This is a genomic window from Kitasatospora sp. NPDC087271 (genome assembly GCF_044744605.1).
In the GTDB taxonomy this organism is placed as follows: domain Bacteria; phylum Actinomycetota; class Actinomycetes; order Streptomycetales; family Streptomycetaceae; genus Kitasatospora.
Genome location: NZ_JBIUYQ010000004.1, coordinates 299403 through 355270 on the forward strand (window position 1 = coordinate 299403; position 55868 = coordinate 355270).

Annotated in this window: 50 protein-coding genes (1 of these 50 only partly in view); 27 read left to right on the forward strand and 23 right to left on the reverse strand. The window is 72.4% G+C overall.

Annotated features, from left to right (window positions below; all coding sequences use genetic code 11):
• Both ACIO9K_RS10135 and ACIO9K_RS10140 read right to left on the reverse strand, forming a co-directional pair.
• Positions 1 to 2230: SpaA isopeptide-forming pilin-related protein (locus ACIO9K_RS10135; RefSeq protein WP_400328300.1), on the reverse strand; the 2230-nt coding region annotated here is incomplete at its 3' end.
• Positions 2231 to 2421: 191 nt separating this feature from the next.
• The gene (locus tag ACIO9K_RS10140; RefSeq protein WP_063348015.1) at positions 2422 to 2904 is read right to left on the reverse strand and encodes a MarR family winged helix-turn-helix transcriptional regulator; all 483 of its coding nucleotides are present in this window, start codon (positions 2902 to 2904) and stop codon (positions 2422 to 2424) included.
• 122 nt (positions 2905 to 3026) lie between these two features.
• Here ACIO9K_RS10140 and ilvA point away from each other — a divergent pair, with 122 nt between their 5' ends.
• The 3 genes from ilvA to ACIO9K_RS10155 all read left to right on the forward strand — a co-directional run bounded on the left by ilvA (position 3027) and on the right by ACIO9K_RS10155 (position 6515).
• Positions 3027 to 4238, forward strand: a complete 1212-nt coding sequence (gene ilvA / locus ACIO9K_RS10145; protein WP_363585470.1) for a threonine ammonia-lyase — start codon at positions 3027 to 3029, stop codon at positions 4236 to 4238.
• Positions 4239 to 4549: 311 nt separating this feature from the next.
• Positions 4550 to 5656 (forward strand): ATP-binding cassette domain-containing protein, encoded by a 1107-nt coding sequence (locus ACIO9K_RS10150; RefSeq protein ID WP_400328303.1) that lies wholly within the window; start codon positions 4550 to 4552, stop codon positions 5654 to 5656.
• 1 nt (position 5657) lies between these two features.
• Complete coding sequence (locus ACIO9K_RS10155) at positions 5658 to 6515, forward strand: ABC transporter permease (protein WP_363621326.1); 858 nt, start codon at positions 5658 to 5660, stop codon at positions 6513 to 6515.
• Positions 6516 to 6642: 127 nt separating this feature from the next.
• On the opposite strand, the gene greA is transcribed toward ACIO9K_RS10155, so the two are convergent.
• Together greA and ACIO9K_RS10165 are read right to left on the reverse strand one after the other, a co-directional pair.
• Positions 6643 to 7143, reverse strand: coding sequence for a transcription elongation factor GreA (gene greA, locus ACIO9K_RS10160; protein ID WP_363621328.1), 501 nt, complete (start codon positions 7141 to 7143; stop codon positions 6643 to 6645).
• Between the two features lie 401 nt (positions 7144 to 7544).
• The gene (locus tag ACIO9K_RS10165; RefSeq protein WP_363585466.1) at positions 7545 to 7961 is read right to left on the reverse strand and encodes a DUF4307 domain-containing protein; all 417 of its coding nucleotides are present in this window, start codon (positions 7959 to 7961) and stop codon (positions 7545 to 7547) included.
• Positions 7962 to 8201: 240 nt separating this feature from the next.
• Here ACIO9K_RS10165 and mca point away from each other — a divergent pair, with 240 nt between their 5' ends.
• The 4 genes from mca (at position 8202) to ACIO9K_RS10185 (ending at position 12451) form a co-directional block, all read left to right on the forward strand.
• Positions 8202 to 9107, forward strand: coding sequence for a mycothiol conjugate amidase Mca (mca, locus tag ACIO9K_RS10170; protein WP_063351176.1), 906 nt, complete (start codon positions 8202 to 8204; stop codon positions 9105 to 9107).
• A gap of 49 nt (positions 9108 to 9156) precedes the next feature.
• Complete coding sequence (locus ACIO9K_RS10175; protein WP_063348010.1) at positions 9157 to 9348, forward strand: hypothetical protein; 192 nt, start codon at positions 9157 to 9159, stop codon at positions 9346 to 9348.
• A 78-nt stretch (positions 9349 to 9426) separates the two neighbouring features.
• Positions 9427 to 11535 (forward strand): thioredoxin domain-containing protein, encoded by a 2109-nt coding sequence (locus ACIO9K_RS10180; protein WP_400328306.1) that lies wholly within the window; start codon positions 9427 to 9429, stop codon positions 11533 to 11535.
• 40 nt (positions 11536 to 11575) lie between these two features.
• Entirely contained in the window at positions 11576 to 12451 is an 876-nt protein-coding gene (locus ACIO9K_RS10185; RefSeq protein ID WP_400328307.1) for a GNAT family N-acetyltransferase, read from the forward strand.
• Here ACIO9K_RS10185 and ACIO9K_RS10190 read toward each other — a convergent pair.
• Positions 12442 to 12798: a hypothetical protein gene (locus ACIO9K_RS10190; RefSeq protein WP_400328309.1), complete on the reverse strand. Its 357-nt coding sequence runs from the start codon at positions 12796 to 12798 to the stop codon at positions 12442 to 12444. The two genes, ACIO9K_RS10185 and ACIO9K_RS10190, sit on opposite strands and share 10 nt — an antisense overlap.
• Before the next feature lie 89 nt (positions 12799 to 12887).
• Here ACIO9K_RS10190 and ACIO9K_RS10195 point away from each other — a divergent pair, with 89 nt between their 5' ends.
• Positions 12888 to 14576, forward strand: coding sequence for an alpha/beta hydrolase (locus tag ACIO9K_RS10195; protein ID WP_400328310.1), 1689 nt, complete (start codon positions 12888 to 12890; stop codon positions 14574 to 14576).
• Positions 14577 to 14605: 29 nt separating this feature from the next.
• Complete coding sequence (locus ACIO9K_RS10200; RefSeq protein WP_400328311.1) at positions 14606 to 15193, forward strand: hypothetical protein; 588 nt, start codon at positions 14606 to 14608, stop codon at positions 15191 to 15193.
• A gap of 11 nt (positions 15194 to 15204) precedes the next feature.
• Here the strand turns inward: ACIO9K_RS10200 and ACIO9K_RS10205 are convergent, their stop codons facing one another.
• Complete coding sequence (locus ACIO9K_RS10205) at positions 15205 to 16137, reverse strand: hypothetical protein (RefSeq protein ID WP_363629619.1); 933 nt, start codon at positions 16135 to 16137, stop codon at positions 15205 to 15207.
• Between the two features lie 265 nt (positions 16138 to 16402).
• Between ACIO9K_RS10205 and ACIO9K_RS10210 the strand changes: the two genes are divergently transcribed.
• The 3 genes from ACIO9K_RS10210 (at position 16403) to ACIO9K_RS10220 (ending at position 18743) form a co-directional block, all read left to right on the forward strand.
• Positions 16403 to 17077: a papain-like cysteine protease family protein gene (locus ACIO9K_RS10210; RefSeq protein ID WP_350879985.1), complete on the forward strand. Its 675-nt coding sequence runs from the start codon at positions 16403 to 16405 to the stop codon at positions 17075 to 17077.
• An 8-nt stretch (positions 17078 to 17085) separates the two neighbouring features.
• Positions 17086 to 17934, forward strand: a complete 849-nt coding sequence (locus ACIO9K_RS10215; RefSeq protein ID WP_363585459.1) for a hypothetical protein — start codon at positions 17086 to 17088, stop codon at positions 17932 to 17934.
• A 326-nt stretch (positions 17935 to 18260) separates the two neighbouring features.
• On the forward strand, positions 18261 to 18743 hold the full coding sequence (locus tag ACIO9K_RS10220) for a hypothetical protein (RefSeq protein WP_363621340.1): 483 nt from the start codon (positions 18261 to 18263) through the stop codon (positions 18741 to 18743).
• Here ACIO9K_RS10220 and ACIO9K_RS10225 read toward each other — a convergent pair.
• Positions 18714 to 19418, reverse strand: coding sequence for a hemolysin III family protein (locus tag ACIO9K_RS10225; protein WP_400328314.1), 705 nt, complete (start codon positions 19416 to 19418; stop codon positions 18714 to 18716). The genes ACIO9K_RS10220 and ACIO9K_RS10225 overlap by 30 nt on opposite strands.
• Positions 19419 to 19694: 276 nt before the next feature.
• On the opposite strand from ACIO9K_RS10225, the gene ACIO9K_RS10230 reads away from it, so the two are divergent.
• Entirely contained in the window at positions 19695 to 21521 is a 1827-nt protein-coding gene (locus ACIO9K_RS10230) for a phosphoenolpyruvate carboxykinase (GTP) (protein ID WP_363585457.1), read from the forward strand.
• Between the two features lie 210 nt (positions 21522 to 21731).
• Here the strand turns inward: ACIO9K_RS10230 and ACIO9K_RS10235 are convergent, their stop codons facing one another.
• Both ACIO9K_RS10235 and ACIO9K_RS10240 read right to left on the reverse strand, forming a co-directional pair.
• Positions 21732 to 22946: a pyridoxal phosphate-dependent aminotransferase gene (locus ACIO9K_RS10235; RefSeq protein WP_350879977.1), complete on the reverse strand. Its 1215-nt coding sequence runs from the start codon at positions 22944 to 22946 to the stop codon at positions 21732 to 21734.
• Positions 22947 to 23046: 100 nt separating this feature from the next.
• Positions 23047 to 23775, reverse strand: a complete 729-nt coding sequence (locus ACIO9K_RS10240) for a hypothetical protein (protein ID WP_400328316.1) — start codon at positions 23773 to 23775, stop codon at positions 23047 to 23049.
• 96 nt (positions 23776 to 23871) lie between these two features.
• Here ACIO9K_RS10240 and ACIO9K_RS10245 point away from each other — a divergent pair, with 96 nt between their 5' ends.
• On the forward strand, positions 23872 to 24585 hold the full coding sequence (locus ACIO9K_RS10245; protein ID WP_400328318.1) for a prepilin peptidase: 714 nt from the start codon (positions 23872 to 23874) through the stop codon (positions 24583 to 24585).
• A 209-nt stretch (positions 24586 to 24794) separates the two neighbouring features.
• Here the strand turns inward: ACIO9K_RS10245 and ACIO9K_RS10250 are convergent, their stop codons facing one another.
• Complete coding sequence (locus ACIO9K_RS10250; RefSeq protein WP_400328320.1) at positions 24795 to 26408, reverse strand: chitinase; 1614 nt, start codon at positions 26406 to 26408, stop codon at positions 24795 to 24797.
• A gap of 443 nt (positions 26409 to 26851) precedes the next feature.
• Here ACIO9K_RS10250 and ACIO9K_RS10255 point away from each other — a divergent pair, with 443 nt between their 5' ends.
• From ACIO9K_RS10255 to ACIO9K_RS10270, 4 genes are all read left to right on the forward strand, one after another.
• Entirely contained in the window at positions 26852 to 27646 is a 795-nt protein-coding gene (locus tag ACIO9K_RS10255; protein ID WP_208869076.1) for an isoprenyl transferase, read from the forward strand.
• Between the two features lie 206 nt (positions 27647 to 27852).
• On the forward strand, positions 27853 to 29187 hold the full coding sequence (locus ACIO9K_RS10260; protein WP_063347994.1) for a PhoH family protein: 1335 nt from the start codon (positions 27853 to 27855) through the stop codon (positions 29185 to 29187).
• A gap of 451 nt (positions 29188 to 29638) precedes the next feature.
• Positions 29639 to 30379: a transglycosylase SLT domain-containing protein gene (locus ACIO9K_RS10265; protein WP_400328322.1), complete on the forward strand. Its 741-nt coding sequence runs from the start codon at positions 29639 to 29641 to the stop codon at positions 30377 to 30379.
• Between the two features lie 473 nt (positions 30380 to 30852).
• The gene (locus ACIO9K_RS10270; RefSeq protein WP_363585454.1) at positions 30853 to 32244 is read left to right on the forward strand and encodes an AI-2E family transporter; all 1392 of its coding nucleotides are present in this window, start codon (positions 30853 to 30855) and stop codon (positions 32242 to 32244) included.
• 75 nt (positions 32245 to 32319) lie between these two features.
• On the opposite strand, the gene ACIO9K_RS10275 is transcribed toward ACIO9K_RS10270, so the two are convergent.
• A complete protein-coding gene (locus ACIO9K_RS10275) occupies positions 32320 to 32862 on the reverse strand; it encodes an alkyl hydroperoxide reductase (RefSeq protein ID WP_063347992.1) in 543 nt (180 codons plus the stop codon).
• A 3-nt stretch (positions 32863 to 32865) separates the two neighbouring features.
• Positions 32866 to 33417 (reverse strand): peroxiredoxin, encoded by a 552-nt coding sequence (locus ACIO9K_RS10280; protein WP_063347991.1) that lies wholly within the window; start codon positions 33415 to 33417, stop codon positions 32866 to 32868.
• A 192-nt stretch (positions 33418 to 33609) separates the two neighbouring features.
• Here ACIO9K_RS10280 and ACIO9K_RS10285 point away from each other — a divergent pair, with 192 nt between their 5' ends.
• Positions 33610 to 34560, forward strand: coding sequence for a LysR substrate-binding domain-containing protein (locus ACIO9K_RS10285; protein ID WP_400328325.1), 951 nt, complete (start codon positions 33610 to 33612; stop codon positions 34558 to 34560).
• Between the two features lie 20 nt (positions 34561 to 34580).
• Here the strand turns inward: ACIO9K_RS10285 and ACIO9K_RS10290 are convergent, their stop codons facing one another.
• Positions 34581 to 35204: a TetR family transcriptional regulator gene (locus ACIO9K_RS10290; RefSeq protein ID WP_363621351.1), complete on the reverse strand. Its 624-nt coding sequence runs from the start codon at positions 35202 to 35204 to the stop codon at positions 34581 to 34583.
• 155 nt (positions 35205 to 35359) lie between these two features.
• On the opposite strand from ACIO9K_RS10290, the gene ACIO9K_RS10295 reads away from it, so the two are divergent.
• Positions 35360 to 37540, forward strand: a complete 2181-nt coding sequence (locus tag ACIO9K_RS10295; protein ID WP_363621353.1) for an MMPL family transporter — start codon at positions 35360 to 35362, stop codon at positions 37538 to 37540.
• Between the two features lie 94 nt (positions 37541 to 37634).
• On the opposite strand, the gene ACIO9K_RS10300 is transcribed toward ACIO9K_RS10295, so the two are convergent.
• From ACIO9K_RS10300 to ACIO9K_RS10310, 3 genes are all read right to left on the reverse strand, one after another.
• On the reverse strand, positions 37635 to 39506 hold the full coding sequence (locus ACIO9K_RS10300) for a SpoIIE family protein phosphatase (RefSeq protein ID WP_400328328.1): 1872 nt from the start codon (positions 39504 to 39506) through the stop codon (positions 37635 to 37637).
• An 80-nt stretch (positions 39507 to 39586) separates the two neighbouring features.
• Positions 39587 to 40351: a class I SAM-dependent methyltransferase gene (locus tag ACIO9K_RS10305; RefSeq protein WP_363585449.1), complete on the reverse strand. Its 765-nt coding sequence runs from the start codon at positions 40349 to 40351 to the stop codon at positions 39587 to 39589.
• A gap of 471 nt (positions 40352 to 40822) precedes the next feature.
• The gene (locus ACIO9K_RS10310; RefSeq protein ID WP_363621357.1) at positions 40823 to 43786 is read right to left on the reverse strand and encodes a BTAD domain-containing putative transcriptional regulator; all 2964 of its coding nucleotides are present in this window, start codon (positions 43784 to 43786) and stop codon (positions 40823 to 40825) included.
• 214 nt (positions 43787 to 44000) lie between these two features.
• Between ACIO9K_RS10310 and ACIO9K_RS10315 the strand changes: the two genes are divergently transcribed.
• Positions 44001 to 44285, forward strand: a complete 285-nt coding sequence (locus ACIO9K_RS10315; RefSeq protein WP_363621359.1) for a hypothetical protein — start codon at positions 44001 to 44003, stop codon at positions 44283 to 44285.
• 254 nt (positions 44286 to 44539) lie between these two features.
• Here the strand turns inward: ACIO9K_RS10315 and ACIO9K_RS10320 are convergent, their stop codons facing one another.
• A complete protein-coding gene (locus ACIO9K_RS10320) occupies positions 44540 to 44740 on the reverse strand; it encodes a hypothetical protein (RefSeq protein WP_363621361.1) in 201 nt (66 codons plus the stop codon).
• A 197-nt stretch (positions 44741 to 44937) separates the two neighbouring features.
• On the opposite strand from ACIO9K_RS10320, the gene ACIO9K_RS10325 reads away from it, so the two are divergent.
• Positions 44938 to 45696 carry a GntR family transcriptional regulator gene (locus tag ACIO9K_RS10325; RefSeq protein ID WP_363585445.1) on the forward strand — a complete coding sequence of 253 codons (759 nt, stop codon included), beginning with the start codon at positions 44938 to 44940 and terminating at the stop codon, positions 45694 to 45696.
• A 66-nt stretch (positions 45697 to 45762) separates the two neighbouring features.
• Here the strand turns inward: ACIO9K_RS10325 and ACIO9K_RS10330 are convergent, their stop codons facing one another.
• Entirely contained in the window at positions 45763 to 47430 is a 1668-nt protein-coding gene (locus ACIO9K_RS10330; protein WP_063347981.1) for a fumarate hydratase, read from the reverse strand.
• A 145-nt stretch (positions 47431 to 47575) separates the two neighbouring features.
• On the opposite strand from ACIO9K_RS10330, the gene ACIO9K_RS10335 reads away from it, so the two are divergent.
• On the forward strand, positions 47576 to 48361 hold the full coding sequence (locus tag ACIO9K_RS10335; RefSeq protein WP_363585444.1) for a DUF1707 domain-containing protein: 786 nt from the start codon (positions 47576 to 47578) through the stop codon (positions 48359 to 48361).
• 313 nt (positions 48362 to 48674) lie between these two features.
• Positions 48675 to 49058: a WhiB family transcriptional regulator gene (locus tag ACIO9K_RS10340; protein ID WP_371522692.1), complete on the forward strand. Its 384-nt coding sequence runs from the start codon at positions 48675 to 48677 to the stop codon at positions 49056 to 49058.
• An 87-nt stretch (positions 49059 to 49145) separates the two neighbouring features.
• On the opposite strand, the gene glpX is transcribed toward ACIO9K_RS10340, so the two are convergent.
• The gene (gene glpX / locus ACIO9K_RS10345; protein WP_063347979.1) at positions 49146 to 50186 is read right to left on the reverse strand and encodes a class II fructose-bisphosphatase; all 1041 of its coding nucleotides are present in this window, start codon (positions 50184 to 50186) and stop codon (positions 49146 to 49148) included.
• A gap of 236 nt (positions 50187 to 50422) precedes the next feature.
• Here glpX and ACIO9K_RS10350 point away from each other — a divergent pair, with 236 nt between their 5' ends.
• Positions 50423 to 50938: a DUF4245 domain-containing protein gene (locus tag ACIO9K_RS10350; RefSeq protein ID WP_363621363.1), complete on the forward strand. Its 516-nt coding sequence runs from the start codon at positions 50423 to 50425 to the stop codon at positions 50936 to 50938.
• Between the two features lie 152 nt (positions 50939 to 51090).
• On the opposite strand, the gene ACIO9K_RS10355 is transcribed toward ACIO9K_RS10350, so the two are convergent.
• Together ACIO9K_RS10355 and ACIO9K_RS10360 are read right to left on the reverse strand one after the other, a co-directional pair.
• Positions 51091 to 51693, reverse strand: coding sequence for a malonic semialdehyde reductase (locus ACIO9K_RS10355; protein ID WP_363585443.1), 603 nt, complete (start codon positions 51691 to 51693; stop codon positions 51091 to 51093).
• A gap of 113 nt (positions 51694 to 51806) precedes the next feature.
• Entirely contained in the window at positions 51807 to 52064 is a 258-nt protein-coding gene (locus ACIO9K_RS10360) for an exodeoxyribonuclease VII small subunit (protein ID WP_363585442.1), read from the reverse strand.
• A gap of 163 nt (positions 52065 to 52227) precedes the next feature.
• Between ACIO9K_RS10360 and ACIO9K_RS10365 the strand changes: the two genes are divergently transcribed.
• Positions 52228 to 52722: a GNAT family N-acetyltransferase gene (locus tag ACIO9K_RS10365; RefSeq protein ID WP_400328333.1), complete on the forward strand. Its 495-nt coding sequence runs from the start codon at positions 52228 to 52230 to the stop codon at positions 52720 to 52722.
• A 151-nt stretch (positions 52723 to 52873) separates the two neighbouring features.
• Here the strand turns inward: ACIO9K_RS10365 and xseA are convergent, their stop codons facing one another.
• Positions 52874 to 54094, reverse strand: a complete 1221-nt coding sequence (xseA, locus tag ACIO9K_RS10370) for an exodeoxyribonuclease VII large subunit (RefSeq protein WP_400328335.1) — start codon at positions 54092 to 54094, stop codon at positions 52874 to 52876.
• 53 nt (positions 54095 to 54147) lie between these two features.
• Entirely contained in the window at positions 54148 to 55512 is a 1365-nt protein-coding gene (locus tag ACIO9K_RS10375) for an APC family permease (protein ID WP_363621370.1), read from the reverse strand.
• Positions 55513 to 55599: 87 nt separating this feature from the next.
• On the opposite strand from ACIO9K_RS10375, the gene ACIO9K_RS10380 reads away from it, so the two are divergent.
• A protein-coding gene (locus ACIO9K_RS10380) for a 4-hydroxy-3-methylbut-2-enyl diphosphate reductase (RefSeq protein WP_363585438.1) crosses the window boundary here: on the forward strand, positions 55600 to 55868 show its 5' end (the start). 706 nt of this gene lie beyond the right edge of the window; only the first 269 of its 975 coding nucleotides appear in the window; it begins with the start codon at positions 55600 to 55602; the stop codon falls past the right edge of the window.

Sequence of the window (55868 nt, forward strand, 5' to 3'; positions counted from 1 at the left end):
TGGTGCAGGGGGAGCCGACGGGGGTGTCGGGGTTGGTTCCGGTGGTTTGGAGGCCGGGGGTGCCGTTGGTCTCGTGCCAGAGTTGGAAGGTGGCGCCGGCCAGTGGTTGCCCGGTGGCGGAGTCGACCTTGGTGACCGTGGTGGAGCCGGTCGGGGCGATGGTCTTGGTGTCCTGGACGGTGATCGGGACGTTCTGTCCGTTGGTGTCGAGGACGACGGTGGTGACGTTGAGTTCCGGCAGGTCGTAGCCGTTGGGTGCCGATACTTCTTGCCAGTAGTAGGTGCCGAGGGGGAGGCCGTTTGCGGAGCAGGTGCCGTTCGCTCCGGTGGTGCAGGGGGAGCCGACGGGGGTGTCGGGGTTGGTTCCGGTGGTTTGGAGGCCGGGGGTGCCGTTGGTCTCGTGCCAGAGTTGGAAGGTGGCGTCGGCCAGCGGTTGCCCGGTGGCGGAGTCGACCTTGGTGACCGTGGTGGAGCCGGTCGGGGCGGTGGCTTTGGTGTCCTGGACGGTGATCGGGACGTTCTGTCCGTTGGTGTCGAGGACGACGGTGGTGACGTTGAGTTCCGGCAGGTCGTAGCCGGGGGGAGCGGCGGTCTCCTGCCAGTAGTAGGTGCCCAACGGGAGACCTGTCGTGGAGCAGACGCCGTTCGCCCCGGTCGTGCAGGGGGAGCCGACGGGGGTGTCGGGGTTGGTTCCGGTGGTTTGGAGGCCGGGGACGCCGTTGGTCTCGTGCCACAGCTGGAAGGTCGCGCCGGCCAGCGGTTGCCCGGTGGCGGAGTCGACCTTGGTGACCGTGGTGGAGCCGGTCTCGACGATCGGGGACTTGGTGTCCTGGACGGTCACCGGGACGTTCTGCCCGTTCGTGTCCAGGACCACGGTCGTCACCGCGGGCTGCGGCAGGTCGTAGCCGGGGGGAGCGGCGGTCTCCTGCCAGTAGTAGGTGCCCAACGGGAGACCTGCCGTGGAGCAGACGCCGTTCGCCCCGGTCGTGCAGGGGGCGCCCACCTCGGTGTCCGGGGTGCCCCCCGAGGTCTGGAGGCCGGGGACGCCGTTGGTCTCACGCCACAGCTGGAAGGTGGCCCCCGCCAGGGGCTGCCCCGTGACGGAATCGACCTTGGTCACGCTGGTCGAGGCGGTGGGAGCGGGACTTCCGCACGCCGGAAGGTCGCCGTTGAAGGGATAGGCGTGGAACTCGGTCCCGGTCATCCCCGAGCCGGAGTTCTGGAGCAGCGAACCGGTGGTGAAGAACCGTCCGTTCAGACCGGGCAGGCTCATGGTGGCGGTGCTGGCCGGGTTGCCGACCAGCACACTGCCCTGGAACTGCCCCGATCCCTTGAGCGTGACGGACGTCGCGGCGGGGAAGTTCCACAGGAGGCGCTCGCGCAGCTGGTTCCAGGGATCGGTGTCCTGGAGGCTCCCGCTGTAGGTGTTGATGGTGCGGGCGCCGCCCACGAGGTTGACGAGTACCGTCGCGTTCGCGGGGATGCCGGCGAACGCGATGCCCTGAGTGGAGCCTCCGTTCCCGGCGATGTCGAAGTCGACGTTGAAGACCTGGAGTGCGGAGGTGCCGTCACCGGTGAACAGGGTCTGGTACCCCTGGTTGACCGCGGTTCCGGTGGCGGGGCGGGGTGTGCCGACCCCGGCGTAGCACTCGCTCGCCGTCTGCAGCTGACCGCGCAGCGGCGTGTAGGCGGCCACGGCCTGTGCTTCCTGGACCTTCGTGCCGACGATGGTGCCCGTGGCCGTGCCCGCGTAGCGGACGACGCCGCCCTCCGCCAGGAGCCTCTGCCCCGGGGCCACCGTGACGTTGCCTCCGGCGGTGAGGAAGTCGGCGCCGTTCGGCGGGGGGACCCGTGAGCCGACGCCGACGATGCCGATGTTGTAGACGGAGCTGCCTCCCGGGGCTTTGTTCAGGTCGAAGTTGCCGAGGGTCACCACGTGCCCCTCGGCCTCCGCGGCGGAACCGCCGACGTTGAAGTCGCCGCCGACGAAGATGTTCACGCCGTCGTCGCGGCCTGCGAAGGGACCGTTGTTGACCGGGGGGAACGTCGCGGGACAGTCCGCACCCAGGCACGGCCCGAGGCCGCCCGGAAGACCGGCCGCGTACGCGGCCGGCGGTGCGACGAGTGACATGCCGAAGGGCACGAGCGTCAGGGCCAGGACGGAACCCACCGTCCTGCCGAGTCGGCGTCTCCAGGTGACGGTGGTCACCGGGTTCTGACTGGGCTTCACCTCAGTCCTCTCACCATGTGGACACAATGGGGCCCTCGGAGTGTTCCGGGCTGGAGGGCCGAGCATCGTGACTCGCTGGTGTTGTCATCTGAAAATCGTGTTAATGCACCCGTTCGGCTGTGTGTCGACGGGCGATCGGTCCGGGCGCGGGGGACGGCCTCCGGCCGTCGGCGGTCACTGGCCGTCGGCGGTCACTGGCCCTGCTGGTCCGCGGTGTACGACTCCATCGCGTGGTTGAAGCGGGCCAGCAGGGCGCAGAACGCCTGCTGTTCCTCGGGCGGCCAGTCGGCTGTCAGGCGGCGGGTCAACTCGGCCCGCCCGTCGCGGACTTCGGCCAGTCGGCCGGAGCCGACCGGGGTCAGCGCGAGGCGTACGGCGCGGCGGTCGGCCGGGTCCTGGACCCGGCCGACCAACCCGCCGGCGACCAGCGGGGCGACCTGCCGGGTCACCGTGGAGGAGTCGACGCCGAGCGACTCGGCCAGTGCCTTGACGTTGGCGGGCCCGTGCCGCTCCAGGCGGTCGAGCAGCAGGTAGGCGGCCCGGTCCAGCGCGCCGAGACCGCCGCCGGTGGTCCGGACCTGGTCCATCCGGCGGGCGAACACCGCCAGCTGGTACTGGAGTCGGGCGTGCACGGGGTCGGTGCGGTCGGTGGCCTGGGGCGAGGTCGTCGTCATCGCGGCTCACGATCGTCGTGCGGTGAGGGAGGCTCAGAAGCAGCAGCGTACGCGGGCGGGGCGGGCCCGGGAACAGCCCCGGCATCCCGGATTGCCGGTGTCGACCACCGTAGGCTGGCGTTATGCACAACTGGCCGGTCACCCTCGACGACGTCCGCGGCGCCCAGAAGATGCTCGCCGGAATCGCCCGGGTGACGCCGATGGAGGGCAGCCGGTACCTGTCCGGGCTGATCGGCGCGCCGGTCCACCTGAAGTGCGAGAACCTCCAGCGCACCGGTTCGTTCAAGCTGCGCGGCGCGTACGTGCGGATCGCCGGGCTCTCGCCGGTGCAGCGGGCCGGCGGGGTGGTGGCGGCGAGCGCGGGCAACCACGCGCAGGGGGTGGCGCTGGCGGCCTCGCTGCTGGGGGTGCACTCGACCGTGTTCATGCCGGTCGCGGCACCGCTGCCCAAGGTCGCGGCGACCCGGGAGTACGGCGCGCAGGTGCGGCTGCACGGTGCCACGGTGGACGAGGCGTTGCAGGCCGCGCAGCGGTACTCGGAGGCGACCGGCGCCGTGTTCATCCACCCCTTCGACCACTGGGACGTGGTCACCGGCCAGGCGACCGTCGGGCTGGAGATCCTGGAGCAGTGTCCCGAGGTGCGGACCATCCTGGCCGGGGTGGGCGGCGGCGGCCTGCTGGCCGGGATCGCGGCGGCGGTCAAGCCGTTGCGGCCGGACGTCCGGGTGGTGGGGGTGCAGGCGGCGGGCGCGGCCGCGTACCCGCCCTCGCTGGCGGCCGGGCGGCCGGTGTCGCTGGAGCACTACGCCACGATGGCCGACGGGATCATGGTCGGCCGGCCCGGGGACATCCCGTTCGAGGTGGTCAACTCGCTGGCGGACGGCGTCCGGACGGTCTCCGAGGACGCGCTGTCGCGGGCCCTGCTGCTGGGCCTGGAGCGGTTGAAGCTGGTGGTCGAACCGGCCGGGGCGGCCCCGATCGCGGCGCTGCTGGAGCAGCCGGACTCCTTCGAGGGGCCGGTGGTGGCCGTGCTGTCCGGCGGCAACATCGACCCGCAGCTGATGCAGCGGGTGCTGCGGCACGGGCTGGCGGCGGCCGGCCGGTACCTGTCTCTGCGGGTGCGGCTGGCGGACAAGCCGGGCTCGCTGGCCGACCTGCTGGGGGTGCTGACCAGGCTGGACGCCAACGTGCTGGACGTCGCGCACGTGCGGATCGACCCGCGGCTGGGGCTGACCGAGGTCGAGGTGGACCTGCACCTGGAGACCAAGGGGCCGGAGCACTGCGCGGCCGTGGTCGGCGAGCTGCGGGACGCGGGGTACGTCGTTTCCAGCTGAGTCCCGAAGGTGCCTGAGGAGCCTGAGGAGCATAAGGAGCCTGAGGCGCTTGGGGGGCTTGGGGGGCTTGGGGGCCTGGCGTCTCGGGCGCCGGATGGTGCGGGGCGGGCCTCAGCGGATCTCGGTGGATGTCAGTGGTCCCTGTCACTATGGCGGAGCCCTATGCCTTGACGCGATATATCGCGTGCTGCCAGACTCGCGATACATCGCGTTCTGTGCGCCGGTAGGCGAAAACCGAGTCGCCCGCATGCCCGAAAAAGGGGCAGAGTGTGACAGATCGCCCATATTCGTCCGAGGAGATGAGGCAGGCCATGGCGCCAGCCATCCAAGCCGAGAACCTGGTCAAGACCTTCGGCGACGTACGAGCCCTGGACGGCGTGAGCCTCGACGTCCCCGAGGGCACGGTGCTCGGGCTGCTCGGCCCGAACGGCGCCGGCAAGACCACCACCGTGCGGGTCCTCACCACCCTGCTGCGTCCCGACTCGGGCCGCGCGGTGGTCGCCGGCGTCGACGTGCTCAAGCACCCCAACAAGGTCCGCAGCCTGATCGGCCTGTCCGGCCAGTACGCGGCGGTCGACGAGTACCTCACCGGCTTCGAGAACCTCCAGATGGTCGGCGAGCTCTACCAGATGAGCGCCCGTCAGGCGAAGGCCCGGGCGCTGGAGCTGCTGGAGTGGTTCAACCTCACCGAGGCCAAGGACCGCACCGCCAAGACCTACTCCGGCGGCATGCGCCGCCGCCTCGATCTCGCCGCCGCGCTGGTCGTCCGGCCGCCGGTGATGTTCCTCGACGAGCCGACCACCGGCCTCGACCCGCGAAACCGGCTCGCGCTCTGGGAGGTCATCGAGACCCTGGTCGAGCAGGGCACCACGCTGCTGCTCACCACCCAGTACCTGGAGGAGGCCGACCGGCTGGCGCACGACATCGCCGTCGTCGACCACGGCCGGGTGATCGCCCGCGGCACCGCCGACCAGCTCAAGGCCCAGATCGGCGGCGAGCGGATAGAGGTCGTGGTGCACGAGCCGGGCCTGGTCACCGACGCGGTCGCGGCGCTGTCCGGGTACGCGCTGGGCGAGCCAGCGGTGGAGAAGAACACCCGCCGGATCACCGTGCCGGTCAGCGGCGGCGCCCGGGTGCTCGCCGACGTCATCCGCGAACTGGACGCCCGCGGCATCGAGATCGACGACATCGGCCTGCGCCGCCCGACCCTGGACGACGTGTTCCTCACCCTCACCGGCCACGTCGCCGAGGCGGTGGAGGAGGAGAACGGCTCCGGCGGCCGCGGCCGGGGCGGTCGGGGCAAGGGCGGGCCGTCCGCCGAGGGGCCGCTCGCCGAGGGGCCGCCCGCCGAGGGGCCGGACGGCTCCGACGGCCAGGGACCGGACAAGCGGGCCGTCGCGGCCGGAACGGAGCGCTGAGATGAGCACCGCCACCGAGCACGCCATCGGCGAGGCGATGCCCAGGCAGCGCCGCGGCGTCGCCGCCACCCTGCACGACTCCTGGGTGGTCGCCAAGCGCAACCTGCGCCGGATGACCAGGATCCCCGAGATCGTGGTCTTCGGGCTGATGCAGCCGGTCATGTTCGTGCTGCTGTTCTCGTACGTGATGGGCGGGGCGATCAAGATCCCCGGGGCGAGTTCCAGCTCAGACTCGTACATCCAGTTCCTGATGGCCGGCATCTTCGCCCAGACCGTCACCTTCGCCGTCGCCGGCGCCTCCGCCGGGATCGCGGAGGACATGACCAAGGGCCTGGTGGACCGCTTCCGCTCGCTGCCGATGGCCCGCTCGGCCGTGCTGGTCGGCCGCACCCTGGCCGACCTGTGCCAGACCGCGTTCACCGTGGTCGTGCTGGCCCTGGTCGCGCTGCTGGTCGGCTGGCGGATCCACGACGGCGTGCTCAACGCACTCGGCGCCTTCGGCCTGCTGCTCCTGCTCGGCTACGCGTTCTCCTGGATCGGCGCGCTGATCGGCCTCTCGGTGCGCAGCCCCGAGGCGGCCACCTCGGCGGGCCTGATCTGGCTGTTCCCGCTGACCTTCGTCTCCAACGCCTTCGTGCCGGTCAGCTCGATGCCGGGCTGGCTGCAGGCGGTCGCGTACTGGAACCCGTTCAGCGCCACCGTGCAGGCCTGCCGGGACCTGTTCGGCAACCAGGTCGGCCCGGTGGACGCCACCTGGCCGATGCAGCACGCCGCGCTGGTGTCGGTGCTCTGGTCGGTACTGATCACCGCGGTGTTCTCCTGGCTGTCGGTGCGCAAGTACCGCTCGGCCGTGGGCTGAACCGCGCCCGGTACGCCGCGAGGGCGGCCGCGGAGTCCTGGACTCCGCGGCCGCCCTCGTCGGCCGGTCAGGCCTGGCTAGGTCGGATCACGCCGGATCACGCCGGATCACGCCGGGTCAGGCCTGGTCAGCCGGCGTGCGGCACGACCTTGACGATCTTCACCATGGCGGGCTTGCCGTTCGGCAGCTCGTAGGTCGCCTCGTCGCCGATCTGCTTGCCGTCGATCGCGCGGCCCAGCGGCGACTGCGGCGAGTAGACGTCCATGGTGTCGGCGCCGGCGACCTCGCGCGAGGCGAGCAGGAACTCCATGGTGTCGTCCTCATCGCCGTCGAAGGCGACCGTGACGACCATGCCCGGGGCCACCACACCCGAGTCGGCCGGGGCCTCGCCGACCTTGGCACGCTCCAGCAGCTGGGTCAGCTGGCGGATGCGCAGCTCGTACTTGCCCTGCTCCTCCTTGGCCGCGTGATAGCCGGCGTTCTCCTTGAGGTCGCCCTCCTCGCGCGCCGCCTCGATCTTCTGGGCGATCTCGATGCGCCAGGGCCCGGTCAGGTGATCCAGCTCGGCCTTCAGCTGGTCGTAGCCGGCCTGAGTGAGCCAGGTCACGTTCTCACTGGTCTGGGTCACGGGTGCTCCTCGTAGGTGCTGGGGCTGTGCTGAGGGTGTGAGTCGTCAGCAGGGTTGGTGGTGATATCGGTCGTAACTACAAAGCAACGCCCGCTCCCGTACCATCCGGTGCGGAAGGGGCGAAACCACGAGCCTAACAAGTCCTGCCGACAAGCAGAAGGGTCGTTGGCGCGCCATTGACGTCGGCGTTGCGCCACGGTGTACAGCGAATGCGCCACGGTGTACGGGGGCGGTGCGTGCCGGGCCGGGTGCGGGACTTCCTACGGATGCCCGTTCTCCCGATCGGTTATGCGCCGGTGCCCGGCAGAGTACCGGTGGTGCCCGGCAGAGTACCGGTGAGCGGGGCGCGCTGCCGGTGCGACTCGGCGGCCGGGCCTCCTCCTCCGCGCTCCTTCGGGGGCTTACTTCTTCGCCGGTGTGCAGCCCAGCAGTTCGGCGGTGGTGCCACGGGCGGTGGTCCGCAGCGTGACCACGGCGTCGTAGCTGGAGCCGCCGGCCGGCACCGGGAAGTCGGCCACCCCGACCACCGAGCCGTCCGAACCCTGCGAGCGGACCGTGCAGCTGCCGGCCGTCCCGCCGCTCTTGCGCACCGCCAGGTGCAGCTCGACCTCGGAGTCCGAGACCGCCTGGAAGGTCGGCACCGAGCCGTTGATCGTGGTCTCGCGCAGCAGGTAGGAGCCGCCCAGCCAGGCCACCAGGCCCAGGCCCAGCACGCCGCAGACCGCGCCGACCACCTTCAGGCGGCGGTCCGAATCGCGGTCGCCGCGCCGGCCGTAGCGCCCCTCGGGCAGCTGCGGGGTGGTGGTGCTCGCGTTCATCGGACCCAGTCCTCTCCTGACGGGAGGGGCCGCGCGGGTGGTGCGGGGGAATGCGACGCTCCTCCAGTCCGTCACTATAGGAGGGGCACGCCCGCGGCCGGTCCGGCGGGGGCGGGGCTCGACCGGGCCGGGGTTCGTCCGCGGCCGGTCCCGCGGCGACGCGGCCCCGACGTGAGCGGCTCGTACGGTGGGCGGACCGGACTTCGCGGAACGCCCGATATGTGGAAGGAACGCAAGGCGTTGACTGAGCAGTTGCGACTGATGGCGGTGCACGCCCACCCGGACGACGAGTCCAGCAAGGGCGCGGCCACCATGGCCATGTACGTCGAGCAGGGAGTGGACGTGCTCGTGGCCACCTGCACCGGGGGCGAACGCGGGTCGGTTCTCAACCCCAAGCTCCAGGGGGACCCGTACATCGAGGAGAACATCCACGAGGTGCGCCGCAAGGAGATGGACGAGGCCCGGGCGATCCTGGGCGTCAAGCAGGCCTGGCTCGGCTTCGTCGACTCCGGCCTGCCCGAGGGCGACCCGCTGCCCCCGCTGCCCGAGGGCTGCTTCGCCCTGGAGGACGTGAAGGAGGCGGCCGAACCGCTGGTCCGGTTGATCCGGGAGTTCAAGCCGCAGGTCATCACGACCTACGACGAGAACGGCGGCTACCCGCACCCCGACCACATCATGACCCACAAGATCACCATGCTGGCCTTCGACGCCGCCGGAGACCCGGACGCCTACCCGGAGGCCGGCGAGCCCTGGCAGCCGCTGAAGGTCTACTACAACCACGGCTTCCCGATGGGCCGCATCCGCGCCCTGCACCAGTACCTCACCGAGCACGGCCACGACTCGCCGTACGGGGAGTGGATCGCGGGCTGGGAGAAGAGCGGCCGCCAGGAGCGCGAGATCACCACCCGGGTGAGCTGCGGCGACTGGTTCGAGACCCGCGACCGCGCGCTGATCGCCCACGCCACCCAGATCGACCCCGACGGGCCGTGGTTCCGCGTCCCGCTGGACGTCCAGCGCGAGGTCTGGCCCACCGAGGACTACGAACTCGCCCGTACCCTGATCGACGTGGACCTGCCGGAGGACGACCTGTTCGCCGGCCTGCGCACCCCCACCCTGGCCGTCGAGGCCGCCGACACGCGCGACTGAACCACCCCCCGATGGCCCGGCTCCCCGTGAGCCGGGCCACCATAGAGATATGAGCGCCCCCGTGAACCTCGTCAACCTCGCCGCCGACCTCGCCGTCGACGACGCCAAGGTCACCCCCGGACTCCTCGGCTTCGTCGTCTTCGCCGCCCTCGGCGTGGCCACCTGGTTCCTGGCCAAGTCCATGAACCGGCAGTTCAAGAAGGTCGACTTCGCGGAGGAGCCGGAAGCCCCCAAGGAGTAGCGCGCGGGCGCGCGCGGGACCCGGCTCGCCGCAGCCGGTGTCCCGGCGCCCGGCCCCCGATGCGCGAGGATGGGGGGCATGCCGAACCGTCTCGCGGACGCGACCTCGCCGTACCTGCTGCAGCATGCCGAGAACCCGGTCGACTGGTGGCCCTGGGGGCCGGAGGCCTTCGCGGAGGCGGAGCGGCGGGGGGTCCCGGTGCTGCTCAGCGTCGGGTACGCGGCGTGCCACTGGTGTCACGTGATGGCCCACGAGAGCTTCGAGGACGCCGGGGTCGCCGGCTACCTGAACGAGCGGTTCGTCGCCGTTAAGGTGGACCGGGAGGAGCGGCCCGACGTTGATGCCGTCTACATGGAGGCCGTGCAGGCCGCCACCGGGCAGGGCGGCTGGCCGATGACGGTGTTCCTCACGCCCGACAAGGAGCCGTTCTACTTCGGCACCTACTTCCCGCCGGAGCCCCGGCACGGCATGCCGTCCTTCCGCCAGGTGCTGGAAGGCGTCGACGCCGCCTGGCGGGGCCGACGGCAGGAGGTCGCGGAGGTCGCCGGGCGGATCCGGGCCGACCTCGCCGAGCGCGCCGCCGTCTACTCGGCCGGTGCCCACCATCCGCCCGCCGGCGCAGATCTGCACCAGGCGCTGGTCGCCCTCAGCCGGGAGTTCGACGACCGGCACGGCGGCTTCGGGGGCGCGCCCAAGTTCCCGCCGGCCATGGTCGTCGAGTTCCTGCTGCGCCACCATGCCCGCACCGGCTCCGAGGCGGCCCTGGAGATGGCCGTCCGCACCGGCGAGGCGATGGCCCGCGGCGGCATCCATGACCAACTCGGCGGCGGCTTCGCCCGGTACGCGGTCGACGCCGGCTGGGTCGTGCCGCACTTCGAGAAGATGCTGTACGACAACGCCCTGCTGCTGCGCGCCTACCTGCACCTGTGGCGGGCCACCGGCTCCCCGCTGGCCCGTCGGACCGCGCTGACCACCGCCGACTTCCTGCTGCGTGAACTGCGCACCCCCGAAGGAGCGTTCGCGTCCGCGCTGGACGCCGACAGCCTCGACGAGGAGACCGGGCAGTCCACCGAAGGCGCCTACTACGTGTGGGAACCCGGCCAGTTGGTCGACCTGCTCGGCCCCGCCGACGCGGCCACCGCCGCCCGGCTGTTCACCGTCACCGCCGGCGGAACCTTCGAACACGGCACCTCCGTTCTCCAACTCCTCGCCGATCCGGAGGACTTCGCCGAGTACGAGACCATCCGCACCCGGTTGTTCGAGGCCCGCACCCGGCGGCCCGCCCCCGCCCGCGACGACAAGGTCGTCGCCGCCTGGAACGGCCTCGCCATCGCCGCCCTCGCCGAGACCGGCGCCCTCCTGGAGCGCCCCGACCTCGTCGAGGCCGCCGAACGCGCCGCCGACCTGCTGCTCGCCGTCCACCTCACCCCCGAGGGCCGGCTGCTGCGCACCTCCCGCGACGGCCGGGCCGGCACCAACGCGGGCGTCCTGGAGGACTACGCCGACACCGCCGAGGGCTTCCTGTCCCTGTACGCCGTCACCGGCGACGCCGCCTGGCTGCAACTGGCCGGCGGACTCCTCGACACCGTGCTCAAGCACTTCACCGACGAGGCCTCCGGTGCGCTCTACGACACCGCCGACGACGCCGAGGAACTCATCCGGCGCCCCCAGGACCCCACCGACAACGCCACCCCGTCCGGCTGGACCGCCGCCGCCGGCGCCCTGCTCACCTACGCCGCCTACACCGGCTCCGACCGGCACCGGACGGCCGCCGAACGGGCCCTCGGCATCGTCGGCGCGCTCGCGTCCCGGGCCCCCCGGTTCATCGGCTGGGGCCTCGCCGTCGCCGAGGCGCTGCTCGACGGGCCGCGCGAAGTCGCCGTCGTCGGCCCGGCCGGCGACCCGGCCACCGCCGCACTGCGCCGGGCCGCGCTGCTCGGGACCGCGCCCGGGGCGGTCGTCGCGGTGGGCGCGCCGACGGGCCCGGCGGATGGTTCGGTGAAGAACCCGGCGGATGGTTCGGCGGACGGTTCGGTGGAGGACGGCGGCGCGGAGGTGCCGCTGCTGGCGGGCCGGCCGCTGGTCGGCGGAGCACCCGCCGCCTACGTCTGCCGGCACTTCGCCTGCGAAGCGCCGACCACCGACCCGGCGGTCCTCGGCGAGCGGCTGGGCGTCGCCGTCGAATAAAACGCTGGTGGGAGGGGGTACGGCCGGGCCAGAATGGGCCATGACCTGGACCTTGAGCAGTTCGTTCGACGACTTCCGGCGCCACGCGGAAGAGTTCCTCGCCGCCCGCCCGGCCGAGAGCACCGTCCTGCTCACGGTCGTACACCGGCTGGCCGAACGCGGCCTGGACGTGTTCGGGCAGCGGCCACCGGTCTTCGGCTGGTGGCGCCCGGCGGACGGAGGCCCGGTCGAAGGAGCCTTCCTCCAGACGCCGCCGTTCGGCCCCCGGCTCTCCTGCACACCGGCGGCGGCAGCCGAGCTGGCGGTCGAACTGGCCGCCGCCGGGAGCGAGTTCACCGAGGTGTCCGGCGTCGGCGGAGGTGCGGACGCGGTCCGGGCCTTCGCCGCGGCCTGGACCGCCGCCACCGGTGCCGGCCAGTCCGTCCGCTTCAACGAACGGCTCTACCGGCTCGGCGAGTTGACCGACCCGCCCCGCCCGCCCGCCGGCCGCCACCGGCCCGCCGCCCCGGCCGACCGCGAACTGGCGATCCGCTGGTACGAGGAGTTCCTCGTTGAAGCCGGGGTCGACCTGCCCAACGTCCCCCAGGCCGTCGACGACCGGATCGCCACCGGCGGCCTCCACCTGTGGGAGGACGGCGGCCACCCCGTCGCCCTGGCCGGCAGTAGCCCGGTGATCGCCGGCATGTCCCGCATCGGCCCCGTCTACACCCCGACCGACCAGCGCGGACGCGGCTACGCCAGCGCCGTCACCGCCGCCGCCTCCGCCCACGCCCTCGCCCAGGGGGCGGCCGAGGTCCTGCTCTACACCGACCTCGCCAACCCGACCAGCAACTCCATCTACCAGCAGATCGGCTACCGGCCGGTCGAGGACTGCCTGACCCTGGACTTCACGACGCGGGACGGAAATTACGCGTAGTCGACCGGGCGGCCGCTGACCACCTTCGTGTCGAAGGGGTCGACGGCCGCAGTCGCGGCGGGTGCCGGCAGGTGGTCCGCGTTCACGTACGTCTGTGCGCAGGTCAGCAGATTGCCGCCGGCCGACTTCATGTCACCGGCCAGGCCGTCCAGCAGCGCCTTCCAGGCCGCCCCGCACCCCTGCAACGCCGCCCCGCTCCGCCAACCCGCCAGACTCGCAGCCGCCTTGGCGCTCGGCTCGGCCAACTTCGCGGTCTCGTCGGGCACTTTCCCGGCGACGGTCAGCGCGCTGTTCCCGGCTGCGGTCAACTCGCCCGGTTTGACGGTGAATCCTGGGTCGCTCGGCACGATGCCCCCCCGATCTCCGTATCGATAGCGGGAGTTATGGTATCCCTGAGTGCTCCGGGGGCGCCTATGGGTAACGGGGGGACTGGGGGATGGACCTCGCAAGCCTGAAGAACGCCAAGCCTGCGGACTTGTACGCGGTGGCGGATGCCTACGACGCGTTGTGCAAGGCGTGCGGCCAGCACGCCGCCGACTGGAAGAGCGGCACCGCGGACCGGGTCCACGGGTCCGGGTGGAGCGGACCGGCGGCCGCCGCCGCGATTCCGGTCCTGGACGGCATCACCGACAAGCTGCGTGCGGCGGCGACCGAACTGCACTGCATCGGCGCCGAGGTGCGGGACTGCGCCGACTCCCTCACGCTCGCCCAGGGCAAGCTCCGCAAGGCGCTCGTCGACGCCCAGGCCAAAGGCATGTCGGTCGACGACGGCGGGTCGGTGAGCTGGCCCCCGGCGAGCAGTCCCTTCCAGAGCACGGACTGGGAGGCCAAGCAGAAAGCGGCCGCCGAGGAGATCTCCCAGCGGATCGGCGCGGCGCTGTCGGAGGCCACCCGGGTCGACCAGGGGCTGGCCGAAGAACTCAAGAAGTACACGGGCCACGCCACCGACAAGAGCGGCCTGGACGCCAGGACTGCGAGCGCGGACGTCTACCTGCTGCAGTTCGGCGAGGCGGCCAATCCGCTCTGGAAGCTGAACATGCCGGGCAACGAAGCCACCCCGACGGACGTCAACGCCTGGTGGAAGGGTCTCGGAGCGGACGGGCAGCAGTGGTTCCTCAGCCACCATCCGGAATCGCTCGGCAACCTCGACGGGGTGCCGGCAAAGGTACGGGACCAGGTGAACCGGGCGCACCTGAAGTTCCTGATGGACGACATCATGAAGAAGCGCACCAACCACGTACCGCTGAACTCCGCAGAGCAGGACCTGTACGACCTCTACGGGCCCATCGTCAACCGGCTTGAGATCGACGGGAAAGACCCGAGCCGCCCCCCGATCTACCTCTTGGGCCTCGGCAACGAGGGCAAGGGCCGGGCGATCCTCTCGTACGGGAACCCGGACACCGCCACCGACATCTCGGCTTACGTGCCGGGAATCACCACCGACACCGGCAGCCTGGGGGTGGGGGGAAACGTTCACGACGGCACCAACGAGGCGGAGAACGCGCTGAGCCTCTATCGCAGCGCGAGCAAGAAGGCTCCGGCCGGCCATTCGGTCGCCTCGATCGTCTGGCTAGGGTACGACCCGCCCGGAGCCGACCTGGGGGCCGCCTCGACCAAGGCGGGCAGGGACGGAGCTCCGGCGTACGCGAAGTTCCTGAGCGGGGTGCGGGTGAACCACGAGGGCGCCCAGCCGCCGCACATCACCGCGGTCGGACACAGTTACGGCTCGTACCTGGTGGGCCAGGCCACCAAGCTCGCGACCCAGCCCGGGTCGCACTACGCGCCCCCGGACGACGTGGTCTTCCTCGGCAGCCCGGGCGTAGGAGTGGACAAGGCCTCCGACCTCAAGCTGCCGCCCGGCCACGTCTGGGTCGGCGCGGCCGACAACGACGTCGTGACGCGCGTTCCGTCCAAGTTCAGCATCGACCCGGACGAACGCTGGTACGGGCGGGACCCGGCGAGCAAGCACTTCGGCGCGAACCGCTTCGCCGTCGACGACTGGAGCAGGGGCAACCCCATCGACGCGCACACCAAGTACCTGACGGGCCGCGGTGGGCCCTCGCTGGACAACGTCGCGGCCATCGTCATCGGCAGCGGGGACGTCGAACGGACGGGCGGGCGATGAAGCGACCGCGCCGGGCGCTCGGGTGTTCAGTGGCGGCGGTAGCCGTGCTGGCCGCCGGGGTGGGGCTGTTCTACAACGGCTACGGGCCGATGGCCATCAAAGACCGGGGAGCCCCCCAGCTGAGCCCGCGCGAGGCGAAGGGGCAACTCGACGAGACCTTGCGGACGGCCATCGGCGCGATAACCCCGTCGGTGGCCTATTTCGGCAGTGGCTACGCGGTGGACCGAGATCCGGAGCACGCGGACGGCGAACCGGCTCTGCTGTCACAGGTCATGCTCTCCGCCAGGCTTCGGACGAAGGTGGCCCCGGCGAAGTTGTCGGTGCTGTTGGACCAGCTGACGCAGCTCTGGGGCGACCGGTGCCGGCGGGAGGATTCCACCGTCGGATACGAGGCGAAGCACTACGTCGAACTGAACTGCCCGGCGCGCGGTGCGGCGGGCTTCAACCTGTTGGCGGTCAACACCCCGAGCGACCTGTACTTCGACGTGTCGATCAGCGCCCAGGTGACCCCGGTCCGCTACCAGCCCGAGAAGGACTACGGCGCCAGCCCCGTCGGCCCCCGCCTGACCGGTCACGAGGGCGCACCCGACGTCGACGACCCGTACTGGTCGCACTGACGCCGCGCCCGTCACTCCCAGTCCCACCTGATTCCCAGCAGGCACGGCCGCAGTGCCGTCGCGACCAGGTGGACGCAGTGGTGGCCGTCCAGGGTCAGTTCCTCCGTCTCGTAGGGGGCTTCGCCCGGGGAGTGGAGGGCGAAGCGGTGGCAGCGGACGGGGAGGGCGGCGGGGTGGAAGGTGATCTGGAGGACGTACTGGCCGGCGCCGGAGTTGAAGCCGCGGACGTATTCGCAGCTGGGGTCGGGGGAGGGGGCGTCGTCGAAGCCGTAGCCGAGGAGGTGGGTGTCGCCGGCACGTAGGCGGCGGTCGAGGAGGAGTTCGGCGACGAGCAGGTGGTGGGTCTGGTCGCGGCGGATGCGGCCGGGGCGGCAGTTCTCTTCGGCGCGGACGCCGACGCGGGTGATGTCGCTGCCGGGGTCGCCCTGGTAGAGGGCGAGGTAGCGGTCGATGCCGTCGCGGTGGGCGCGGAGGGCGTGTTGGGAGTCGCGGCGGGCGAGTTGGCGGTCGGGGCCGAGGCGGATGCGTTCGATGTGGGTGATGGTGTGCAGGCCGGTGTCGCGGGGGCCGGCGATGGTGGCGAGCAGGTCGTCGACGGCGGTGGCGGGGGAGATGAGGTCGCGGTAGGGGCGTACGGGTGGGCCGGCGGGGGTGGTGTCGGCGGCGCGGCGGGGGCCGAGCAGGCGGGTGAGGGAGTGTTCGGGGAGGTCGAGGACGTCTTCGAGGGCGGCGACGGCGCGGAGGGATTCGGGGCGTTCGGGGCGGCGGCGGCCTTGTTGCCAGTAGCTGAGGCTGGTGAGGCCGACGTGGACGCCGCGCAGGGCGAGGTGGCGGCGGATGCGGTGGAGGGCGAGGCCGCGGGTGGCGATGGCGGTGCGCAGGGCGAGGTGGAAGGGGCCGGTGCGGAGGGCGGCGGTGAGGTCGGCCTGGTCGGTGCGGTGGATGACGGCCTCCTGGGGGACGGGCGCGGGCAGACCGTGTTTGACCGTGAATATTCACATCAGGGCGGCGGTTTGTCACCGGGTCTGGCGTGCCACGCGGGGGTTTTCGGGGCGGCGTTCACACCCGCGGCCGGTCGTTCACACCTGAACTGTGGTGGTCCTGGGGGCCGTTGACCGGCTTCCGGGGGTGGCGGGATGCTCATGGCGCGATCCGGACCGCGCCCCCACACAGCACCCCGCTCCGCTTGTGCAAGGAGGCATTTCCCCCATGCCAGTTCCACGGATACGGCTGCGCCGCGCGGTCTCGCTGCTCGCCCTCGGCGTGCTGGGCCCGGCGTTGACCGCGGTGGCGGCCACTCCGGCGCTCGCCGCCCCCGCCCAGGATCTCGCTCCCGTCCAGGACCGTGCCCCGGCGCAGGTTCGCCAGGCTGCCGCGCCCGGCAGCACGGCCGATCTGGCCGGCACGTTCAAGAAGCTCAACATCACCATGCAGCAGCAACAGCAGACCAACTGGTGCTGGGCGGCGAGCGGGAACACCATCGCCACCTGGTTCGGCTACAACTACAGCCAGAACCAGTTCTGCAACGCCGCGTTCGGCCGTTCGGTCAACTCCAGCTGCCCCAACAGCCAGGCCTCGCTGGCCGATGTGCAGAACGGGCTGGACTGGGTCGGCATCAACCCGGGTTCGTACGTCACCGGCTACCTGCGCTACAACACCGTGCAGACCGAGGTGGACGCGAACCGGCCGATCGAGACCCGGATCCAGTGGAGTTCCGGCGGCGGGCACATGCACGTCGTCTACGGCTACGACACCAGCAGCAACTGGGTGTACTGGGGCGACCCGTGGCCGTCCAACTACCGCTACAACTGGGCGGACTACAACTACTACGTGAACAACAACACGTTCTCGTGGACCCACTCCCTGTACCGGATCGGCGCGTGAGGGCGACCATGACTGACCTCGGAAAGGCCCGTCGGGCCGCCGTCACCGCCCTGCTCGCCGCCGGCCTCGGGCTGGCGCTGGCCCCGGCCGCGCACGCGGACGGGCCGGCCGGCGCCCCGGTGCCGGTGCCCGTCGCGGATCTGGCGAAGGCCCGTGGCGTGGTCCAGGACCAGGCCGTCCTCGACAAGGTGGGCCACTTCTTCGCCCGCAAGGGCGTCCCGCCGACCCAGCAGCTGACCATCGGTGCGGCGCAGGAGGCGCAGGCGGCGAGCGCGGCCGCGCCGCGGCTGGCCGGCGACACCGTGCCGGTGTACACCCTGGACGCGGGTTTCGTGGCCGGCGCCCCGGGTGCGCCGGTGGCGACGGCCGAGTTCACCGCGAGCAAGGTGGTCGCGGCGGACGGGCAGACGGCCTCGGTGTGGACGATCCGGCAGGGTGACTCCTGGCGGGTGGTCAACATCGCCTCCGGCGGTGACGAGAGCGACTACGCGGCGAAGGCGGCCGGCGGCGGTGGCGGTACGGCGTTCCGCGAGCCGCAGGTGAACGCCTGGTACGTGCTGCGCGACGGCCGGGTGCTGCCGCTGGACGACGAGGCCCGGCGCTCGGTGGGCGCGGGCGGGGTGTCGCTGGCCGCGTACCAGAAGCTGGTGCACCAGCGGTACGGGGACAAGCTGCCCGGCTCGGCGTACGACCGGGAGGGCAAGGGCGGCGGCTACCAGCTGGCGGCCGACCGGGAACGGGCGGCGGGCGGCGGTTCGGCGCTGCCGGCCGTGACGGCGGCCGCAGCCCTGGGCGTCACCGCGCTCGTGGGCGCGGGTGCGGCCGTGCGGCGCAGGGCGGGTGTCCGACGGGGGTAGGGCCTCTCGGGCGCGACGTGCGCGCCACACGTGGGATGCGGCGGGGTCCGGCTGACGCAGCCGGGCCCCGCCGTGCTGCGTGCGACCCCGGCACGCCGATCCGTAGTCGAGCGGGCGCGCTGCGTGATGTGTCCTGGAAGTAATGCTTCCGCACAAGGAATTGACGCAACGTTGATCTGTCGTTCGCCGCCCGGGGGCAGCCCTGGGTGACGGACGGTAGATACCATGTGGCAATCGGTCAGTGCTGACTGACGCGTGCCGAGAGCGGAGAAGGGGTGGGGCGGCCGGAGCCGACCACGAGCCCGGCGCCGGGAAAGGGGAGTCGAATGGCCGGCAGGGAGTCGAACGCCCAGGTGTGGGGTGCGGCGGTGGTGGTGGCGTCCGCGCTCGCCGTGGTCGCGGCCTACCTGATCAACGGGGCGATGCTGGTCCTGGTCGTCGCCGGGGTCGAGGTGCTGCTGCTCATGGTCTACGTGGGCCGCCGCTGGCGGGCGCTCCGTCGGCCGACCGCCCCGCGGGGGCACCGGCCGTCGGCCGTCACCCCGGACGCCGCGCACTGCGAGCGCTGCCGCCGGGCCCGCGAGGCGCTGGACGCCCGGCAGGCGCGCGGCCGCACCGCCGGGCCGGCGGTGGAGCCGTGGCCGGAGGCCGACGCGGCGGACCACCTGCCGTACCCGCGCCGCCCGCAGGGCCGGGCGCCGTACGAGCGCCCCTGGACGGCGGAGCGGGCGGTCGCCCGGTCCGTGGACCGCGCGGCCGCCCGCCGTGGCGCGCCGGGTTCAGCCGGCCGCGCTGTACGCCACCAGTGAGACCCCGACGTACTGCACGATGAACGCGCCCAGGGTGAAGGCGTGGAACACCTCGTGGAAGCCGAACCAGCGCGGTGACGGATCGGGCCGCTTGAGCCCGTACACCACGCCGCCGATGCTGTAGAGCACCCCGCCGACGATCATCAGCACCAGGACGGCGACGCCGCCGGCGTGCAGGAAGTCCGGCAGGAAGAAGGCGGCGGCCCAGCCGAGCGCGATGTACACCGGTGTGTACAGCCAGCGCGGCGCGCCGACCCAGAACACCCGGAACGCTATTCCGGCCAGCGCGCCGCCCCAGGCCACCCAGAGCAGCACCTGCTGGTCGGCGCCCTTGAGCAGCAGGATCGTGAACGGCGTGTAGGTGCCCGCGATGATCAGGAAGATGTTCGCGTGGTCCAGCCGCCGCAGCACGGCGTCCCCGCGCGGGCCCCAGTCGAAGCGGTGGTAGACCGCGCTGACCCCGAACAGCAGCCAGGCGCTGATCGAGTAGATCGCGCAGGCGATCTTGGCGGGGGTGGAGTCGGCCAGGCAGATCAGCACGATCCCGGCGGCGACGGTGGCGGGGAACATCCCGGCGTGCAGCCAGCCGCGCCACTTCGGCTTGCGTCCCGAGGCCCCGTTCTCCGTGCCCTCGTTCTCCGTGCTCTCGACGAGCTCAGCAGTCATGCGCAGCATGCTACCCGTTACCTACGGGGCCGTAGGTTACTGACGCGTAGGAAAGTGGTGATCATCACTCTTGGACGTTTTGGAGTGTTCGAGGTGCCCGCGGGGGTGTCCGGGCCGGGATGTGGACGACCTATTACTGGCCGGTAATCGTACTTACTGTAGTAAAAGATAAGTCAATTTCGACGCTGTGCCGCAGTTTGGCGTTGGAGCCGGAGCTACGCTGCAAGCACCCTCAGACCCCCGCTACGCCACCTCCTCGCCGAGATGGTGTGAAACGGAGCGATCGTGTCGTACGAGATCTCTGCTCTCAGCGCCTCCGCGCCCACCCGCCACCAGCGCCTGCTCGCGTGGGTGAACGAGATCGCCGAGCTCACCCAGCCGGACCGCGTCGAGTGGTGCGACGGCTCCGACGAGGAGTACCAGCGCCTCGCGGACCTGCTGGTGGCTCAGGGCACCTTCAAGAAGCTCAACGAGGAAAAGCGCCCCAACTCCTACTACGCCGCCTCGGACCCGACGGACGTGGCGCGCGTGGAGGACCGCACCTACATCTGCTCCGAGCAGGAGAAGGACGCCGGTCCGACCAACAACTGGAAGGCCCCGGCCGAGATGCGGGAGGTCTTCCAGGGCGAGAAGGGACTGTTCCGCGGCGCGATGAAGGGCCGCACGATGTACGTCGTGCCCTTCTCGATGGGCCCGGTCGGTTCCCCGCTGGCCGCGTACGGCGTCGAGATCACCGACTCCGCCTACGTCGCCGTGTCGATGCGCGTGATGACCCGCATGGGCAAGGCGGTGCTGGACCAGCTCGGCGAGGACGGCGACTTCGTCAAGGCCGTGCACACCGTCGGCGCCCCGCTGGCCGAGGGCCAGGCGGACGTGCCGTGGCCGTGCAACAGCACCAAGTACATCTCGCACTTCCCGGAGACCCGGGAGATCTGGTCCTTCGGCTCCGGCTACGGCGGTAACGCCCTGCTCGGCAAGAAGTGCTACGCGCTGCGCATCGCCTCGACCATGGCCCGTGACGAGGGCTGGCTGGCCGAGCACATGCTGATCCTGAAGCTCACCCCGCCGTCCGGCGAGGTCAAGTACGTCGCCGCCGCCTTCCCGTCGGCCTGCGGCAAGACCAACCTGGCCATGCTCCAGCCGACCGTCCCGGGCTGGAAGGTCGAGACGATCGGCGACGACATCGCCTGGATGCGCTTCGGCGCCGACGGCCAGCTCTACGCGATCAACCCCGAGGCCGGTTTCTTCGGTGTCGCCCCCGGCACCGGCGTGGACACCAACGCCAACGCCATCGACACCCTGTGGGGCAACACGGTCTTCACCAACGTCGCGCTGACCGACGACGGCGACGTGTGGTGGGAGGGCCTGACCGAGGAGCCCCCGGCGCACCTCACCGACTGGCGCGGCAACGACTGGACCCCCGAGTCCGGCACCCCGGCCGCCCACCCGAACGCCCGCTTCGCCGTCCCGGCCGCGCAGTGCCCGACCATCGCCCCCGAGTGGGAGGACCAGTCGGGCGTGCCGATCTCGGCGATCCTGTTCGGCGGCCGCCGCGCCACCGCCGTCCCGCTGGTGACCGAGTCCTTCACCTGGCAGCACGGCGTCTTCCTCGGCGCCAACATCGCGTCCGAGAAGACCGCCGCCGCCGAGGGCACCGTCGGCGAGCTGCGCCGCGACCCGTTCGCGATGCTGCCGTTCTGCGGCTACAACATGGGCGACTACTTCGCCCACTGGCTGAAGGTCGGCGCCCAGGCGGACGCCGCGAAGCTGCCGAAGATCTACTACGTCAACTGGTTCCGCAAGAACGCCGAGGGCGCGTTCGTCTGGCCGGGCTACGGCGAGAACAGCCGCGTCCTCAAGTGGATCGTCGAGCGCCTGGAGGGCACCGGCGAGGGCGTCGAGACCCCGATCGGCGTGCTGCCGACCGTCGACGGCTTCGACCTCGGCGACCTGAAGCTGTCCCAGGAGGACCTCGACCTGCTCTTCACCGTGGACGCCGACATCTGGCGCCAGGAGGCCGCGCTGGTGCCGGCCCACCTGGAGCTGTTCGGCGACCACACCCCGAAGGAGCTGTGGGACGAGTACCGGAGCCTCGTCGCGCGCCTCGGCTGAGCCTGAGCCTCAGCAGAGCGAGAGGCGGTCGCGCGGCACGAACCGCGCGCCCGCCGAGTGACAGGACGGCCGGAGTTCCCCCGGGCGGTCTTTCCCCGACCAAGGAGACCGCCCGGGCCGGGACTCCGGCCGTAGTGCTTTCCCCGGGTGCCGGGTGCCGGGTGCCGGGTGCCGGGCGCGGGGGCCACGGCTGGGTGCGGCCGTTCCGGGCTACGGCTGGGTGTAGCCGCTCAGGAAGTCGCCGATCCTGGTCACCGCGTCGGTGATCTCCTCCGCCCGGGGCAGCGTGACCAGCCGGAAGTGGTCCGGCTCGGGCCAGTTGAAGCCGGTGCCCTGGACCAGCAGGATGCGCTGGGAGCGCAGCAGGTCCAGCACCATCTGGGCGTCGTCCTTGATCTTGTAGACCTTCGGATCCAGCCGCGGGAACGCGTACAGCGCGCCCTTGGGCTTGACGCAGCTGACCCCCGGGATCTCGTTGAGCAGCCGGTACGCCGCGTCGCGCGAGGCGAGCAGCCGCCCGCCGGGCAGCACCAGGTCGCGGATCGACTGCCGGCCGCCGAGCGCGGCGGCCACCGCGTGCTGGGCGGGCATGTTGGCGCACAGCCGCATCGAGGCCAGCACGGCCAGGCCCTCGATATAGCTGTGGGCCCGCTGCCGGTCGCCGGAGAGCACCATCCAGCCGGAGCGGAAACCCGCGACCCGGTACGCCTTGGACAGGCCGTTGAAGGTGACGCAGAAGAGGTCGGGCGCCAGGGTGGCCAGCGGGACGTGCTCGGCGTCGTCGTAGAGGATCTTGTCGTAGATCTCGTCCGCGTAGACCACCAGCCGGTGCCGGCGGGCGATCTCGACGATGCCCTCCAGCACCTCGCGCGGGTAGACCGCGCCGGTCGGGTTGTTCGGGTTGATCACCACGATGGCCCGGGTCCGGTCGGTGACCTTGGCCTCGATGTCGGCGAGGTCCGGGTACCACTCGGCCTGCTCGTCGCAGCGGTAGTGCACCGCGGTGCCGCCGGCCAGCGAGACCGAGGCGGTCCACAGCGGGTAGTCGGGCGCCGGGACGAGCACCTCGTCGCCGTCGTCCAGCAGCGCGGTCATGGCCAGTTGGATCAGCTCGGAGACGCCGTTGCCGAGGAAGACGTCCTCGACGCTCAGCCCGTGCAGGCCGCGGTCCTCGTAGTGCATGACCACCGCGCGGCGGGCGGCGAGCAGGCCCTTGGAGTCGCCGTACCCGTGCGCGGTCGAGAGGTTGCGCAGGATGTCCTGGAGGATCTCCGGCGGCGCCTCGAAGCCGAAGACGGCGGGGTTGCCGGTGTTGAGCTTGAGGATGCGGTGGCCCTGTTCCTCCAGCCGCATCGCCTCGTCGAGTACCGGGCCGCGGATGTCGTAGCAGACATTGGCGAGCTTGCTGGACTGGATGACCTGCATGCCTGCCTACTTTAGGGGCACCTCCGGGCACTTCGGTGCGCGTCCCGGGACGCGCACCGAACCGCCCGGAGCGGCCTCCTTGGATCGGCAGGCGGGGGTGTCAGCCGACCTTCCAAACCAGGGGCGCGGTGTCCAGGATGTTCCCGTACGTGAGGAAGCTGGGCGGGGTCTCGTTCGGGACGAGATAGACGGCACACAGCTTGACGGACTGCCCGTCCGCGAGCGTGACCAGCGACCGGGTGTCGCACTGCGGGATCGCCTTCTGCAGGGTCGCGGCCGGCAGCGCGCCCGCCGAGTGGTCCTTGGGCTTCACCCAGACCCGCATCATGTAGGCGTCCTCGGCCAGCGGGGCGCCGGTGCGGTTGGTGAAGGAGACGGTGACGTAGTACGGCGTCTTGCCGCTGGTGCTCGTCGACGGGAGGTTGAGCGGGGCGATCTCCGCGGCGGTGCCCTTGACGATCGAGACCGCGGCGGCGTCCACCACCGAGCTCTTGCCGACGTAGCGGCCGGCGCTGCCGAGCGGCAGCGGGCGGTCGTAGCTGACCTGGGTGACGTTGTTGCCGCCGGCGGTGACGGACGGCTGCGGTCCGGCCGGGGCGGTCGGGGCGGTCGGGGTGGCCGGGACGGTCGGGGCCGCGGAGCCGGTCGGGGTGCCGGTCGGGGTGCCGGGAGCCGTGGAGGCCCCGGCGGCGCCGGTGGGCGGCGCGGCCGGGGCGCTCGGGACGGCCGCCGGGTCGGCGTTGTCCGGCCCGCAGGCCGACAGCGCCAGGACGAGCGCCGCCGCCGGCAGGCCGGCCGCGATTCTCCGGATGGACTGGGTCTTCGTCATGGTCGTTCCCCCGTTGGATGATGTGGTCGGTGCGCCCCGCCCGGTTCCCGGGTGCCGCACGGGCGTGCGGGCGTTGATCGAAAAGGGGGTGCGCCGGTGATGCTAGCCGCAGTCGGCGCGGTGCTGGCCGCATTTCTGGTGGCTCCGCTGCTGCGCGGGTTGGTCGCCCGGTTCGCCGTGCCGGAGGGCGAACCCTGGTGCGGTGCCTGCCCGTTGTGCGGGCGCGAGGTGCGACTGCTGCCGCCCACCGGGCGCTGTCCGGGCTGCCGGGAGCGGTTGGGCGCGGGCGCCTGGTCGGTGGAGCTGGTGGCGGCCGTGGTCGCCGCCGGGCTGGCGTACGCGGCGGACGGGCCGTCGGCCGCGGCGCTGGGCTGGGCGGCCGGGCTCGGCGTGGTGCTCGGCTTCGTCGACGCCCGGGTGCGCCGGCTGCCGTACCGGCTGACCCTGCCGCTGGTCGGCGGGGTGGCCCCCCTGCTGGCGGTGGCGGCGCTGGCCGCGGGGCGCCCGGGGGTGCTGCTGCGCTGCCTGCTGGTGGCCCTCACGGTCGGGTCCCTGCTCGAACTGGCGGTCTGGATCGGCGCGTTGGGCCCGGGCGACTCGCCGCTGGGGTTCGCCCTGGGCGGGCTGCTCGGCTGGTACGGCTGGCCGGTGGCGGTCGCCGGGTTGTTCGCCGCGGTGGTGCTCGCCGGGCTCTGGGCGATCCTGCGGGCCGCCGTCGCGCTGGCCCGCCGGCGCCCGGTGCGCGGGCTCGACGTCCCGGTCGGACCGTTCCTGCTGCTCGGCGCGCTGCTGGCGGTGCTGGCCCGGTAGCCCCCGGGCCCGGGAGGCCGGACTTCCCGGGCCACCGCGACGCCGCAGGTGGTGCCTGGGCCCGGGGGCCGGACCGGACCTGGCGCTCCCGGGCCCGGACGCGGGAGGGCCCGCCGTACCGGGTCGGGTACGGCGGGCCCCGCCGCCGGCGCGCAGGCCCCACCCTCAAGGAGCGGCGCGCCGGTGGGGGATTGGCGGTGGGGGGGGGGTTACGGCATCTTGTGGACGAACGGGCCGACCGCGTTGGAGAACGCGTTGCCGTTGTTGGCGTCCCAGTTGGTGGACCAGGTCATCGCGCCGCGGATGGTCGGCCACTTGGCCGGCGGGACGAAGCTGCCGCAGTTGTTGCCGGTGGCCAGGCAGTCCAGCGCGTTGTTCACCACGGTCGGCGAGACGTAGCCGCCGCCGGCCGCCTTGGCGGAGGCGGGGACGCCGATGCCGACCTGGTCGGGCCGCAGGCCGCCCTGGATGTGGGTGCAGACCTGCGAGGTGATGAAGTCGATGGTGCCCTGGTTGTAGACCTTGCCGTCGCAGCCGTTCATGCCGCCCGAGTTGTAGAACTGGGTGTTGACGACGGTGAGGATGTCCTTGGTGTTCAACGCGAGCTGGAAGTAGGCGCCGGCGGTGCTGTACATCCCGATCGTCTCGGGCGCCATGGTCAGGATGAAGCCGGGGCCGACCTTGGCCTGGAGGGTGTGCAGCGCGTTGCCGAGCGGGCCGGCCTGGACGCCGTTCTCCAGGTCGACGTCGATGCCGTCGAAGCCGTAGTCCTTGATGATCGCGTAGGCGCTGTTGGCGAAGTTGTTGCCGGCGGTGGCGTCGCCGACGGTGATCGCGCCGTTCTGGCCGCCGATGGAGAGGACGACCTTCTTGCCGGCCGCCTGCTTGGCCTTGATGTCGGCGCGGAACTGCGTGTCGCTGTAGCCGCCGAGGGCCTTGGACAGGCCGGGGTCGAGGGTGAAGCTGATCGCGCCGGTCTGGGTGGGCACGGCGTCGGCGAAGGACACCGCGATGATGTCGTAGGCGCTCTGCACGTCGCCGAGGCGCTGCGGGGTCGAGCCGTTGTCGAAGTTCTGCCAGTAGCCGGTGACCGCGTGCGCGGGCAGGCCGGTGACCGGCGGGGTGGTGGCGGTCGCGGTGGCCGTGGGGGTCGGCGTCGCGGTCGGGGTCGCGGTGGCGGTCGGGGTCGCGGTGGCCGTCGGCGTGCCGGTCGCGGTGGGGGAGGAGGTCGCGGTGGCCGTGGCGGTCGGCGACGGGGTGGCGGTGGCGGTCGGGCTCGGGGTGGAGGGGCCGCCGGGGCCGATCAGGCTCACGTCGTCGGCGAGGTAGGCGCTCTGGCCGTACCAGCCGTGCAGGTAGACGGTGACGCTGGTGGCGTTCGCGCCGGTGGTGAAGGTGGAGGACAGCTGGTTCCAGCTGTTCTGGTTCGACCAGGTGGACGGGTCGGTGCCGCCGGTGCCGCGCGCACCGAGGTAGACGTACGGGCCCTGGACCCAGGCGCTCAGCGTGTAGCTGGTGTTGGGCAGCACGCTGATGGTCTGGGTGCACTCGGCGGTGTCGCCGGCGCCCGGGGTGGCCTGCAGCGCGCCGGTGCCGGAGTGGGCCGGGGAGGAGACGGTGGTCGCCGCGCCGGCGCAGTTCCAGCCGCCCAGCCCGCTGTCGAAGCCGCCGTTGGTGACCAGGTTGCCGACGGCCGCGCTGGCGCCGCCGGCGAAGAGGGCCAGGCCGCCGCCGGCCAGGGCGAGGGCGGTGGCGCCGGCCGCGACGGCCGGGAGGGGGCTGCGCCGGCGCTTGTGCGCGGGCTGGTTCAGCGTACGGGCCATGGGGTGACGCTCCTGGGGAGGGAGCGGCCGCCGCGGTGGGGGGCGCGGCGGCCGCGTGTGGGGGAGGGGAGGTCCGTCGTGGTGCGTGGGGTCGTCGTACGTGGGGGTGGGCGACCGCGGCGGTGCATGGTGGTGCACGGTGGTGCGTGGGGGTGGGGCGGGGCCGTGGGGTTCGTTCCGCCTTGGATCAAAAGCTGGACTAGACCATTGCCGGTCGTCAAGCATTGGACAGTCGGCTTACGGATTCTTTAAGGATTCGGAGACCGTTCCGTGTCCGCCGTCGGAGCCGTCGGGCAAGGCCCGCGACACGCCCGCCGGGACGGACTCCGTACAGGACCGTGACCAGACCGCTACCTGCGGCTTTACCGTGCGCCTGCCCGCCGGAGTAGGCTGCGCCGGGGCATTGACGCACCAGCTGAACGAGCACGGAGGGGCCGGGAATCATGGGTCTGCGCGATGTCGCCGAACGGACGCCGGGTCTGCGTACCCTGCTGGGCGGGATGTACGGGCTCTACGGCCGCCGGGTCGAGGTCCACCTCGCCCGCACCCCGCACCACATCGGCGTGATCCTGGACGGCAACCGCCGCTGGGCGAAGGCCGCCGGGGGCACCACCGTGTACGGCCACCAGCGCGGCGCCGACAAGATCAGCGAGTTCCTCGGCTGGTGCGACGAGACCCACGTCAAGGTCGTCACCCTCTGGATGCTCTCCACCGACAACCTCGACCGCCCCGCCGACGAGCTGGTCCCGCTGCTGGGCATCATCGAGGACGCCGTCACCGGGCTGGCCGCCGCCCGCCGCTGGAAGGTCCACCCGGTCGGCGCACTGGACCTGCTCCCGCAGCACACCGCCGACGTGCTCAAGCGGGCCGCCGAGGAGACCGCCGACATCGACGGCATCACGGTCAACGTCGCGGTCGGCTACGGGGGCCGGCACGAGATCGCCGACGCCGTCCGCTCGCTGCTCCAGGAGCACGCCGGGCGCGGCACCTCGATCGAGGAACTGGCCGAGATCCTCGACGTCGAGCACATCGCCGAGCACCTCTACACCCGCAACCAGCCCGACCCGGACCTGATCATCCGCACCTCGGGCGAGCAGCGCCTGTCCGGTTTCCTGCTCTGGCAGAGCGCGCACAGCGAGTTCTACTTCTGCGAGGCGTACTGGCCGGCCTTCCGCAAGGTCGACTTCCTGCGGGCGCTGCGGGCGTTCGAGCAGCGCAACCGGCGACTGGGCCTCTGAACGGGTGAAGTGACCGCCGTAGGGCTGGCCTACCCGGAGCCCTCGTGAGGCCAAACGTTCACCGGCAATGATCCGTCAGTTCGCCGGGGGCGCGAATGCACCGCCCCTCGCCTGGGAATACTCCAGGCAGTCCGGTCCCGAGGCCACCGGGGCAGCGGGGGCCGGCTTGCCGCGGATGACGCAGGGTCATCCGCTCTGGAGGCCTAGTGGTCAGTTCCAAGAGCCGCCGGACGCCAGACCGGCGCACGTACGTTCTCGACACCAGCGTGCTCCTGGCGGACCCGCTCGCCATGACCCGCTTCGAGGAGCACGAGGTCGTCCTGCCGGTGGTGGTCGTCACCGAGCTGGAGGCCAAGCGGCACCACCCGGAGCTGGGCTACTTCGCCCGCCAGGCGCTGCGACTGCTCGACGACTACCGCATCCGCCACGGCCGGCTCGACGAGCCGATCCCGGTCGGCGAGCTCGGCGGCACCATCAGGGTCGAGCTCAACCACTCCGACCTGTCGATACTGCCGGCCGGCTACCGGGTCGGCGGCGGCGAGGCGGACTCGCGGATCCTCGCGGTCGCCCGGAACCTCCAGGCCGAGGGGTACGACGTCACGGTCGTCTCCAAGGACCTGCCGCTGCGGATCAAGGCCAGCTCGGTGGGCCTGCTCGCCGAGGAGTACCGGGCCGAGCTCGCCATCACCTCCGGCTGGACGGGGATGTCCGAGCTGCACGTCCCGGCGGAGCAGGTGGACGCGCTGTTCGCGGCCGGCCACGACGCCGCGGTGGACGTCGAGGGGGCGGACGAGCTGCCCGTGCACACCGGGCTGGTGCTCACCTCGGAGCGCGGCCGGGCGCTCGGCCGGGTGACCGGCGACGGCCGGGTCCGGCTGGTGCGCGGCGAGCGCGAGGCGTTCGGACTGCGCGGGCGCAGCGCCGAGCAGCGGGTGGCGCTGGACCTGCTGCTCGATCCGGACGTCGGCATCGTCTCGATGGGCGGCCGGGCGGGCACCGGCAAGTCCGCGCTGGCGCTGTGCGCGGGGCTGGAGGCGGTGCTGGAGCGGGGGCAGCACCGCAAGGTGATGGTCTTCCGACCGCTGTACGCGGTCGGCGGGCAGGAGCTCGGCTACCTGCCGGGCTCCGAGACGGAGAAGATGAGCCCCTGGGCGCAGGCGGTCTTCGACACCCTCTCCGCCGTCACCACCCCGGACGTGATCGAGGAGGTGATCTCCCGGGGGATGCTGGAGGTGCTGCCGCTGACCCACATCCGGGGCCGCTCGCTGCACGACGCCTTCGTGATCGTGGACGAGGCCCAGTCGCTGGAGCGGAACGTCCTGCTGACGGTGCTGTCCCGGATCGGCCAGGGTTCGCGGGTGGTGCTCACCCACGACGTGGCGCAGCGCGACAACCTCCGGGTGGGCCGGTACGACGGCGTGGTGGCGGTGGTGGAGAAGCTGAAGGGGCATCCGCTCTTCGCCCACATCACGCTCACCCGCTCGGAGCGTTCGCCGATCGCGGCGCTGGTCACGGAGATGCTGGAGGACATCCACCCGTGATTCGTCCCTGACCAGGACATAGTCGGACAATACGGTCAACTCTTGCTGCGGGGCCCGCTCCTGACGGGGCGGGCCCTCACCCCTTTCATCACATCGAGTGCTTTCCGCCCGGGGAACTCCCGTGCGGTGAATGTGACGTGCGCCACGCGAACGGGAATTGCGTCGACAGCGTCCGGTGCGGCATGGTGAGGGTTCTGTCAGGCCCCGCGTACGGCGTGGCAGGGCTTCCGGACTCCACGAGTCCGGGCCCGGATGGTCCACCAACTCCGGTCGGTGGACGCACAATTGAAGACCGATGAGCCGTACGCCGCCCGATTCCAACGCCCGGTCGCCTCACCTCGGCCGGACGCCGGGCCAGCACCTCCCGTGACCAGAGCACCTGCGGAGGTCAGTGCCAAGGGGCATGTTGCGCCCGCACGGTCACGCGTGGGCGATGCTGGAAGGAATCCATGTGACTCGGATCTCGGTCCGGGGAGTCGCTGTGGCCTCCGCCACCGCCGTCACCGCTGTCGGTGCCGTCGTGGGTGTGGCCTCGGGCAGCGAGGGCAAGACGACGCAGACGGTCGACGTCGCGGGCGCGACCCTGCTTGCCGAAGTCCCCTCTGGCGCCCAGGCGCAGACCATCAGTGACAACATCGGCCAGCAGGCATCCGCCCAGCAGGCCTCCGCCGACGCCGCGGCCAAGGCCGCCGCCGAGCAGAAGGCCGCCGAGGAGGCCGCGCGCCAGAAGGCCGCCGCGGACGCCCAGGCGAAGGCCGATGCCCAGGCCAAGGCCGACGCGGACAAGGCTGCCAAGGCCGCCGAGGACAAGCGCAAGGCCGACGAGGCCGCTGCCAACCGTTCCAAGGCGCGTTCGGCGATGGCCGCCACCGACAACAGCGCCCCGCCGGTCTCGGTCAGCCCCGGATCCGTCCAGGACATCGCCCGGCAGGTCGTCGGTGACGACGCCCAGTTCCAGTGCTTCAGTCAGATCGTGAAGCGCGAGAGCGGCTGGGACTACACCGCGACCAACCGGAGCTCCGGCGCGTACGGCCTGGTCCAGGCGCTGCCCGGCACCAAGATGGCCTCGGCCGGTGCCGACTGGCGCACCAACCCGGCCACCCAGATCAAGTGGGGTCTGGGCTACATGAACAGCCGCTACGGCAGCCCCTGTGGCGCCTGGTCGTTCTGGCAGTCCCACAACTGGTACTAGGAGCCGCCACCGCCCGGCGGTGGACTCTCCCGTACGGCCCCCGGCCGCTCGTCCCGCCCGACGAGCGACCGGGGGCCGTCGCGTTCCCGCCCGCCGGGAGCCGGGTCGGGCCGCGCCGCCCGGGCTGCGCTGACCAGTGCGCCTGCGGGCGGTGCGGACCCGGTGCGGACGCGGGGCGCGGGAAGGGGTCCTGGTCGCTTCCCGCACCGGCCGGTCCGCCGACAGTTGGTCCGTGGTCCGAGGCCTCGCTCTCCCCGGGGGCCTCGTTTCGACTCCTCCCCAGCGATCTCGGTCCGAAACCATCTGAAACCTGACGTTTTGCCCCGGTTTGATGGCGAGGTTGTTCGAGCCGAACCCGGCGGGGGCCGGACTCGCCGGGCCGCCGCCGGGTAGCGTCATCCCTGACGGCCGTGGCGGGACCCACGGCGTACCGCCGGGCACGGCGGCTCAGCAGGGGAGCGGTGGTAGCGAGGATGGCGCGGGGCGGAAAGGCCTTCAAGGCCGTGGCCAAGGGCATGGCCGTGGTGGCGAGCGCGGCCGCCGTGATCGAACGGCGCCGACGTGCCGCGATGGCGGCCGACCCGCACGAGCTCGCCGTCCCCGCGCTGGCCGAGGCGCCCGATCCGGTGCCGGCCCCGCGGGTCGAACCCGCCGCGGTGCCGGCCGCCGCCCCGGCGGCCCCCGCGCCGGCCGCACCGCCCGGCCTGGCGCGGGAGTACCACCCCGGCCGGCCCGCCACCCCGGCCGAGGCCGTGCCCTGGGGGCTGCGGGTGGCCGCCGAGTCGACCTGGCGGTTGCTGCTGCTCGGCGGCGCGCTCTACGTCGTCTTCTACATCGTCGACATGCTGCGGCTGGTCGCCTTCGCGGTGCTGGCCTCGCTGCTGATCTCCGCGCTGCTGGAGCCGACGGTCTCCTGGCTGCGCCGGCACGGGGTGCCGCGCTCGCTGGCGGCGGGCGGGGTGTTCCTGAGCGGTCTGGCCGGAATCGGGCTGGTCGGCTGGTTCGTGGTCTGGCAGGTGTCCACCAACCTGTCGACGGTCACCAGCAAGGTGAAGGACGGCGTGGACCAGCTGCGGGACTGGCTGAGCACCGGGCCGCTGCACCTGACCCAGCAGCAGATCAACGACTACGCCGACCAGATCGGCAAGGCGATCACCACCAACACCGACCAGATCACCTCGGCCAGCCTGACCGGCGCGCAGATCGCCGTCGAGGTGCTGACCGCCGTGGCGCTGGCCTTCTTCACCACCTTCTTCTTCCTCTACGACGGCGCGCGGATCTGGAACTGGGCGTTGCGCGGACTGCCCCGGCACTCCCGCTTCGCCATGGCCGGAGCCGGCCCGAAGGCCTGGGCGACGCTCACCGCGTACGTGCGCGGCACCGTCTGCGTGGCCTTCATCGACGCGGTCTGCATCGGCATCGGCATCGACCTGCTGGGCGTGCCGATGGCGATGCCGCTGGCCGTGATCATCTTCCTGGGCGCCTTCGTCCCGCTGGTCGGCGCACTCGTCACCGGCACGGTCGCGATGCTGATCGCCCTGGTCACCGAGGGGCCGTGGACGGCGCTGATGGTGCTGATCGTGCTGGTCGCGGTGATGCAGATCGAGAGCCACATCCTGCAGCCGCTGATCCTCGGCCGGGCCGTCCGGGTGCACCCGCTGGGCGTCGTCCTCGGCGTCGCGGCCGGCGGCATCATCGGCGGCATCGGCGGTGCGGTGGTGGCCGTCCCGCTGATCGCCGTCACCAACACCGTGATCACCCACCTGCGCCGCCGCAACGAGGCCGGACAGGCCGTCTTCACCGCCATGGAGGCCGCCCGCGAGGCCGCGGGCCGGACCTCCGCCGCCCCGGCCGGGGACGGCTGAGGCCGCAGCGCAACGCCGACGGGCCCTCCCGGACGTGGTGTCCGGGAGGGCCCGTCGGCGTTGGTGCGGGGTCCGTCAGGCGCCGGCGGCGGCGAGGGCGGCCTCGGAGTCGAGGACGCCCGCCACGGCCTGGAGGACGGCGGCGATCTTCATCGAGGCCTGGACGACCTCGCGCTCGACGCCGGCCTTGCGCAGCACGGCCTCGTGCGAGTCGAGGCACTGGCCGCAGCCGTTGATGGCCGAGACGGCGAAGCACCAGAGCTCGAAGTCGACCTTCTCGACGCCCGGGGTGCCGATGATGTTCATCCGCAGACCGGCCCGCATCGTGCTGTACTCCTTGTCGGAGAGCAGGTGCAGCGTCCGGTAGTAGACGTTGTTCATCCCCATGATCGCGGCCGCGCCCTTGGCGGCGGTGTACGCCTCCGGGGAGAGGTTGGCCTTGGCCTCGGGCTCCAGCTCACGCAGCACGGCGGCGCTGCGGGTGGCCATCGCGCAGGACAGCACGGTGCCCCAGAGCTGCTGGGCGGGGAGGTCGGAGTTGCCGATGACCGAGCCCAGGTTGAGCTTGAGGTCCTTGGCGTAGTCCGGGAGGGCGGCCTTCAGGTCGTCGAGGGCCATGGGTCAGCCCGCCAGCAGGGCCTGGGCGTCGAGGGTGTCCTCGCCCTTGGTCCAGTTGCACGGGCACAGCTCGTCGGTCTGCAGGGCGTCCAGCACCCGCAGGACCTCCTTGGGGTTACGGCCGACGGAACCGGCGGTCACCATGACGAACTGGATCTCGTTGTTCGGGTCGACGATGAACACCGCGCGCTGGGCGGTGCCGTCGGCGCCCTCGACGCCGCAGGCGCGCATCAGGTCGTGCTTGACGTCGGCCAGCATCGGGAAGGGCAGGTCACGCAGGTCCTTGTGGTCCTTGCGCCAGGCGTGGTGCACGAACTCGGAGTCGCCGGAGACGCCGAGGATCTGGGCGTCGCGGTCCGCGAACTCGTCGTTCAGCTTGCCGAACGCGGCGATCTCGGTCGGGCAGACGAAGGTGAAGTCCATCGGCCAGAAGAAGACGATCTTCCACTTGCCCTCGTAGGACTTGTGGTTGATCTCGGCGAAGGCGTTCGCGGCGTCCAGGTCGACGCAGGCGTTGAGTTCGAACTCGGGGAACTTGTCACCGATCGTGAGCACGTTCGCTTCTCCTGAAGTGAGACTGAGGGGAGTTTTGTCCGGATTCCGGACACGCCCTACGTTTCCACATCGTGGACTGATCAGGGAAATAGCTACACTTGATGTGTCTGATCGGAGATGGCTATCAGTACCGAACCGCCCACGTCGCGGCCCCGCCCCCGCAGGGCCGCCGCCGCCAAACCCGAGGCCGCTGTGGCGAGCGCCACAGTCCGCAGCCCCCGGGCGCCGACCGTCGCCCAGCTCAAGGCCTTCCTCGCGGTCGCCGAGCACCGGCACTTCCGGGAGGCTGCCGCCGCCACCGGGACCAGCCAGCCGGCCCTGTCCGGGGCGGTCGCGGCGCTGGAGGAGTCGTTGGGCGCGCAGCTGGTCGAGCGTACGACGCGCAGGGTGATTATCACCCCCCTGGGTGAGCGCGTGCGTGAGCACGCACGCCGGGTGCTCGCCTCGCTGCAAGCCCTCACCGAGGAGGTCGAGGCCGCCCGCCGCCCGTTCACCGGGCCGCTGCACCTCGGCGTCATCCCGACCGTCGCGCCCTACCTGCTGCCCACCGTGCTGCGGCTGGTCCGCGACCGCTTCCCGGAGCTGGAACTGCACGTCCACGAGGAGCGCACCCCCGCGCTGCTGGAGGGGCTGGCCGCCGGGCGGCTGGACGTCCTGCTGCTCGCGCTCCCGGCCGGCGGTACCTCACCGACCCGCGACATCCCCCTGTTCGACGAGGACTTCGTCCTGGTCACCCCGCCCGAGCACCCGCTCGCCGGGCGCATCGACGTCCCGCGCGACGTGCTGCTCGACCTGGACGTGCTGCTGCTGGAGGAGGGCCACTGCCTGCGCGACCAGGCCCTCGACATCTGCCGTGAGGTCGGTGCCGATCCCGGGGGCTCCACCACCCGCGCGGCCGGCCTGTCCACCCTGGTCCAACTGGTCGCCGGCGGCCTCGGGGTGACGCTGCTGCCCGCCACCGCGCTGGACGTCGAGGCCGGCCGCACCGACCGGCTGGCCGCCGTCCGCTTCGCCGCCCCGGCCCCCGGTCGCCGGATCGGGCTGGCCACCCGCCCGGGCTCGGCCCGCAGCACCGAGTACGAGCGCTTCGCGGCCGCGCTGCGCGAGGTGCTGGCCGAACTCCCGGTCCGGATCGCCTCCTAGCGGCCTGCGGTCCTACGGCCTCACGGCTTCGCCGGGGCGCCGAGGCAGAGCCCGACCGTGGTGGCCACCAGCAGGTCCAGGGCCCGCAGGGTGCCGTGGTCGGGCTGCTCGCCGGGCGCGCGCAGGGCCAGGTAGCGGTCGGTGAGACCGTCGAAGCCGGTGAGGAAGTGGACGGCGATCTCCTCGGCGGGCATGGCCAGTTCGAGGCCGTGCGCCTCGGCGAGGGTCGTGAGCATCTCCGCCGCGGTGCGTTCGATCCCGTGCTGGAGCGCCCGCATGATCTCCTGTAGGTCCGGGTCGCGCATCGCCAGCGCCGCGAACTCGCCCAGCAGCGCGCAGCGCCCGTCCGTGCCGGTCGAGCTCTCCCAGAGCGCGTGGACCAGCGTGGCGACCTGTTCGCCGAAGGAGCCGTCGCCCGGGTAGGCGGCGCGGACGTGGCCGATGAACTCGGCGGTCAGCTGCTCGACGACGGCCCGGTAGAGGTCCTTCTTGGTGCCGAAGGTGTAGTGCACCGTCGCCTGCGCCACGCCCAGCTCGGCCGCGATCGCCCGGGTGCTGCCGGCGGCGACCCCCTCCCGGGTCATCAGGTCGAGGGCGGCCTGGACCAGTTGCGGTCGGCGTTCGGAGGCGGGGACATGAGCCATCCAGCCAGGGTATCGCCATGGTCGGATAACTGCGTCGAATGATCCCGTCACTTGATTCTGTCGACCAACTTTGTCGCCTGACAATATTGCGCGTACGGTGGACCGCGACCTGTTCAGGCACCTGCCTGCCCGACGACCTGACCGAGGGGTCACCCATGGCCACGCACCTCTACCGACTGGGCCGCTACTGCTTCCGGAGACGGCGGGCGGTGCTGGCGGTCTGGATCGCGGTGCTGATCGCGATCGGCGGGGCCGCGGGTGCCTTCGCCGGCAAGACCAGCGACGAGTTCAAGGTGCCGGGCACCGAGGCGCAGACCACCCTGGACCGGATCAAGGACACCTTCCCGGAGCAGGGCCACGGCTCCGCCCAGGTCGTCTTCGCGGCCCCCGCGCCCGGCGGCGCCACCACGCCCGAGGCGGGCAGGGCGGTCAGCGAGGCGGTCGCCCGGATCACCGCCGTCCCCGGCGTGGCCGCCGTGCCCGATCCGTACGCCACCCACGCCGTCTCACCGGACGGCCGGGTCGCGATCGCCCTGGTCTCCTTCGACCACAAGCTCGCCGACGTCACCGACCAGCAGCGCGAGGCCGTCAAGGCCGCCGCCGAACCGGCCCGCGCGGCCGGGCTGGACGTCGCCTTCGGCGGTGACGCGTACAACCGGATGGCGCAGGTCGACGGCGGCGAGGCGATCGGTCTGGCCGTCGCCGGGGTGGTCCTGGTGATCACCCTCGGCTCGTTGGTCGCCGCCGGGCTGCCGCTGCTGACCGCGCTGGTCGGGGTCGGTGTGGCGATGGCCGCGATCATGGCGCTGTCCGGCTCGTTCGAGATCATCACCACCGCGCCGGTGCTGGCCCTGATGGTCGGTCTCGCCGTCGGCATCGACTACGCGCTGTTCATCCTCTCCCGGCACCGCCGCCACCTGGACGAGGGCCTGGAGCCGGACGAGGCCGCCGCCCGCGCCACCGCCACCGCCGGCAGCGCCGTCGTCTTCGCCGGCCTCACCGTGGTCGTGGCGCTCGCCGGGCTCGCCGTCGCCGGCGTCCCCTTCCTGACCGTGATGGGCCTGGCCGCCTCCGGCGCCGTCGTGGTGGCCGTCCTGGTCGCGATCACGCTGCTGCCCGCGCTGCTCGGCTTCGCCGGCCGCGCCATCGACCGGCTGCCGGTCTGGAAGCGGGCGCTGCGCACCGGCAGCCGCACCACCCTGGGCGAGCGCTGGGGCCGCTTCGTGGTCCGCCGCCCGCTGGCCGTGCTGCTCGTCGGACTGGCCGGACTGGGCCTGCTCGCGGTGCCCGCCGCGAGCCTCCGGCTCGGCCTGCCGGGCGGCGGCTCGCAGGCCGCCGGCACCGATGCGCGCAAGGCCTACGACCTGGTCGGCGAGAGCTTCGGGCCGGGCTTCAACGCGCCACTGGTGGTCGTCGTGGACGCCGGGGGCGTGCCGCAGCCGGAGCAGGCGGTGCAGGGGGTGGCGGCCGGGCTGCAGACCCTGCCGGGCGTGCGGACACTGCTGCCCCCGGCCGTCGACCAGGCCGGGCGCACCGCCCTGCTCACCGTCATCCCGCGGACCGGACCGGACGACGCCGGCACCAGGACACTGGTCAACGAGATCCGCGACCAGCGCGCGCCGCTCAAGACCTCGACCGGCGCGGACATCGCCGTCACCGGCACCACCGCCGCCAACATCGACGTCTCCACCAAGCTCGGCCAGGCACTGCCGCCGTTCCTCGCGGTGATCGTCGGCATCGCGGTGGTACTGCTGGCGCTGGCGTTCCGCTCGGTGCTCGTCCCGCTCAAGGCGGTGGCCGGCTTCCTGCTCAGCATCACCGCCTCGCTCGGCGCGGTGGTCGCGGTCTACCAGTGGGGCTGGCTGGACGGCCTGATCGACGTGCCGAAGGTCGGGCCGGTGGTGAGCTTCGTGCCGATCCTGCTGATCGGCGTGCTGTTCGGGCTGGCGATGGACTACGAGCTGTTCCTGGTCTCCGGGATGAAGGAGCAGTACGTCCACGGGAAGGCGCCGCGGGACGCCGTGGTGGCCGGGGTGCGCGGCGGCGCCCGAGTGGTCACGGCGGCGGCGCTGATCATGGTGTCGGTGTTCGGCTCGTTCGTCTTCGGCCACGACCCGATCGTGCAGCCGATCGGCTTCGCCCTCGCGGTGGGCGTGCTGGTGGACGCCTTCGTGGTGCGGATGGCGCTGGTGCCGGCCGCGATGGCGCTGTTCGGCAAGGCCGCCTGGTGGTTCCCGAAGAGGCTGGAGAAGGTCGTGCCGCGGGTCGACATGGAGGGCGAGCAGCTGATCGCGCGGCTGGAGCAGCAGCCGGCGAAGGAGCCGGCCGGGGTCTGAACCGCTCCCGGGCGCTCGGCGGGCCGGTCCCGTCGGGCGCCCGCGCGCCGCGGCAGCCGCTGCTCGACGGGCGGCTGCGGGTGGTTGCGGGCGGTTACGGTAGCCGTTGCTCGACGGGCGGTTGGGGCAGTCGCTGCTCGAACCAGACCACCTTGCCGGTGCCCAGCCGGGTGGCGCCCCAGCGGTCCGCGCACCGGGCCACTATCTGCAGGCCGCGACCGCGTTCGTCCTCCGGCCCGGTACGGCGCGGCCGCGGCAGCAGCGGGCTGTCGTCGCCGACCTCGCAGCGCAGCCGAGTGGTGCGCACCAGGCTCAGGGTGACCGGGCGGGTCGCGTGCTGGACGGCGTTGGTCACCAGCTCGCTGATCATCAGCTCGGTCGCCTCGCTGAGCTCGCCGAGCCCCCAGCGGCGCAGCGTGTGGGCGGCCAGCCGGCGGGCCCGGCCGGGCGTCTCGTTGCGCGGCTGGAGGTACCAGTGCGCGACGTCCCCGGCCGGGATGCCGTCGAAGCACGCGCCCAGCAGGGCGATGTCGTCGCCGCGGTCGCCGGGCGGCAGGATCCGCAGCGCCTCCTGGCACAGCTGCTCGGGGGACTGCCAGCGGGCGGCGGCGATCCGGGCGCGGAGGACCTCCAGGCCGTCGCTGATCGGGCGGCTGCGGGTCTCCACCAGGCCGTCGGTGAACAGCAGCAGGGCCGAGCCGGGCGGGGCGGGAAGTTCGACCGAGTTGAAGTCCACCCCGCCGACCCCGATCGGGGCCCCGGAGTCCAGCTCCACCAACTCGGCGGTGCCGTCCGGCCGGACCAGGACGGGCGGGACGTGCCCGGCGTTGGCCAGCACGACCCGGTTGGCGATCGGGTCGTACACCGCGTACACGCAGGTCGCCAGGTGCTGTTCGCGGCCGAGCCGTTGGGCCTGCTCGTCCAGGTGGTAGAGCACCTCGTGCGGCGGCAGGTCGAGGGCGGCCAAGGTCTGGGCGCTGGTGCGCAGCTGGCCCATGATGGCGGCCGAGGTGAGCGAGTGGCCCATCACGTCGCCGACGATCAGGGCGACCCGGTTGCCGGGCAGCGGCACGGCGTCGTACCAGTCGCCGCCGACCTGCGCGCCGCGCTCGCCCGGCAGGTAGCGCTGGGCGAGGCGGACGCCGTGCGGCTGCGGCAGGCGCAACGGCAGCATGCTGCGCTGGAGTTCGTTGGCTATCTCCCACTCGCGGGCGTACCGCAGGGCGGTGTCCACCGCCAGCCCCGCCTGGGTGGCGAGGTGCGCGGCGGTCGCGGTGTCGGCGGCGTCGAAGGCGGGCCGGCCGGTGCGTTCAGGAGGGCGGCGGATCAGCACCAGCAGGCCGAGCACGGCCTTGCGGCCGCGCAGCGGCAGGGCCAGCACCGACGTGCCCGCGGCCAGGCGGGCCAGCCCGCGGGTGCCGTACAGCTCGCGCAGCAGCGCCTCGGTGCGTTCGGCGCCGGGCGTGCCGAGCACCGCGGACTCGGCGGGACGGCGGCTCAGCAGGGCGTGCGCGAGCGCCCCGCCGCGGGTCACCGGGGTGGCGGGGCCGGTGTCGGCGGTGGAGCGGGAGCCGTACCGGGAGCGGTGCCGGTCGTCCGCGCCGCTCGGCCGGCCGCGTCGCCCGATCCGGGTGCCGGTGCTGTGGTGGATCCGCAGCTCGTCCGGGAAGCCGGGCTCGCGCTCGACGTTGGGCAGCGGATCGCGCAGGTGGACCACGGCGGCGTCGGCCAGCGTGGGGACGAGCACCCGGCCGATGTTGCGCAGCGTCGCGGACAGGTCGAGCGCGCTGTTGATCCGCCGGGTGGCCAGGTCGAGGTAGCCGAGCCGGCCCGCCACGTCCTCGCGCTCCGGGCGCGCGGTCGGTTGGTGCGCCGGTGCCGGTGCCGGTGCCGGTGCCAGGGGCAGGCCGCGCTGGCCCGGGACGGCAGCCGGCTGTCCGGCCTCGGTCTTGAGCTGGTCGCGCACGGCTGCCTGTCCTGGATTCGGTGTGGTCTCTGTGGTGGTCTGCGGTGTCCTGCTGGCGGGCCCTGCTGCCGTGCGGTGGGTCAGCCGACGCGTCGACAGCACAGGAACAGCTGTTCCTCCGGCGGCAGCGTGGTGCTGGCCGGCGCGTACGGATGCCCCGAGCACTCCTCGACGGCGAAGCCCGCCGTGACGAGAACCCGCTCCAGATCCTCCCTCAGATACCCACTGATCCGCAGCTCTCTGCCAAGGAACGGAAGCGGAACGTGATCCAGATCCGCCTCGACCATACCGAGCGCCAGCAGTCCGCCCGGCCGGAGGAGTTCGCGCAGCCGCGCGAGCACGGTCGGGATCTCGTCCTGCGGCAGCAGGATCAGCGAGAAGAACGCGGTGACGGCGGCGAACCCGTCCTTGCCCAGCGGCCCCAGCCCGGGGGCGTTCCAGACCTGCCCGGCACGCTCGGTGGCCAGATCGAACAGGTCGATCCGATGGAACTCCGGCGGGTGTTCGCCCGGGAACCGGGCCTGCCGGGCCAGCGAGAGCATCACGTCCGAGAGGTCTATCCCGGTCACCCGCAGCCCGCCCGCGACCAGCTGCCGGACCGTCGGGTCCCCGGTGCCGCAGCCCACGTCCAGCACCCGCGCGCCGGGTTCGAGCTCGGCCAGCAGCTGCCGTCCGCAGGCCAGCTGCCCGTCCTTGGCCGGGAACGCCTCGCCGTACCCGGCGCCGATGGTGTCGAAGGCGACGGCTTGCAGGGCACGCGCCGCCCGGCGCCGCCGCACGTCGGGCCCGTCGTCTCCCGCGTCCTCGTCGACGGGGAACGAGTCGGATATCTGTCCGGTCGTCACGATTGAGAGGCACCCTTCCACCCGTGGCCTCCGGCCGGCTGCACGCGGCCGCACGGGAGCGGGATGCCGTCCGCCCCGGCGCCCGTCCTGCCTCGCCGGCCCACACGTTGCCGGCAGACACTCGTGTGTGTACTGGCATCTGAGAATATGCGTGATCTCTGCGCCATGGGGTCCCTTTCCAGCCAACTCGTCATGCTTGGGCCGGTGTGGACGGGGTTGCGGAAGCACGACGGTGCGGGCGGGGGTGGTGCGCGCGGGCTTCGCGCGCCGCATGGCGCGCCGTGGTGGAACGGCTGACCTGCGGTTTCGCCGGGGCGAGGGCCGGCCGTCGGGCGTTTATCGAACGTCAATCGACGGGGTGCAGAGTGGAGTCCAGCGCCGGGGAAGCGTTGAGGGCGCTCCCGCAGCCGGGGGGCTGCGGGGGCGCCGACGCGCACAACGGGGGTAGGGGCTCTGCCGGGGGGCGGAGACCTACGGCGCTGGGGAAGATGGGGGAGGCTCGGTGTGCTGTTGGGAGATGAGGTCCGCCACGGGGGAGGCCTCCGGCACACCGAGCCGCGTGAAGATCGCGTGCGCCTCGCGCAGGCAGGCGAGTCCGCGGGCCGGCTGGGCCAGGGCGAGCAGCGACTCGCCCAGCGCGGCGTTGGCCAGGCCCTGACAGTAGGCGGAGTCCAGTTCCTGGGCGATCGCCAGTGACTCACCGGCCGCCGACGCGGCGTCGGCGTGCTGCTCGGCGACGAGCAGCGCGGAGGCGAGGCGGGCCAGGGTGTAACCCTCCCAAAGGGGGTTCTGCTGGGATTGGTAGAGCCGCTGTGCCTCCCGCAGGTGCGGGACGGCCTCGCCGCCGGGAAGCACCACGCCCAGCTGGTAGAGCGTCTGCGCCAGCAGCGGGCCGTTCTTGGACGTCCGGGCGGCTGTGACACCGTCGCGGGCCGACTTGATCGCCGTCTCGGTCATGCCGAGCCGGTTCTGCACCCGGGCCATGTTGCTGACGATCCGCGCCTCGGCGACCGGCGCACCGACGGCCTGGCTGGTGGCCCGGGCCTGTTCGAGGAGCGGCAGCGCCTCGGCCGGACGGTTGCTCAGGCTCAGGATCACTCCCAGCGTGTTCGCCGTACCCAGGAGCAGGACGGTTGAGTCGTCCGGCGCTTGGTGGCCGAGGCTCCGGCGAAGGGATTGCTCGGCGCCCTGGAAGTCGCTGGTGCGGGACTGCAGGGTGCCCAGTGCGAAGTACGCCAAGGCGAGTTCGGACGGGTCGCGACGCAGCTCCGCGTCGTGGCCGATGACCTCCAGGGCTCGGAGCATGCGCGGGCTCCGGGTCGGGTCCGGGTCGATGCTGAAGAGGTTGTTCAGCAGGTCGACGGCTGCGCGCTGCGGGGCGCCGGGGCTGCCCGCGGAGGCCTCGACGGCGCTGAGCAGCAGGGCGCCCTCGGTCCGGAGCCAGTCCTGTGCGGTGCCGCTTGTCGGCAGATCGAGCCCCGACGAGGTGAGCGGGGTCAGCAGTTCGGGCAGCGGGTCGTCCGGTTCGATGACCTGGGCGGCGTTACGCACGGTCGGGATCAGCAGGTCGAGCAGCCGTAGTACCGCCTGCTCCTGCTCCCCAGTGTCTCCGATCCGCTCGTTCTTCCGCTGGGCGTAGAGCCGGAGCAGGTCGTGGTAGCGGTAACGGCCGGGGGTGAAACACTCCAGCATGTTCGCCTCGACCAGTGCCTCGGCGAGGTCCTCGGCGGTGTACTCGTCCACGCCGAGCAGCGCCGCGGCGGCGGGCAGCGGGATGTCCGGGGAGTCGATCAGGGCGAGCAGCCGAAAGGCGCGGGCCTCGTCCGTGGAGAGCTGCCCGTAGCCGAGCCCGATGGTGGTCTCCACGGCGAGGTTGCCGAGCTGGAGTTCGTCCAGTCGCCGTCGTTGGTCGGCTAACCGTCTGGCCAGGTCGGAGACGCTCCACCGTGGGCGGCTGGCCAGCCGGGCGGCGGCGATGCGGACGGCCAACGGCAGGAAGCCGCAGGAGGTGACCACCTTCATGGCCGCCTCCGGTTCGGCGGCGACCCGCTCCTCGCCGACGATGGCCGAGAAGAGCGCCAGCGCCTCGTCCGGGGTCAGTTCCTCGACGTCGAACAGCTGGGCGCCGGGGATCCCCGCCAGCCGGGACCGGCTCGTGGCGAGCACCGCGCAGCCGGAGACGCCGGGGATGAGGGTCCGGATCTGGTCGGCGTCGCGCGCGTTGTCGAGCAGGATGAGCATCCGCCGGTTGGCGAGCAGCGAGCGGTACAGCGCGGCGCGCTGTTCCAGCGAGTCGGGGTTCTCGGTGACGCCGAGCGCGTGCAGGAAGTCGCCCAGCACGACCACCGGGTCGGCGGGCGAGGCGCCGGCTCCGCGCAGGTCGACGTACAGCTGCCCGTCCGGGAACTCGGTGCGGACGCGATGGGCGACGTGCACCGCGAGGGTGGTCTTTCCGACCCCGCCGATGCCGGCCAGCGAGGTCACCACCACGGCTTGGCCGGTGGCGTCCATCAGGATCGCCGAGAGGTCATCCACCAGTTCCGAGCGCCCGCTGAAGTCCGATACGTCGGCCGGGAGTTGGGCCGGGGCCGGAGGAGTGGCCGGACCGTCCTCGCGGATGGAGTGGGCGGGTGCGGCGGGGAGGGTGAGTGCCGGGTCGGCCGCGAGGATGCGGTTGTGCATCGCGGACAGGCCCGCGCCCGGTTCGACTCCGAGCTCCTCGATCAGCAGCTTGCGGGTGTCGGTGTAGACGCCGAGCGCCTCGGCCTGGCGTCCGCAGCGGTACAGCGCCAGCATCAGCAGCTCGCGCAGCCGCTCGCGCAGCGGGTGTTCGGCCGTCAGACCGTTGAGCTCGCCGACGATCTCGGCGTGCAGGCCGACATCGAGGGCCGCGGCGCACAGCTCCTCGGCGGCGGCCACCTGGCGCTCGGCGAGCCGCAGCCGCTGGGTTTCGGCGTAGGGGCCGGGGATGCCGGTGAGCGGACGGCCGCTGAACAGGTCCAGCGCCTGCACCAGCAGCCGGTGCGCCTCGTGCTTGTCGCCCGCGGTCCGGGCGGCGGCGGCCTCGGCGGACAGCCGCTCGAAGACCGTCAGGTCGAGGGCCCCGCCCGGGATGCGCAGCGCGTAGCCGTCGGCGACCGAGACCAGCAGTTCGGCGGGTCGGCGCACCTCCCGCCGGGGCTCGATGACGGAGCGCAGGCGGGAGACGTACGTGCGGAGCGCGGCCACCGCCTGGGTCGGGGGCCGCTCGCCCCAGAGTGCGTCGACCAGGTCCTGCGTGGTGACCGGGCGTCCGGAGTGCAGCAGAAGGGTGGTCAGAACGGCTTGCTGCTGGGGCGATCCGAGGGAGAGGGGCTTGCCGTCGAGCCAGGCCTGGACCGGACCGAGGACTTGGAAGCGCAGCGCAGGGGTCTGCGGCGTCTCCCGAAATTCCATGAAGTCCCCCGATGGCCTGTGGTGTCGATTTCGTGAAAGGGCGCTCGGCGGTCCGCCGTGGTGCTTCAGCTTAGGCGGACGCCAGACTCTGCCGGACGGCACCACAAGCCGCACGATGTTTATCGGACATTTAATCAACCTTACGATACTGTGCGCGCGCCCGCGCCACGGAGGTCGGGCTGAACACATTTGATGACCGAAAGGCGGCCGCCCCATGGCCAACGACCAGAGCGAGACCCCGGTGCCGGTGACGCCCGAGAGCGCGACGCAGACCGACACCCCGGACGCCGCTGTGGAGGCGGGCAAGGCTGTCGAGGGCGCGGTGGCCGCGTCCTCGAACTCCACCGGCTACATCCCGCCGTCCGACGCGGAGAAGGCGGCGATCGAGAACGGCGAGTTCGGTGACGAGGCTGGCCAACTGCCGGAGCCGGCCGCACCGGGCACCGGCAAGCCGGGCGGGAAGTACGAGCCGGAGAGCATTGTCTGGGGCCACCCGTAAGTCCTTCCGGCCGAGCGTCCCCCGTGCCCCGTCCGGGCGCGGGGGTGCTGCTGGTGAGGCGCGCGCCAATTCGTGTGCGGGTCCGCCGGTGGCCGATTCGCGCCCGTGGTGCACGCATGGTGACCGGTGATATCCGTAACGTGCCCGGCGGCGGGCCCGGCGCGTTCCGGAATTCCGGATTCACCCGGAGGGATTGCCGGCCCCGAATATCGTGGTTTGCGTGGGTTTTGCCGCAATTACCGGCCTGATCGCATTCAGGTGAATCGCGGGGTGTCGGGGGCGGGGGCGACGTGTCCCGGTTCGGTGGTCCATTCGCGGCCGCCGCCCTCGGGGCGCAGGTAGTGCTCCCCGCCGATGGTGTCCATGTAGATGCCGGTGCGTCCGGTCCTCCGGTCGAGGACGAGTTCACCCACGTGCGGCCGGTAGGCCGCGGAGTCGCGCTGACGGGTGCTCACCGCACTGCTCCTCGCTGTTCTGGTGCGGGTGCGGCGCCGGGTGGGGGCCGCGCCCTGGTCGCTGTCCGTGTGTGTGGTGCTCGGCGACTACCCAGCATCTCTAGAGAAGCTAATATCTCTAGAGATGTCAATGGTCGTATCGGCTTACCGTCGGCCGTGGGCGCGCCTACGATTTGTCCGAGGGAGAGGGAGCGGCGATGACCGGCAGCAGTGGCGACAAACAGCCCAAGTACCAACGGATCGCCGACACGCTGAAGGCGGCCATCGACGACGGCCGGTACCGCGCGGGTGACCGGCTGCCGGGCGAGAACGACCTCATGGACGAGTACGGCGTGGCCCGGATGACCGCCCGTCAGGCGCTCGGCGTGCTGCAGAGCGAGGGCATCGCCGAGGCGCGCCGGGGAGCGGGGGTCTTCGTCCGGGACTTCCGGCCGCTGCGCCGGCGCGGGATCCAGCGGCTGGCGCAGGGGCAGTGGGGCTCGGGCCGGTCCATATGGTCGGCGGACATCGACAACCGCCTGCTGGTGGTCGACCAGGTGTCCGTCACCGAACGGGGCGCGCCGGAGCACGTCGCCCGGGTGCTGGGAGTGGATCCGGGCGCGTCGATGTGCGTACGGCACCGCCGCTTCGTGCTGGACGGCAAGCCGGTGCTGCTGTCGACCTCCTACCTGCCGGCCGGCCTGGTCGCCGGTACGGCCATCACCCGCGAGGACACCGGCCCGGGCGGCACCTACGCCCGGCTGGCCGAGATCGGCGCGAAGCCCGTCCACTTCCGCGAGGAGGTCCGCTCCCGGATGCCCGGCGCGGACGAGGCCGCCCGCCTGGAGCTGTCGGCGGGCACCCCGGTCATCCTGATCTGCCGCACCGCCTTCGCCGACGACGGCCAGGTCGTCGAGCTCAACGAGATGATCCTCGACGCCGCCTCCTACGTCCTGGAGTACGACTTCGACGCGTGAGCACGCGCAACGCGGCCGCCCCGGTCGCGACGGACGCGGCCGGGGCGGTCGACGAGCGCGGCGCGGCTACTCCTTGGAGCGGACCCGGAGGCTGGTGATCAGCGGGCCCTCGGTGGTCTCGCGGAAGAAGTCGTTGCCCTTGTCGTCGACCACGATGAAGGCCGGGAAGTCCTCGACCTCGATGCGCCAGACGGCCTCCATGCCGAGCTCGGCGTACTCCAGGACCTCGACCTTCTTGATGCAGTCCTGGGCGAGACGGGCGGCGGGGCCGCCGATGGAGCCGAGGTAGAAGCCGCCGTGGGCGGCGCAGGCGTCGGTGACCTGCTTGCTGCGGTTGCCCTTGGCGAGCATGACCATGGAGCCGCCGGCGGCCTGGAACTGGTCGACGTAGGAGTCCATCCGGCCGGCGGTGGTGGGGCCGAAGGAGCCGGAGGCGTAGCCCTCGGGGGTCTTGGCCGGGCCGGCGTAGTAGACGGGGTGGTCCTGGAGGTACTTGGGCATGCCCTCGCCGGCGTCCAGGCGCTCCTTGATCTTGGCGTGGGCGATGTCGCGGGCGACGACCAGGGTGCCGGTGAGCGAGAGCCGGGTCTTGACCGGGTACTTGGACAGCTCGGCGCGGATCGCGGACATCGGCTGGTCGAGGTCGACGCGCACGACGTCGTCGTCCAGGTGCTCGTCGGTGGTGTCCGGCAGGTACTTGGCCGGGTCGGTCTCCAACTGCTCCAGGAAGACGCCCTCGGCGGTGATCTTGCCGAGCGCCTGGCGGTCGGCGGAGCAGGAGACGGCCATGGCGACCGGCAGCGAGGCGCCGTGGCGCGGCAGGCGGACGACCCGCACGTCGTGGCAGAAGTACTTGCCGCCGAACTGGGCGCCGATGCCGATCTTCTGGGTCAGCTCGGTGACCTTCGCCTCCAGCTCCAGGTCGCGGAAGCCGTGGCCGGTCTTGGCGTCGCCGGAGGTCGGCAGGTTGTCCAGGTAGTGCGCGGACGCGTACTTGGCGGTCTTGAGCGCGAACTCGGCGCTGGTGCCGCCGATCACGATCGCCAGGTGGTACGGCGGGCAGGCGGCGGTGCCGAGGGAGCGGATCTTCTGCTCCAGGAACGAGAGCATGCTCGCCTCGTTCAGGATGGCCTTGGTCTCCTGGTACAGGTACGACTTGTTGGCGGAGCCGCCGCCCTTGGCCATGAAGAGGAACTTGTACGCGCCGCCGTCGGTGGCGTACAGCTCGATCTGGGCCGGCAGGTTGTTGCCGGTGTTCTTCTCGTCCCACATGGTCACTGGGGCCATCTGGGAGTAGCGCAGGTTGAGCTTGGTGTACGCGTCGAAGACGCCGCGCGCGATGGCCGACTCGTCGCCGCCCTCGGTGAGCACGTTCTGGCCGCGCTTGCCCATGACGATGGCGGTGCCGGTGTCCTGGCACATCGGCAGGATGCCGCCGGCCGAGATGTTGACGTTCTTCAGCAGGTCGAGCGCGACGAAGCGGTCGTTCGGGCTGGCCTCCGGGTCGTCCAGGATGCGGCGCAGCTGGGCGAGGTGGGCGGGGCGCAGGTAGTGCGAGATGTCGTGCATCGCCTCGGCGGTGAGCAGCCGCAGCGCCTCGGGCTCGACCTGGAGGAAGGTGCGACCGCCGGCCTCGAAGGTGGAGACACCCTCGGAGGTCAGCTTGCGGTACGGGGTCGGGTCAGCGCCCAGGGGGAGCAGGTCGCTGTACTCGAAGTCTGGCGTGGGAGCCATGGGGGCGGTCCTTAGGTTTCCAGTGGTCCGGCTGCGTCGGCGAAGCACCCTCAAGGGTAGGACCCGGCTCCGCGTCGCACGCGGACAGGGCAGCCTGCGTGACCGGGCTCACTCGGCCGCACGTACGAGCGACTAGTCTTGGGCCGTGGACAACTCGCCGTCGCAGGACGATCCGGGGCAGCCGTCCGTGCCGGCGCCCGTACCGATGACCAAGCCCGAGAGCCGGCCCGAGCCGCAGCCGCAACTCCGGCCGCTGCCGGAGCAGCAGACCCAGCCGTCGCACGCCCCGGTGGCGCAGGCGGAGATGCGGGTGTCGGACGCCGACCGCGAGCGGATCGCGGAGCTGCTGCGGGACGCCTACGCCGAGGGCCGGCTGGACGCGGACGAGCACGCGGACCGGATCGGGGCCGCGTACGCCGCCAAGACCTTCGGCGATCTGGTGCCGCTGACCAGGGACCTGCCGGGCCACCGGCCGCTGTCGTTCGAGAAGCCGCCGCTGGAGGCCCCGGCGCCGCGGGCGGTGACGCCGGCGCTGCCGCCCGCCCGCCAGGAGTCGCCGTCGATGGTGGCGATCTTCGGCGGCTCGTCCCGCAAGGGCCGCTGGCGGGTGGGGTCGCACCTGAAGGCGTTCGCGGCGTTCGGCGGGGTGGAGATCGACCTGACCGACGCCGTCTTCGAGTCGCCCGAGGTGGAGATCGAGGTGACGGCGCTGTTCGGCGGCGTCGAGATCCGGGTGCCGGAGAACGTGAGCCTGCACGGCGGCGGCGTCGGCATCTTCGGCGGATTCGACGTCAAGGAGCAGACGGCGGCGGACCCGTACGCGCCGGTGGTCCGGGTCAAGGGCGTCGCGGTGTTCGGCGGTTGCGAGGCCAAGCCGCGCCGGGGCAAGAAGCTCAAGGAGTGGGTGCGCAAGCAACTCGGCACCGAGTAGTCGGGGTTGGCGGGTCGAACGCCCGGTCGGGGATCAACTCCCGGCCGGGCGTTCCGCGTTGTCTCCGGTGCGCTCCGTAGTCGATTGCGTGCAGTGTGCATGAATCGCGGGCGGGCGGGGTAGTTCCTTCCGCACATCGCTTCTTGTACGGCTGCGCACCGGAGGCGGCCCAGCGGCCGACTCGGGGTTGGACAGCGGGGGCTCGCAGCCGGGCAGGGGAGCGAGCTTCCCCGTGTCCGAGAGTCTCGTCAGGAGTACGGCCGTGCTGCATCCGATCGAGTCCCGCACCACCTCGCCCGTCGCCGCCGCGCAGTTGCTGGAGCGCAGTCCGCAGCCGCACCCCCCGGGCGGCCAGGGCCCCCAGACCGCCGCCCAGGGCGCGTCCTCGGGCGAGGACAGCCCCTGGCACACCGGCGCGGCCTGCCGGCGGGACGAGGTGGGGCTGTTCTTCGCGCCCTCGAAGGAGCCGACGGCGGCCCGGCTGTCGCGCGAGGAGCAGGCGAAGCAGGTGTGCGCCCGGTGTCCGGTGCTGCTGGAGTGCCGCGAGCACGCGCTGGCGCAGCCGGAGCCGTACGGGGTCTGGGGCGGGCTGACGGCCGCCGAGCGCCGGGTGGTGCTGGCCCGTCGCCGCCGCCGGGAGTCGGAGCTGCGCGAGGCGACCCGGGTGGTCGCGGGGCAGCGGCGGATAGCGGGCTGACGGGGCTCCTGGTGCGCCCCGGGCCGGACGCGCCGCGGCCTCGGCGGAGGGGGATTCCGCCGAGGCCGCGGGTGCGGTCGCCCGGTGTCAGTTGGCGCGGTCGAAGTCGATCGCGCTGTAGGCCCGCAGCTTCGACAGCTTGTGGACGGAGTTGATCTCGCGGATCGTGCCGCTCTTGGAGCGCATCACCAGCGAGCTGGTGGTGGCGGTCTCCTGGCGGTAGTGCACGCCGCGCAGCAGCTCGCCGTCGGTGATGCCGGTGGCGACGAAGAACACGTTCTCGCCGCTGACCAGGTCGTCGGTGGTGAGCACCCGGTCCAGGTCGTGGCCTGCGTCGAGGGCCTTCTGCCGCTCGGCGTCGTCCTTGGGCCACAGCCGGCCCTGGATGACGCCGCCCATGCACTTCATGGCGCAGGCCGCGATGATGCCCTCGGGGGTGCCGCCGATGCCCATCAGCAGGTCGACGCCGGTGCCCTCGCGGGCGGCCATGATGGCGCCGGCCACGTCGCCGTCGGAGATGAACTTGATCCGGGCGCCCGCTTCGCGGATCTCCCGGACCAGGCCGTCGTGGCGCGGGCGGTCGAGGACGACGACGGTGACGTCCTCGACGGCGCTGCCCTTGGCCTTGGCGACCCGGCGGATGTTGACGGCCGCGGGGGCGGTGATGTCGACGAACTCGGCGGCCTCGGGGCCGGCCACCAGCTTGTCCATGTAGAACACGGCGCTGGGGTCGAACATGGTGCCGCGGTCGGCGACGGCCAGGACGGCGACGGCGTTGTTCATGCCCTTGGCGGTGAGCGTGGTGCCGTCGACCGGGTCGACCGCGACGTCGCACTCGGCGCCGGTGCCGTCGCCGACCCGCTCGCCGTTGTAGAGCATCGGGGCTTCGTCCTTCTCGCCCTCCCCGATGACGACCACGCCGTTCATCGAGACGGTCGAGACGAGGGTGCGCATCGCCTTGACGGCGGCGCCGTCCGCGCCGTTCTTGTCGCCACGGCCGACCCACCGGCCGGCGGCCATCGCGGCCGCCTCGGTGACCCGGACGAGTTCGAGCGCGAGGTTCCGGTCCGGAGCCTCGGGCGCGACCTCCAGGGCGCTGGGAAGGTGGTTCGGGTACTGCGTGGTCATCGTCGTTACCTCTCTGTACGCGACGGCCAGTAAGCGCCCGACTACTGCCTGGTCGAACGCCGTGGTGAGGGTCCTGCGATCGTATCTGCCTATGAGATGACTGTCTGTGGCGCGGGTCGCCACCCGGCGCCCGACCAGGTCGGTTCGTCCCGCTTCACCCGTACGCGGGCACCCCGGGTGGCCGTACCGCCGTAGGGATGAGTCACCATGTGGGGGTGGCTGGAGAGAGCAAACGCATGAGGGGCCGGGAGACCGTACGGGACATGGTCCTGTCGATGCTGGCGGTCGGCGCCGTGGTCTGGATCGGGTACCTGTTCCTTCCGCACGACGCGAACAGCGACCCGGTGCACGTGGTCGAGTACAAGGTGGCGGCGGCCTCCGCGAAGCGCGGCGCGCCGTACCCGCTGCTCTCCCCGGACGGGCTGTCCGACCGGTGGCGGGCCACCTCGGTCGGCTACCAGCCGGCCGCTATCAGCAAGGGCAAGGGCAACGCCTGGCACCTGGGCTTCGTCACGCCGTCCGGCCAGTACGCGGCGGTCGAGCAGAGCGACGTCCCGCGCGACGCGCTGCTGGCCGACAAGATCGCGGGCGGCAAGCCGGACGGCACCTCGGAGGTCGCCGGGCGCACCTGGGAGCGGGTGCAGGGCGAGAAGTCCCGCGCCCTGACCGTGCAGACCGGTGACGCGACCACCGTGCTCACCGGCACCGCCTCCTACGAGGAACTGGCCGAGCTGGCCCAGGCGCTCAAGTAGCCCGTTCCCCCGGGTCACCCCCGGGGGGAACGGCTCCGTACGCCCCCGCGAACGCCCCGCGGACGCGCCCGTACGACCCCGAACGCCCCCGTGCGCATACGGAGAGGGCCCGCACCGGACGAACCGGTGCGGGCCCTCGCGCGTGCGGCGGATCAGACCGTGGTGACGACCTGGTCGTACTCCAGGCGCGGCGAGCGCGGGAACCACGCGTCGTCGCCCGGCTTGCCGATGTTGACCACGGCCAGCACCGAGTGCTCGCCGTCGCCGAAGAACTCCTTGTTGATGCCCTCGGCGTCGTAGCCGGTCATCGGGCCGGCGGCCAGGCCGGCGGCGCGCACGCCGATGATGAAGTAGGCGGCCTGCAGCGCGCCGTTCAGCGAGGCGGAGCGCTCGCGGACGGTGCGCTCGGAGAAGAACACGTCCTTGGCCTGCGGGAAGTGCGGGAACTGGGTCGGCAGCTCCTCGTGGAACTCGTTGTCCGCGGCGAGGATGGCGACCAGCGGGGCGGTGCTGGTCTTGGCCTTGTTGCCGTCCGCCAGGTGCTGGACGAGGCGCTCGCGACCCTCGGTCGAGCGGACCAGGACGACGCGCAGCGGCTGCTGGTTGAAGGCGGTCGGGCCGTACTTGACCAGCTCGTAGATGGCCTGGACCTGCTCCTCGGTCACCGGCTCGTCGGTGAAGGTGTTCGCGGTGCGGGCCTCGCGGAACAGCAGGTCCTGAGCGGCGGCGTCGAGTACCAGGGCGTCGGTGGTCATGCTTGTCTGCACCTCATGCGGGAGGGGGTTCGTCGGATTGACCGGCCGTGGCCGGTCACACCATCTCAACATGGATGAAGTTTCAACGATTCCCCGGCCTACTGTGAGCCGCGTCACTGCCCGCCCGCGGCCCCGTCCTCCTCGGCGGCCAGCGCCGCGTCCAGCCGGGCCCGGGCGCCGTCCAGCCAGCGCTGGCACACCTTCGCCAGCTGCTCGCCGCGCTCCCACAGCGCCAGCGACTCCTCCAGCGACGTCCCGCCGTTCTCCAGCTGCCGGACCACCTCCAGCAGCGCGTCCCGGGCGTGCTCGTAGCCCAGCGCGTCGTCCGGGGTCGGTGCCGCCGCGTCCTGCTGCTCCTGCTGCTCTGCCATGCGTGTCAGCGTAGGGGCTGGAGCCGACAGCGCCCGCGCAGCACCGACGCAACGGCCGTGGCGGGGTGAAAGCGGCAGGGCGAAGGCGGCGGGTGGAGGCAGCGGTGGAGGCAGCGGCGAAATCGGATGCAACCGGCCGGCCGGCGGCGCTACCCTCCGCCGCATGATCACGGTCCGACCCGCCGCCCCGGCCGACGCCCCCGAGCTCGTCCGGCTGCGCAACCTGATGTTCGAGGCGATGCCCAGCATGGCCGGCCTGACCGGGCCGGGGCCCTGGCAGGCCACCGCCGAGCGGATACTGCGCGAGCGCCTCGCCGCCCCGGCCGGGGAACTGACCATGCCGTCCTTCGTGGTGGACGATCCGCGGCGGCCCGGCCGGCTCGCCGCCTGCGCGGTCGGCACGCTGGAGCACCGGCTGCCCGCGCCGGGAAACCCGGACGGCCGGTTCGGCTTCGTCTTCAACATCTGCACCGACCCCGGCCACCGGCTGCGCGGCTACGCCCGGGCCTGCACCGAGGCGCTGCTGGACTGGTTCGACGACCAGCGGGTCGGCCGGATCGACCTGCACGCCAGCAGTGGCGGCGAGGCGCTCTACCGCAGCCTCGGCTTCGGCGAGCACTCCCGCGCGCTCTCCCGGCAGCGCTCCTACGAGGCCTGACCGTCGTCCATCGCGACGCCGGGCGTTCCTACGAGGCCTGGCCGTCCGCCACCGCGTTGCCGGGCGTTCCTACGAGCCTTGGCCGTCCGCCACCGCGTCGCCGGGCGTTCCTACGAGCCTTGGCCGTCCGCCACCGCGTCGCCGGGCGTTCCTACGAGCCTTGGCCGTCCGCCACCGCGACGTCGAAGGCCCCGCCCGCGACCCGGGCGCGCAGCCCCTCGCCGGCCGTGACCTGCGCCGGGTCGGTCACCACCGCGCCGTCCGTCCGCTGGAGCACCGCGTAGCCGCGCTCCAGGGTGGCCGCCGGGGACAGCGCGACCACCCGGGCGAGGGTGTGCCCGAGATCGCTCTGCGCGTGGTCCAGCCGGTGCCGCAGGGTGCGCCGGGCCCGCTCCAGCAGCGCGGTGACCTCCTGGCCGCGCCCGTCCAGCATCCGGTGCGGAGCGGCCAGCGCGGGGCGGCTGCGCACGCCGTCCAGCCCGTGCTGCTCGCGCTCGACCCGGCCGAGGACGTGCCGCCGGGCACGGTCCCGCAGCAGGCGGACCTTGGCCAGCTCCTCGCCGACGTCCGGAACCACCCGTTTGGCGGCGTCGGTCGGGGTGGAGGCGCGCAGGTCGGCGACGAAGTCCAGCAGCGGCTGGTCCGGCTCGTGGCCGATCGCGCTGACCACCGGCGTACGGGCGTTCGCGACCAGCCGCACCAGCCCCTCGTCCGAGAACGGCAGCAGGTCCTCGACGCTGCCACCGCCGCGGGCCACGATGATCACGTCCACCTCGGGGTGCTCGTCCAGCTCTCGGACGGCCGCGCTCACCCGCTCCACCGCGCTGACCCCCTGCACCGGGACGTTGCGCACCTCGAAGCGGACGGCCGGCCAGCGCCGCCGGGCGTTCTCCAGCACGTCCCGCTCGGCCGCCGAGCCGCGCCCGGTGACCAGCCCGACGCACTGCGGCAGGAACGGCAGCGGGCGCTTGCGCTCGGCCGCGAACAGGCCCTCCCCGGCGAGCCGCCGCTTCAGCTGCTCCAGCCGGGCCAGCAGCTCGCCCAGCCCGACCGGCCGGATCTCCGAGGCCCGCAGCGACAGCTGCCCGCGCGCCGCGTACCACTCCGGCTTGGCGTGCACGACGACTCGCGCGCCCTCCTGCACCACCTCCGCGACCTGGTCGAACACCGAGCGGAAGCAGGTCACCGTGAGCGACACGTCCGCCTGCGGGTCGCGCAGGGTCAGGAACACCACGCCCGCCCCCGGCCGGCGGCTGAGCTGGGTGATCTGCCCCTCCACCCAGACCGCGCCGAGCCGGTCGATCCAGCCGCCGATCAGCGCGGAGACCTTGCCGACCGGGATCGGGGCTTCGGGGGAGCTGGTGTTGGCCATGCGTACGAGGTTAGGGCCTGTCCGGGGAGCTGGTGCCGGCCGTGTGCGCGAGGCTAGCGGCGCCCGCCGACAGGGCCGCCCGGAGTGGGGGAGCCCTGGACGCCCAGCACCACCAGCCCGACCGCCAGCCAGATCAGCCCGACGAGCTGCGCGGTCGTCGAGGCCTCGTAGACCACCGCCGCGATCACCGCGATCCCCAGGGCCGGGACGAGCAGGTGCCGCACCCGGTCCCGGGAGCCGTGCCGCACCGTGTACCAGCCGATCACCGAGGCGTGCAGCAGCGCGAAGGCGGTCAGCGCGCCGACGTTGACCACCGAGGTCAGCTGGTCCAGCCCGTCGTCCCGGTCGGCCGCCCAGACCGCCGCGGCCAGCGTGATCACCGCGGCCGCCAGCAGCGCCCGGCGCGGCACCGCGGTGGCCGGGTCGACCGTGCCGAGGACGCGCGGCAGCCGCCCCTCCCGGCCCATCGCGTAGACCAGCCGCCCGGCCGCCGCCTGCCCGGCCAGCGCCGCGAAGGCCGCGCCGATCGCCTTGCTGGCCGCCACCAGGACGTGCAGCCAGTGCCCGACCCCGCTCTCCACCGTGTCGTAGAAGGCCGAGCCCTGCGCCGCCGGGTCGGCCGCCAGCTGCTGCGGGCCCAGCGGCTCCAGCAGCGCCGCCAGGTAGGTCTGGGCGACGAACAGCACCCCGGCCAGTGCCAGGCACCAGAGCACGGCCCGGGCCACCGCCGCCGAGGCGCCGACCGCCTCCTCGACGAAGGTGGCGATCGCGTCGAAGCCCAGGTAGGAGAGCACCGCGACGGACACGGCCGAGATCACCGCGGTCAGCGAGAAGGCGCCGACGGCGGTGAACGGGGTGTCCCAGCCGCGCCGGGCGCCGCCCTGGACCAGCGCCACCACGGCCGCGGCGACGAACACCGCCAGCACCGCGATCTCCAGGGCGAGCACCGCGAAGCCGACCACGGCCGCCGTCCGTACGCCGATCAGGTTGAGCGCGGTGGTCAGCACCACCGCGAGCGCCGTCCAGACCCAGCGGGAGACCCCGGGCACCAGCGAGTTCAGCGCGATCCCGGAGAACAGGTAGGCGACCGCCGGGATCAGCAGGTAGTCGAGCATCGCCATCCAGCCGGCGATGAACCCGGGCCCCTCGCCCAGCCCGGCCCGCGCGTAGGCGAACACCGAGCCGGTCTGCGGCACCGCGCGCACCATCTGGGCGTACGAGAAGGCGGTGAAGCCCATCGCGACGGTCGCGGCCAGGTAGACGGTGGCGACGGCGCCGTGGCTCCTGGCGTCCAGGACGCCGAACACGCCGACCGGCGCCATCGGAGCGATGAACAGCAGGCCGTAGACCATCAGGTCGCGGACGCTCAGGCTGCGGCGCAGGCCGCCCGGTTCCGTTTGCCCGTTCGCAGAGCTCATAGACACCACATTTGAGCACCGGCGACCGGGTCTGTCCGGAAAGCGCCTCCCGTCGGCGCGGCTCGGCGCCGCCCGTACGATGGAGCCATGTCCAACACCGCGCCGCGCCGTGTCCTGCTCGCCGCCCCCCGGGGCTACTGCGCGGGTGTAGACCGCGCCGTGATCGCCGTGGAGAAGGCCCTGGAGCAGTACGGGGCGCCCATCTACGTCCGCAAGCAGATCGTCCACAACAAGTACGTGGTGCAGACCCTGGAGAAGAAGGGCGCGATCTTCGTCGACGAGACGGAGGAGGTGCCCGAGGGCTCGATCGTGGTCTTCTCCGCGCACGGCGTCGCGCCGTCCGTCCACGACGAGGC

What these genes read in the sequence shown, in the direction of transcription:
- ACIO9K_RS10375 (WP_363621370.1), bottom strand. Translation starts at nt 55,512, where the DNA reads ATGAGCTCTGCGAACGGGCAAACGGAACCGGGCGGCCTGCGCCGCAGC.
- ACIO9K_RS10220 (WP_363621340.1), top strand. Translation starts at nt 18,261, where the DNA reads ATGGCCGGCAGGGAGTCGAACGCCCAGGTGTGGGGTGCGGCGGTGGTG.
- ACIO9K_RS10165 (WP_363585466.1), bottom strand. Translation starts at nt 7,961, where the DNA reads ATGAACGCGAGCACCACCACCCCGCAGCTGCCCGAGGGGCGCTACGGC.
- ilvA (WP_363585470.1), top strand. Translation starts at nt 3,027, where the DNA reads ATGCACAACTGGCCGGTCACCCTCGACGACGTCCGCGGCGCCCAGAAG.
- ACIO9K_RS10185 (WP_400328307.1), top strand. Translation starts at nt 11,576, where the DNA reads ATGACCTGGACCTTGAGCAGTTCGTTCGACGACTTCCGGCGCCACGCG.
- ACIO9K_RS10290 (WP_363621351.1), bottom strand. Translation starts at nt 35,204, where the DNA reads ATGGCTCATGTCCCCGCCTCCGAACGCCGACCGCAACTGGTCCAGGCC.
- ACIO9K_RS10255 (WP_208869076.1), top strand. Translation starts at nt 26,852, where the DNA reads ATGGGTCTGCGCGATGTCGCCGAACGGACGCCGGGTCTGCGTACCCTG.
- ACIO9K_RS10150 (WP_400328303.1), top strand. Translation starts at nt 4,550, where the DNA reads ATGGCGCCAGCCATCCAAGCCGAGAACCTGGTCAAGACCTTCGGCGAC.
- xseA (WP_400328335.1), bottom strand. Translation starts at nt 54,094, where the DNA reads ATGGCCAACACCAGCTCCCCCGAAGCCCCGATCCCGGTCGGCAAGGTC.
- ACIO9K_RS10295 (WP_363621353.1), top strand. Translation starts at nt 35,360, where the DNA reads ATGGCCACGCACCTCTACCGACTGGGCCGCTACTGCTTCCGGAGACGG.
- ACIO9K_RS10325 (WP_363585445.1), top strand. Translation starts at nt 44,938, where the DNA reads ATGACCGGCAGCAGTGGCGACAAACAGCCCAAGTACCAACGGATCGCC.
- ACIO9K_RS10350 (WP_363621363.1), top strand. Translation starts at nt 50,423, where the DNA reads ATGAGGGGCCGGGAGACCGTACGGGACATGGTCCTGTCGATGCTGGCG.
- ACIO9K_RS10315 (WP_363621359.1), top strand. Translation starts at nt 44,001, where the DNA reads ATGGCCAACGACCAGAGCGAGACCCCGGTGCCGGTGACGCCCGAGAGC.
- ACIO9K_RS10180 (WP_400328306.1), top strand. Translation starts at nt 9,427, where the DNA reads ATGCCGAACCGTCTCGCGGACGCGACCTCGCCGTACCTGCTGCAGCAT.
- ACIO9K_RS10365 (WP_400328333.1), top strand. Translation starts at nt 52,228, where the DNA reads ATGATCACGGTCCGACCCGCCGCCCCGGCCGACGCCCCCGAGCTCGTC.
- glpX (WP_063347979.1), bottom strand. Translation starts at nt 50,186, where the DNA reads ATGACCACGCAGTACCCGAACCACCTTCCCAGCGCCCTGGAGGTCGCG.
- ACIO9K_RS10195 (WP_400328310.1), top strand. Translation starts at nt 12,888, where the DNA reads ATGGACCTCGCAAGCCTGAAGAACGCCAAGCCTGCGGACTTGTACGCG.
- ACIO9K_RS10140 (WP_063348015.1), bottom strand. Translation starts at nt 2,904, where the DNA reads ATGACGACGACCTCGCCCCAGGCCACCGACCGCACCGACCCCGTGCAC.
- ACIO9K_RS10270 (WP_363585454.1), top strand. Translation starts at nt 30,853, where the DNA reads ATGGCGCGGGGCGGAAAGGCCTTCAAGGCCGTGGCCAAGGGCATGGCC.
- ACIO9K_RS10210 (WP_350879985.1), top strand. Translation starts at nt 16,403, where the DNA reads ATGCCAGTTCCACGGATACGGCTGCGCCGCGCGGTCTCGCTGCTCGCC.
- ACIO9K_RS10215 (WP_363585459.1), top strand. Translation starts at nt 17,086, where the DNA reads ATGACTGACCTCGGAAAGGCCCGTCGGGCCGCCGTCACCGCCCTGCTC.
- ACIO9K_RS10175 (WP_063348010.1), top strand. Translation starts at nt 9,157, where the DNA reads ATGAGCGCCCCCGTGAACCTCGTCAACCTCGCCGCCGACCTCGCCGTC.
- ACIO9K_RS10250 (WP_400328320.1), bottom strand. Translation starts at nt 26,408, where the DNA reads ATGGCCCGTACGCTGAACCAGCCCGCGCACAAGCGCCGGCGCAGCCCC.
- ACIO9K_RS10275 (WP_063347992.1), bottom strand. Translation starts at nt 32,862, where the DNA reads ATGGCCCTCGACGACCTGAAGGCCGCCCTCCCGGACTACGCCAAGGAC.
- ACIO9K_RS10235 (WP_350879977.1), bottom strand. Translation starts at nt 22,946, where the DNA reads ATGCAGGTCATCCAGTCCAGCAAGCTCGCCAATGTCTGCTACGACATC.
- ACIO9K_RS10155 (WP_363621326.1), top strand. Translation starts at nt 5,658, where the DNA reads ATGAGCACCGCCACCGAGCACGCCATCGGCGAGGCGATGCCCAGGCAG.
- ACIO9K_RS10355 (WP_363585443.1), bottom strand. Translation starts at nt 51,693, where the DNA reads ATGACCACCGACGCCCTGGTACTCGACGCCGCCGCTCAGGACCTGCTG.
- ACIO9K_RS10330 (WP_063347981.1), bottom strand. Translation starts at nt 47,430, where the DNA reads ATGGCTCCCACGCCAGACTTCGAGTACAGCGACCTGCTCCCCCTGGGC.
- ACIO9K_RS10225 (WP_400328314.1), bottom strand. Translation starts at nt 19,418, where the DNA reads ATGCTGCGCATGACTGCTGAGCTCGTCGAGAGCACGGAGAACGAGGGC.
- ACIO9K_RS10240 (WP_400328316.1), bottom strand. Translation starts at nt 23,775, where the DNA reads ATGACGAAGACCCAGTCCATCCGGAGAATCGCGGCCGGCCTGCCGGCG.
- ACIO9K_RS10360 (WP_363585442.1), bottom strand. Translation starts at nt 52,064, where the DNA reads ATGGCAGAGCAGCAGGAGCAGCAGGACGCGGCGGCACCGACCCCGGAC.
- ACIO9K_RS10310 (WP_363621357.1), bottom strand. Translation starts at nt 43,786, where the DNA reads ATGGAATTTCGGGAGACGCCGCAGACCCCTGCGCTGCGCTTCCAAGTC.